Genomic DNA, 56,216 nt, shown 5'->3' with positions numbered 1-56,216 from the left:
GTGTCCGCGGGGAAGACCCAGTACAGGTAGTCGCCCGCGGCGGCCTGCGCCGTGGCCTGCTGTCCCGGCAGGAACCGGGCGGCGGTACGGAAGGTGGTGCCGGCCTCCGTGGGCCCGGCCTCCTCGGAGGGGGACGCCGAGGCGCTGGGCGTGTCGGCCAGGGCGGCCGGAGCCGCGAGGCCGAGCAGGGCGGCGCCCGCGAGCGCGGCCGTGGCGAGCATGCGTACGGTACGCATCAGTTGGTCCTCCAGACAGCGACGCGCCAGCGGGACAGCCAGCCCCAGAGCAGACCGGCGAGGAAGCCGGCGAGCACCAGCACGCCGAGCAGCCACCAGCCGCGGCCGAGACCGAACGAGGCGACGTCCGAGGCGCCGGCGGGGCCGTCGACGACGTCCACCGTCAGCTCGACCGGCATGCCCGGGGTCGTCTTGACCGACGGGGGAGCGGAGAAGGAGTTGCTGACCTGCAGACAGACCGTCTCCGCCGCCGGCTTGGCGTCGCCGGGAGCGTCGTCCGCCTCCGCCTTCGGGTAGCGAAGGCCGGTGGAGATGACGTCCGTGCGCCCGTCGCCCGCCTCGGAGCCGCGGACGATCTCCCGGCCGTGGAGGGTGACGGCGCGCAGCAGCACCCCGTAGTCGTTGTTGACGGCCCGGTCGGCCGACACGCTGACGGAGGCGCGGAGTTCCTGGCCGGGCAGCAGGTCCACCCGGTACCAGCGGTGCTCGCCGAAGGACTCGCGGTCCGTGTAGAGGCCGGGCTTCAGCTGCGGGGCCTTCTCGCACTGCGCCGCGCCCTCGGTGGCCACGGGGGTCACGACCGGGTCGGCCGCGCGGTCGACCAACTGCTTCACGCGCCGCGAGAGTTCCTCGGTGCGGTGGACCGAGGTGTACGTGCCTCCGGTGGCCTCCGCGATACAGGTGAGCTGCTGCCGGGTCTTGGCGTCCGGCACCAGGCCCAGGGTGTCGATGACGAGGTGGATGCCCTTCGCCGCGATCTCGCGGGCCACCTGGCACGGGTCGAGCGGGGCGCAGGTGTCCTCGCCGTCCGTGATGAGCACGATCCGCTTGGTCGCCCCGTCCTCGCCGAGGTCGTCGGCGGCGCCGAGCAGCGCCGGGCCGATCGGCGTCCAGCCGGTGGGGGCGAGGGTGGCGACCGCGGTCTTGGCCTCGGTGCGGTCGAGCGGCCCGACCGGGTACAGCGAGCGGGTGTCCTTGCAGCCGCGCTTGCGGTCGTTGCCGGGGTAGTCGGCGCCGAGGGTGCGGATGCCGAGCCGCACCTCCTCGGGCACCGCGTCGAGGACCTCGTTGAAGGCCTGCTTGGCAGCGGACATACGGGACTTGCCGTCGATGTCCTTGGCCCGCATGGAGCCGCTGACGTCGAGGACCAGCTCGACCTTGGGGGATTCCTTCGCCGCCGGCTCGTCGGCGGCCGCGCCCGTCGGCAGGAGCGCGACGCTCAGGGCGGCGAGCAGCGCGCAGGCCCCGGTCGCCAGCCGTTTTCTCGTGATCATCGCCGGATCGTATTGATGATCGTGCGACAAACCAAAACGGGGGTGGGCCTACGCCCCCTGGCTGTTGAGGAAGCCGATGAGGCACGCGCCCCACCAGCCGGTCTGGCTGACGGTCGCGGCGAGGCCCGAGCGGACGAGCAGCCGGCGCGGGACGGGGCCGGTGCGATGGGTCTCCAGGAGCTGGCCGAGACGGTGCGCCCAGAGGCCGTTGAGGGTGACGGCGACGACGAGTCCCAGCTTGACGAGGGTCAGCGGGGAGTGGAGGTCGGGGCGGAGGAAGAGCCCGGAGACGACGAGCCCGCCGAGACCGGCCCAGATCGGGGTCTGGAGCGCGACGGCCGTGTCGAGGACGCCGGTCAGCGGCCGCTTCCCGGTCAGCCAGAGGACGGCGAACCAGTCGACGGCGAGCACCGCGCCGAGTCCGACGACGAGGAACGCGACGTGGCAGAAGCGGGCGACGGTGAGCAGGGAGGCGTCCGCGTGGACGTGTCCGGCGGTCCAGCAGGCTGCCGCGATACCGGCGGTGGCGACGAGCCCGAGGGCGGTGAGGAGCCAGGAAGGGGTGAGCTCCTGCGCGGTTCTGGACATGCGTTGATCTTCCGGACGTATGGACGGCATAAATTAGGTAAGGCGAAGCTAAGTTCCCACCCGTGTGCACGTCAAGCCGGTGTGGTCCACGTCCCAGCCCGTGAAAGTGCTGGTCACCCGACGTCGGCAGAAGCAGCCATCACCCCAGCCGGCCCACGCCGGGCCGTGGTGGGCCCGGGCGAGTGGGTGCCGTGGCGGATGGGCCCGGCCGCACCTCACAGCCGGTAGGCGAAGCGGAGCGCGCCGCCTTCCTCGCGGTAGAGCCCGCGGCCTCGCTCGCTGAACGGGTTCGGCAGCATGCGTACGTGCCGGTGCTCCGCGTCCAGTACCCAGGTGACCACCAGGATCCGCCAGCGGTCACTGCCGGCGTACTTCTGCGCCGCCCGCACCTCGGTTTCGCCCAGCTCGATCTGTCCGCCGGGCCCCTGGGTGGCCTTGACCTCGTACAGCCGCGGGCTCTTGCCGGAGCCGACCGCGAAGTCGTAGCCGAGGCTGTCGTCTCCGGCGGGCCCGGGGAACATGTGGGTCCGGTTGCCGGAGACCCAGCTGGTCTCGTCGGTCGCCCGGTCCTGTTCGCGGAGCCACTGGTACGCGTACCACTCGCCCACGAAGCCGATCGCCGAGCGCTGGGCCGAGGACAGCCCGCGGTCCCCGTCGGCGCGCACGCCCGACCGTCCGCCCGAGGGGCCGCCTGCCTTTCGGGGTGCGATCGGCTTCAGTTCGGCCCAGCGCCTCCGGGCACTGCCGCTGAGGGGCGGAGGAGCGGATTCCAGGGCGCGGCGCAGCTCCGAGGCCAGCTCGGTGAAGTCGCCGGACTCGATGTCGAAGTCCCGTTCGCCGAGGGACACGATCCGCCTGCGCCTGGCCCGTTCGGCACGGGCCTGCGCCGCGGCGTCCCGTACGCGGTCCAGCTCGGCGGGAGTGAGCCCGTGCGCCTGGGGCTCCGACGAGGCGGCCATGCCCGCCGGCCACTGCCCCAGGGCCGCGAGCCAGCCGACGACGTCGTCGGCCGAGAGCTCGCGGAAGTCGAGCGCGCCCGCCTCGTCCAGGAGGGCGGTGATCTCCTCCGCGGCAGCCGCCTTCGCCAGCGCCGCGGGCAGCAGCCGGCCCGCGGCCTTGACCAAGGCGACCAGGTCGGGTGCCGTCCTGGCTATGACGGCCTGGTTGTGGCTGCGCAACCGGTCCATGGCGCCGAGCCGTTCGCCCTTGGTCGGGGCAGGCGCCCCCAGACGGGCGGTGAGTGCCTGTTCGACGAGGGCCCGCAGCAGGCCGTCGCCGGCGGTGTCGACGGTGAGCGCCCACTCTTCCGGAGCCGTGATCCATTTCAGGGAGCGGGTGGCCGGCCAGTCGGCAATGGGAGTGCGGGCATCGAACTCCTCCCGGTGGGCCCAGCGCAGCCGGTCGATGAGGACATCGTGGCCGAAATCCACGTGGCGGCGTACGGCCTCCTCGTGGGCCTCGGCGTGGTTGATCGGGCGGTATCGGGGCGCGAGCCCTGCCAGGGTCCGGTTCAGGTCCGCGAAGTCGACCTCGGCACGGGCCCGGAGGTCGTCGATGTCCCGCGCGTCGCGCGCGGCCTCGATGAGCTGCGCGGCGGGCAGCGGAAGCGAGCCCGCGTACGGTTCGAGCCGGGCGAGGAACTCCCGGGCGTCGGCCGGAGCCGGGTCCGTCAGCTCCCTGACCCGGTCGACGCCGAGGGCGTGTACGAGGAAGGGGTGGCAGCGCTCCAGCACTCCCGCGAGGGACCCGTCGAGGCGGTGCGCCGTCTCCCTGAGCTGGTGGACGGAGAGATCGAGCACCGCTGCGAGCTGCCGCTCGGTCGGCCCTTCGAGAGGAGCGTGCCCGCGCTCCAGTTCGCGGGCGGCGAGCTTGAGCGGGACGGTGTAGTCCGGACGGTCCAGGACCTGGCTGACCGCGTAGCCGATCCGGGCCACGAAGTCCCAGGAAAGGGGCAGGTCCGGAGCGAGGACCAGCGGGTGGGAGGGGTCGGGCAGCGGGAGCATGCCGTCCTGCCGTTCCGGGAGTTCCACGGCGGCCCCGTCGAGGGTGATCTTCAGCGAGACGTAGCGCTGGATGCGGACGCGGCGGACGGCTGCGACGAATTCGGTGAGTTCGGCGTCGGTCGGGCGGCCGCCCCTGGGCGGATGGTCGGCCAGGGCTCCCAGGGCGAGGGGAAGCCACGGCAGCTCGTCGACGAGCGGCGTTCCGAGCCCTTCGGTGGTGCCGGAGGCTCCGACGACGGTGGTGCCGGAGGCGCCGACGATCTCGACCGCCAGATCGGCGTCGTCGGCGTGGCGTATCGCTTCCGGGCAGCGGTGGCGCAGGACACGGGCGACTTCGGCCGCCGCCCCGGGCACCACGAGCAGCGGAAGCTTGAGCTCCCTGGCCAGGCGTGCCTTCAGATGGTCCCGGTCCCCGGTGACGTACAGCCGTACGGAGCCCTCGAGGAGGGTCGCGAAGTCGACGGAGATGAGCTGCTTGCCCCGCTCGGCGAGCAGAGCCGAGCCGATGAGCGGCTCGATCGAGGCCTTCTGCGCGGCCAGGTTCTGCCAGGCGCGCTCGTTCGCCCGCTGAAGGGCGGGCCGGTCCCCGTCGTCCACGGCATCCGACGTCACCAGCTCGCCCAGGGTGGCGATGAGGCGGGCGCTGTCCCTGGGGTCGCCCCAGGTCGGCAGCCCGGCATCGCGCAGCCTCCGCAGGGTCTGATCGTCCTCCAGGAGGGGGCGGAGCTGCCGCAGGACGGTCGGGGCGAAGGACGGCTCCTGCTCCAAGGTCGCGGGGGCATGCCACGCTTCGTCCGGACGGACGAAGCGGACGGAGCCGCGGCCTCCTCGCACCGGGAGCCAGCGCCGGCCGCGGACGAAGGCGGACAGGGGGGTCGGGACGCGTTGCAGATCCTGGTTGCCCGTCCGGTCCCGGTTCCAGACACTGGTGAGGCGGGATTCGTTCCACCGGCCCAGGCCGTGCAGGACGAGCCGCGCATAGGCGATCCGGCCCGGTTCGCTCAGCCGCTCGGCGACGTCCTGGCCCGGCAGCCGGAACGCCTGGGTGCCGACGTACGGGGTGTACGGAAAGGCGGCTCGGCTCCGCGCGCGGTCGATGAACGGCCGCCACTGGTCGGCGACCTCGTCGGACACCTTCGCCATGTCGATCAGGTGGGTCGTGGTGAGAGCGACACCCTCGGCTTGCGTCTCCGCGCCGGGTGACACCACGGGGGGCAGTCCGTCGGTGACGCCGAGAGCGCTGAGGAAGTCCCGCCACTCCTCCCGTGTCTCGCCCCGCTTCAGGAAGTCCTCGGGTGGCGCCACGAGCCGCTCCGCCATGACGCGGAGGTCGGCCGAGGAGTGCCGCCCCTCGGCCACGACGGAGGCGAGTTCGTCACCGTGGGTCCCGGTCCATCCCGCCCCGAAAGCGGCGTCGGCCGCTTTGATCGCGGGACCCTCGGCGGAGGGGACATGGAGCCCCAGCGGACGCAGCGGCAGAGACTGCGTGGGCTGCCTCGACCGATGGAGGCGGAACACGAAGCGGAGGGCCTGCTCGCGCAACCGCGGCGAGTTGCTCTCGGCGAGAGCACGTCGGACGTGGTCGAGCAGGCCGGCGGTGTCGAAACGCCGGACGAGCCTGAAGCGCTCCAGGAAGAGCCGGGCTTCCTGGCGTCGTACGTGGCCTTCCTCCTCCACCCAGTTCAGTCCCGGGTGCAGATAGAACATGCGCTTCTTCAAGGCGTCGGGCACGGCCAGGCCCTCGCCGCCCGCCGTCTCGCCGCGCGCCGGCTGGAAGAAGGCCTCCCGCCCGGCCGGCGTGCGCCGCGAGCCGGCCGCGGTGACCGTGGCGGGGCCGCCGTTGGCAGGCCGGAGCCTTCCGTCGTCGGCCAGCAACAGCTTCCTGCCCTGCAGTACTCCGCCCTCGTCCTTGAACAGCAGGGCCAGATCGGCGTACACGCCGTTCCAGTCGTCGACGGGAGCATCGGGAAGGGGCAGCGGCAGGGCGCCCACGATCCGCTCGACGTGGTCCGCCCGCTGCCGCGCCGGGGGCTCCAAGGGGCACTTGAGCGCCTCGCACAACCGGGCGAGACGCCTCAGCGGCTTTGCCCCGACGGCCGGATCGGCCACGGCGAGGCCCACGGCCTCGGCCGCCTCGGCGGTGAGCACCGACAGCTCGAGATCGGGCCAGAGCACGCAGTCGCGCGGTGTGCCCCAGGAAGCGTGTGGAGCCTCCCGGTTCAGCAGCGGTACGACGGGAACGTCCGCGAACTCGGCGCCGTGCACCCGGTGCGCGGCTTCGCGCAGCAGGTGGTGGGAACGCGGCTCGTGCTCCCAGGTCACGAGATCGACCGCGGGCCTGCGGTCGTCGGGCCGGCCTCGCTCCCGCAGGGCGGCGGCCGCCGCCAGGCAGGTCTCGGCCGCCGCCGCGAACAGCATGCTGTTCAGCGGGTGCTCCCGGTCGAGGGCCGTCCGGTCCACCTTGGTGAAGAACGGGGCGTTGAGGTGCCCGTGCAGGGGCGCGGCGGCGTCCTCGCCCAGGGGGAGGAAGGTGTAGATCCGGCCACCCCGCAGCGACTCGGTGCCGTCGAGGGGCAACGCCACCTCGACGACGGCCGGTTCCTTCCAGTCGGCCCACGAGTCGTCCAGCTGTCCGAGCTCGGTCGCCGCCTCGATCGTGTCGCGCAGGCGTTCCACCGGGACACGGCCTCTGGCCACGAGGTACGCACCCAGGGGCCCGAGTTCGACACGTGCCAGGGAGACGGCCGGGACGGTCGGGACGGCCGGGACGGCCGGGACGGTCGGCGACGCGGCGTCGCCGTGCATGCCGAGTCCCCGGGATCGGATCCCGCCGGACTCCAAGGGGGCTTCCTGCCGGATGAGTTCCGTACGCCGGGGGCTTTCGCCGCCCCGTCGCTCGATCACCAGTCGGTCGAGCCGGTCCAGGAACAGCATCACCGGGGCTTTCAGCGCGCCGAGTTCGTCGAGGCGGCGGACGGCCGCGCGACGGGAGGCCTCGTTGCGCAGGGGGATCCTGATGACCGTCACATGACCGTCTGCTGCCAGCTCCTTGCAGGTCGCGGGCACGTCCGAGAGGGGGAAGGGGACCTGGAAGGGCGGCAGTTCCTCCTCCGCCCTGCGTACGAGGTCCTCGTCGCGGAGCAGTACCCGCAGGTCGTCCCGTACCGCGAACCGGAAGCAGTAGCCGTCCAGCACCGCCGGGCCCTCTCCGGCCGTGCCGGCGCTGTAGACCTCCGGGGCGTCGGTGATCTCCAGGATGCTGCGGAAGCCGACTCCCTTGTTCCCGATGCCCTCGCCCACGGTCTTCTCACTCCGGGCGAGCTTGCAGACGGCCTGGATGCTGGCCCAGGTGAAGGGCGTGCCGCCGTTGGCCACGTAGAGCGTGCCGTGCGTCCCCTCGTCCTCGTCGAGCAGGACGTGCACGCTTCCGTCGTTCCGGTTACCGCGGTGGGCGTCGTGGCCGTTCTGGAGCAGTTCCAGGAGGAAGCGGCCGGCGTAGTCGCGGGCGTTGCTGTGCGAGGCCGCGCGCAGCTGCTGGGCCGGTTGCCACACCTGAGTGGACTGCCACTCCTTGAGCACGGTCTGCGCGTAGTCCCACAGCTCGCGCGCCCACGTACCGCCGGGGCCGTTCTCGTACGTCGTGCCGGCCATGTCCCCCTGCTCCCACGATGATCTCAGGCAGACCGTAACGCGGGGGTCGCCGACGGCGCAGGGCTGTCCGAGAACCTGGGAGACCTCCTGCAGAAGGGCCGTGTCCGGTCCGACGTGCTCACGTCACGACCCGTTCCGGCCCGCACTCAACGGTGCTCGGGGTTCTCGAAGTCGAAACGGCAGCCGGCGTCCCACTCGGAGCGCTGGTTTCCGTGGGCGGGGATGCCGCCGGTGTCCTTGAGCATCCTCGCCAGGTGGAGCTGGTTCCAGGTCATGAAGGTCGTGTTGCGGTTGGTGAAGTCGTTGTCCGGCCCGCCGGAGCCGGGGTCGAGGTACGACGGGCCCGGGCCGGCCTCGCCCACCCAGCCCGCGTCCGCCTGCGGCGGAATGACGTATCCGAGGTGCTGGAGGCTGTAGAGGACGTTCATCGCGCAGTGCTTGGCGCCGTCCTCGTTGCCGGTGATCAGGCAGCCGCCCACGCGACCGTAGTAGGCGTACTGGCCGCGGTCGTTGAGGATCGAGGAGCAGGCGTACAGGCGCTCGATCACCTGCTTCATGACCGAGGAGTTGTCTCCCAGCCACACAGGCCCCGCCAGTGTCAGGATGTCGGAGGCCATGACTTTCGAGTAGACGACGGGCCACTCGTCCGTCTCCCAGCCGTGCTCCGTCATGTCCGGCCAGACACCGGTCGCGATGTCGATGTCCACCGCCCGCAGCACCTCGACCTCGACACCCTGGCGCTCCATGATGCCGGTGCTGATGTCGATCAGGCCCTGAGTGTGGCTGCGCTCCGGCGAACGCTTGAGGGTGCAGTTGATCACCAGGGCGCGGAGATCACGGTAAGACGTGCCGGTTTCGGTCATCGATGCGTTCCCCTGCGGACGAGTGGGTGGTCGGGCGGCGCAACACGCCCGGCTGCCGACGTCGACAGGGCCCCGGGGCTGGTCCGCCCGAAAATCCCGTCCACTGTCTCGCCTCGTCGGGCGGAATGATCGAATGCCGCGCCAACGGTCACGGAGTCGGCCGCCCGATCACCCGCATGGCCCCGCGCCGATCACGTGCCTCCCCGCATCAGATCGGCCCGCACAGCACCAGGATGCCGGCGGCCGTCACCCGCTCGTACAGCACGGGCCAGTCGTCCGCAGCCCCGGCCGGTCCGGCGCGACCGGACGCATGACGGGGCGGCGTCAGAGCGAGGAGTCGCCGGGGTCGGGGAGCGGGCGGGCGCGGACGCTGTGGGAGGGTTCCTGGTGGCCGCCCGAGGCGAGGATGCGCACCTCGTCCTGGTCGCTGATCTCGGCCCGGATGATGCCGGTGGCGTCGGTGTAGACCGGATGGCCCCCGGCGCCCTTGAACTCCGTGCGCTCCACGATCACGACGTCCTGGGCTGAGCCCGTGCTGTCGGAGAACACCAGCTCGTAGCGGAGTGGGTTCATCTCCCTGATTTTACGCCGATCGGGCGAGGCCACCCGCTCACGCGGGAACCCCCTGCTCCACCGCGTCGACCAGCGCGGCCAGAGCGAGGCCCAGCGCCTCGGCGCCCGGGCCCGCCGGGCCGCCCGGCTCGCTCATGTACTGGTCGCGGCGGATCTCCACCATCAGGGCGCTCACCCGCGGATCCCGGCCGTAGTGAGCCAGCGGCACGTACGTCCCGGCGAAGGGACTGTCCGTGCCGACGCCGCCGAACCCCCCGAACGCCTGCCGCGCCGCGTCGAGCAGCGCGGGCGGGGTGTGAAAGGCGTCCGTGCCGAGACAGACCGGCGGGCGCGGCCCCTCGCCGTGGAGTTCGTACGGCAGTGGCGCGGTCGGGTACGAGTGGACGTCGACGATCACCACCCGGCCGGCCACGGCGAGCCGCTCGGCCACGGCCTCCGTCATCGCCCGGGCGTACGGGGCGAAGTACCGGTCGAGCAGCGGCTGCGGGTCGAAGCCCTCGGGCCGCAGCGCCGCGCGGTGGGTGGTGCGGGTGTACACCGCGCCCATCCCGACGGACAGCATCTCCTCGCGCTCGTCGGGGAAGCGCTCCGGGTCGACGACGAGCCGCGAGAGCCCGTTGACGAACCTCCAGGGCGCCGTGGCGGCCGCCGCCGCGGCCACGGCGGCGATCTCCGCCGTGTGGGAGTCCGTGATGTGGTCCAGCTCACGGGCCAGCTCCTCGTCGCCGAGCACGATTCCCTCCCGTACGTCCGCGGGCACCTCGCGGGAGGAGTGCGGCACATGGAGGAGGACGGGCGAGTCCGGGGCTCCGGGAAGGAGACGGAAGGCGGGCGCGGTGTCGGTCATGAGGCGATCCTGCCCCGGACCCCGCCCGCGCCGTGGGGAAACCGCTGGTTAGAGTGGTGCGAGGTCGCGCCGCCGCACCAGGACAGGCGTGAGGCCGGGCCGACTGTCGACCACAGGGACCCGTACGACCACCAGCCCTGCCCGTCCCTGTCCCGGAAACCGCGCATCCCATGAGCACCGACACCGCCCTGCGTCCCGACACGGCCTCCGAGAACCGCGCGCCGCGCCCGCCGTGGATCGCCGGCCGTGCCCCGGCCCGGCCCGCGCCGGGCGCGGCACTCCACAACGTCAGCGCCGCGACCGCCGCCCTCCTCGGACTCGTCGCCCTCGGCGCCCTCATCCACGAACCGGTGCTGATACCCCCGCTGGCCGCCAGCGCAGCCCTCGTGCACTGTGCCCCCGCACTGCCCCTGGCCCAGCCCCGGAGCGTCGTCGTCGGCCACCTCCTCGGCGCCGCCGCCGGATTCGCCGTGGCGGCCGTCGCCTCGCACGGCAGCGCCTGGGCCGCCGCCGTCGCCGCCGGAGTCACCCTCGCCCTGACCACCCTGGCCCGGACCCCGCACTCCCCGGCCTGCGCGACCGCCGTCGTCATCGTGCTCCAGTCCCCGGCCCCGGCCCGCTTCGTCCCCCTGCTGTTCGGGGCGACGGTGCTGCTCGTCCTGACCGCGTTCGCCGCCTCCCGCGTCCGCCGCGCCGCACCGAAGTACCCCGCCTACTGGTGGTGAGCACGTCCGCCGCACCGGGCTCTGAGCCCCTGCGCGCCCGGCCGGGCGACCGTACGCCCTGCGTCTGACCGCGTGTGCGGGCGCCTGCGACCCGCTGCGCCCCGGCGGTCCGCACCCCCGGGCGCCCTCTCCGGGGGTGATCGCGTCACTTTCCCACCGGTTCCGGCCGGAAAACACCGGTCGGCGTTGTTCCGTCCCGAACAAGGGCCGACGAGGGCGTATCACCCCTGGTATGGCCTCCTCCTTTCCGCACCTCCGGCAGGACTTCGCCGCCTCCCTCGTCGTCTTCCTCGTCGCGCTGCCGCTCTGCATCGGCGTGGCCGTCGCCTCCGGCGTCCCCGCCGAGCTCGGTCTCGTCACCGGCATCGTCGGCGGCGCCGTCACCGGCCTCATGCGGGGCAGCAGCATCCAGGTCTCCGGCCCCGCCGCCGGCCTCACCGTCCTCGTCCTCGACGCCGTCCGGACGCTCGGCCCGGCCGCGCTCGGCGTCGTCGTGCTCCTCGCCGGCCTGCTCCAGGTCGCCATGGGCCTGCTGCGCTGGGGCCGCTGGTTCCGGGCCATCTCCCTGTCCGTCGTCGAGGGCATGCTCGCCGGGATCGGCCTCGTCATCGTGGCCGGCCAGCTCTACGCGGCGGCCGGACTCAGCGCCCCCGCCTCGGGACCGGCCCGGCTCGCCGGACTGCCCGTCGCCCTGGGGCGCGCGGTGACGACCGGCGCCACCCTCGTCCCGCTCGCCGTCGCCGCCGCCACGGTCCTCGTGATCGTCGGCTGGCGGCGCCTGCCCCGCCGGGCGCGGGCCGTCCCCGGCGCGCTGGTCGCCGTGCTCCTCGCGGCGCTCGCGACCGCCCTGTTCGACCTGCCGGTCGCGACGGTGCGGGTGAGCGGCGTCCTGGACGCGGTCGGGCTGCCCGGAGCGGACGGGCTCGCCGCCCTCACCGACGTCGCCCTGCTCGGCACCGTCCTCGCCTTCGCGCTGATCGCCTCCGCCGAGTCCCTGTTCAGCGCGGCGGCCGTGGACCGGCTGCACGACGGCCCGCCCACCGACTACGACAGGGAACTGCTCGCCCAGGGGTGCGGCAACACGCTCTGCGGACTGCTCGGGGCGCTCCCCATGACCGCCGTGATCGTCCGCAGTTCGGCCAACGTCCAGGCGGGCGCAAGGACCAAGGCCTCACGCGTCCTGCACGGCCTGTGGCTGCTGCTCTTCGCCGCCCTGCTGCCCGGCACCCTGGAGTACGTACCGCTCGCGGCCCTCGCCGGGATCCTCGTCCACGCGGGCTGGAAGCTGATCCCCTTCCGGGGTCTCGTCACCCTCTGGCGCGGCCACCGCGGCGAGGCGCTCGTCCTCGTGGTGACGGCCGTGGCGATCGTCAGCGTGAACATGCTCGAAGGCGTCCTGATCGGACTCGTCGTCTCCGTCGCCAAGGCGGCCTGGGACGCCTCCCACCTCCGCGTCGACCACACCGACGAGGGCGAAGGGCCCGTGCGCGTCGGGCTGTCGGGCACCGTGACCTTCCTGCGGCTGCCGACGATCCTCGACACCCTGGAGGCCCTGCCGCGCGACCGCCCCGTCGTCCTTGACCTCTCCGGGCTCCACCACCTGGACCACGCCTGCCGGTCCGCGCTGGAGTCCTGGGCCGAGCGCCACCGCTCCAGCGGCGGCCCCGCCCACGTACACCTCCACGGGCCGCCGGAGCGGCACGCCGCACGGCCCGCGGACGCCTGAGGCGGGGGCGGGCTCAGCGGTCGACCGTCACCGCCGCGTGGACCGTCTTGCCGTCGGGCCGGGGGTCCACCGTCACCTCGTGACACAGGCGCAGCACGATCGGCCAGCCGAAGCCGCCGGGCCGCAGCTCCCCGCGGAGCTCGTGGCGCGGCGGCTCCTCGCTCGCGTCGGCCACGGAGACGGTGACCCGGTCGCTGCCGACGGCGATCCCGAAGGAGGTGACCCCGCCGCCGTGGCGATGGGCGTTCGTGACCAGTTCCGAGGTGACGAGCAGCAGGTCGTCGACCTGGGAGGCCGGCAGCGGGCCGAGGGCCGTGAGCGTGTGGCGGACCAGCTGCCGGGCCTGCGCCGGAGTGAGGAGCGGGGACGTCCCGGCCCTCCCGGCGGCGCGGGGACCCGCGGTGTTCACACGGGGCCTGGCTTCGCTCCGGCTGTTCATCGCGGGTCCCTTTCTTCCCGGTGCGTCGAGGGGTGACGGGTTACGCCTGCCCGGTGACGCCCGAGTGATGCCTGCTGCCCCGACCGAAGACGGCGCGCACCGATGAGGAGTGCCGTCGGGCGGAGGGGGTACGCGAACCGGGACCGCCGAACGGACAGAGAGCAGGAGGAGGTCGTCCCCGTGCGGACCGAGGTGCCCAAGGCGACGGATACGTACGTGACGAGCGGTACGGGGGAGGGGCTCCCCGATATCGAGGTCCCCCAGGAGGTCGCGCCCCGGGACGCGCGCGCCCTGTCGAGAGTGTTCCTCCGTGAACTCGCGGCCCGCGAGGAGGGGACGGCGGAGCACCAGTACGTCCGCAACACCCTGATCGAGATGAACATGTCCCTCGTCCGGTACGCGGCGGGCCGGTTCCGCGGTCGGGCCGAGGAGATGGAGGACATCGTCCAGGTCGGCATGATCGGGCTGATCAAGGCGATCGACCGCTTCGACCTGACCCGCGAGGTGGAGTTCACCACCTTCGCCGTGCCCTACATCGTGGGTGAGATCAAGCGGTTCTTCCGCGACACCTCCTGGGCTGTCCACGTACCCCGCCGGCTCCAGGAGGCGCGGGTGGAACTGGCGAAGGCGACCGACGAACTGAGCTCCCGCCTCGGCCGCGCGCCCCGGGTCGCGGAACTGGCGCCCGTCATGGAGCTGTCCGAGGACCAGGTGGTCGAGGCCCAGCTGGCCGCGAACGGCTACCACTCGACGTCCCTGGACGCCGCGATCGGCAGCGGCGACGACGACACGGACGACGCGGCCCTGGCCGACCTCATCGGCGAGGAGGACGCGGCGCTCGCGCTCTTCGAGGACTTCCACACCCTCGCCCCGCTCGTGGCATCCCTCGGCGAGCGGGACAGGGTGCTGCTGCACCTGCGGTTCGTCGAGGAGCTGACCCAGTCGCAGATCGGCGAGCGCCTCGGCGTGTCCCAGATGCACGTCTCCCGGCTCCTGGCCCGGAGCCTGAACAGGCTGCGGGAGGGCATGGTCGGCACGGGCGCCGGAGCCTGACACAGGGGGGTACGCCCGGATCCGATGGGCGTACCCCCCTGTGTCAGCGGACCGAGCCGAGGAACGCGCGCGTGCGTTCGTGCGTGGGCGACTCCAACAGCTCGTCCGCCGGGCCCGACTCCACGATCCGGCCCCGGTCGAACATCAGGATCCGGTCCGAGACGTCCCGCGCGAAGCCCATCTCGTGCGTCACGCACAGCAGGGTGATGTCGGTGGAGCGGGCGATGTCCCGCAGCACGTCCAGCACCTCCGCCACCAGCTCGGGATCGAGCGCGGACGTCACCTCGTCGAGGAGCAGGATCCCGGGCCGCATCGCCAGGGCGCGGGCGATGGCCACGCGCTGCTGCTGGCCGCCGGAGAGCCGGGTCGGCCGCGCGCCGGCCCTGTCCCCGAGCCCGACCAGGTCGAGCAGGTCCCGTGCCCGCCGCTCGGCCTCCTCCCGGCTCTCGCCGAGCACATGGACGGGCGCCTCGACGATGTTCTCCAGGACGCTCATGTGCGGGAACAGGTTGAACTGCTGGAAGACCATCCCGATCCGCCGCCGGCGCACCGCCAGATGACGTTCGTTCGCCGGCACCAGCCTCCCGCCCGCACCCGGCATGTGCGAGAAGGGCTCCCCGTCGACGAGGATGACCCCGTCGGTGACCCGCTCCAGGGTCATCAGCAGCCGCAGGATCGTGGTCTTCCCGGAGCCGCTCGGGCCGATCAGCGTCACCCGCTCCCCCTGCCCGACCTCCAGGTCGAGGCCGTCGAGCACGGTGCGGTCCCCGTACCGTTTGGTGACCCGGTCGAACCGCACCGCCGGATGGTCCAGGTCCTCAGTGCGCAAGGCGTGCCTCCAGTCGTCGTACGAGCACGGACGTGGGCCAGCTCGCGAGCAGGAACACCGCGGCGGCCAGGGTGAAGCTCTCCAGATAGGCGAAGTGGGTGCTGCCGAAGGTGTTCGCCTCGTGGACCATCTCGTGCACGGTGATCACCGAGAGCAGCGGCGTCTCCTTGAACATGGAGACCGCGTAGTTCCCGAGCGGCGGCAGCACGTTGCGTACGGCCTGCGGCAGCACCACCGCCCGCCACACCCGGCCGCGCGGCAGCGACAGCGCCGTGCAGGCCTCCCACTGCCCGCGCGGCACGGCGTCGATGCCCGTCCGGTACACCTCGGAGAGGTACGTGGCGTAGTGCGTGCCGAGCACCAGGACGCCCAGCACCGGCGCGTCGAGCGCGGGCACGAGGACCCAGGCCGCGAACAACTGCACGAGCAGCGGCGTCGAGCGGACGAACGTGGCCGCCCCCCGCACCGGAAGCGCCAGCCACCGGGGGCCCGCCCGCCGGACGAGAGCGAGGACGAGCCCGAGGACCATCGCGACGGCGAACGCCGGGACGGTCGCCAGGACCGTGACGCCGAAGCCCTCCAGTACGGCGGGCAGCGCGGCCCTGGCCGCCTCCCCGTCCCACATCAGGCACCGCCTTCCTGCCCGAGCCGGGCCTTCGCCGCCCGCTCCAGGGCGTTCATGAGGAGGCTCAGCACGACGGCCATGCCGAAGTAGAGCCCGAGCAGCAGCAGGTACGAGGCGGCCGTCGCGCCCGTCGCCGAGCGCAACTGGTCGATCTGGAAGGTGAGATCGGGGACCGTGACCAGGGAGAGCAGCGGGGTCGCCTTCAGGAGCTGCACGAGCAGGTTCTTGAACGGCGCCACCATCAGGGCGTGCGCCTGCGGCAGGACGACCCGCCGCAGCCGCAGCCCCGCCCCCATGCCGAGCGCGATGCCCGCCTCGGTCTGGGCGCGGGGGACCGCGGCCACCGCGCCCCGCACGACCTCGGCGCCGTAGGCCCCGTAGTTGAGGCCGAGCGCGAGCACCGCGCAGGCCAGCGGTTCGAGCCGGAAGCCGACCATCGGCAGCGCGAAGAACAGCCAGAACAGCTGCACGTACAACGAGGTCCCGCGGAAGAACTCCACGACGAGGCGCGCCCCGCCGCGCACCGGCAGCCGCGCCGACCGGGACAGCAGCCCGAGGACGTACGCGAGGAGCAGGGCGAGCGCGGCGCCGAGCACCGTGGCCTCGACCGTGACCAGCAGCCCCTCGGCGAGCCGCGGCAGCGCCCGCCGCAGCTCGGCCAGGAAGCCGTCGGCGAGGGGCAGCGAATCGGCCGACGGGGGCGGCGAATCGGCCGCGACGGGCGGAGCATCGGCCGCGAGGGGCGGGAAACCGGCCGCGAGGGACTGGGTGTCAGCCACTCCCGCCGCCCCTCACCCGGCACACAGGTCGGCGGTCCGCAGCGAACGGGGCGGCACCTCACGGGCGGTGAAGCCGTACTTCCCGACGAGCCCCACGAACCGCTCGGGCGAGCCGGTGATCTTCAGGAGCTCCCGGTCGAAGGCGTCCCGCAGCCCGCTCGCCCCCGGCCGGAACACCGCTCCGCCCGCGCCGAGCTGCCGCACCCCACCGACCACCGGCACGAACGCCTCGCCCACCTCCACCGGCGCGCCCGCGTTCGTCCGGGCCAGCCAGCGCAGGGAGATCGCGGTCAGCGCGAAGGCGTCGATCCGCCCGGCCACGAGGGCGTCGAGCCCGTCCTGCTGCTTGGCGAGCGTCTTCACCGACTCGTCCGGAACCCCCGCCGCCTTGGCGTAGGACGCCTCCACGGCCGCGGTCAGCACCCCGACGGTGGCGCCCTTCGCCGCGCAGGACTGCAGGTCGCTCACCCCCTTCGGGTTGCCCTCGCGGACCATGAGGGCGGTGGGGGAGACGAACTCCGGCTCGGAGAAGATCACCTTGGCGCAGCGCTCCGGCGTGATCGACATGCCCGCGCTCACCACGTCGAAGCGGCCGGCGAGCAGTCCGGGGATCAGCGCGCCGAACTCCGTGAGCGTCGGGCGCAGTTCGCGCACGCCGAGCGCGGTGAATATCTCGAGGTGGAGGGTCGGGGCCTCGCCGGCGAGCTCGCCGCCGTCCTGGAAGCCGTACGGCGCCTCACCGGCGAATCCGACCCGTACGAAGCCCTGTTGCCGGAGGTTCGCGAGGAGCTTCCCGTCGTCCGAGGGCGCTCCCGTCCCGGCCTGGGTGCGGGCGCACGCCGTGAGCGGCCCGGCCGCCAGGGCGAGACCGCCGAGGAGCGACGCTCTGGTGAGGAAGCGGCGGCGGTCGAGTGGCGCGGAGCCGCTCATGCCAGGTCCTCGGGGCGGGCGGCGATGAAGGAGGGGCGGCGCACCGGGGCGGCGAAGGGGGCTTCGGGGGCGTTCTCGACGCTGTTGAAGACGAGGAACACATTGCTCCGGGGGTACGGGGTGATGTTGTCGCCCGAACCGTGCAGGGCGTTGCAGTCGAACCAGGTCGCCGACCCCGCCGGACCCGTGAAGTGCCGGATGCCGCAGGCGTCGGCGAAGGTGGTGAGCGCCTCGTGGGACGGGGTCCCGGCGTCCTGCATCCGCAGCGACTGCTTGTAGTTGTCCTTGGGCGTCTCGCCCGCGCAGCCGAGGAAGGTGCGGTGCGAACCCGGCATGATCATCAGACTGCCGTTGGTGGTGTGGTTCGGGGTGAGCGCTATCGACACCGACACGGTCCGCATCCGGGGCAGTCCGTCCTCGGCGTGCCAGGTCTCGAAGTCGGAGTGCCAGTAGAAGCCGCTCGCACCGAAGCCGGGCTTGACGTTGACCCGCGACTGGTGGACGTACACGTCGGAGCCGAGGATCTGCCGGGCGCGCCCGACGACCCTCGGGTCCTCGGCCAGCCGGCGGAAGACCTCGCTGATCCGGTGCACCTCGAAGACGGAGCGGATCTCCTGGGAGCGGGGCTCGACGACGGCCCGCTCGTCCGCCCGTACGGCGGGGTCGGCGACGAGCCGGTCCAGCTCGGCACGGAGCTCGTCGACCTCGGCGGGGGTGACGAGCTCGTCCACGGTGACGAAGCCGTCGCGGTCGTACTCCTCCAGCTCCCGGGCCCAGAAGGGCCCCGGCGTGCCGGGCTCGGACCACACGACCGGGTCCTTGCGGCCGATGAGCTCCTCCCGGGAGCCGCGGGTGGGGTAGAGGTCGACGGGACGGGTGGGTGCGGTGGCCATGGGGCTGGCTGCCTTCCTTTCGCGTACGGGGTCGTCGGGGGCGCGGGCCGGTCTCCGGCCCGGCGGGACGGGGCTTCACGAGGTCCCGGGCGGGACTCGGGCCCGGCGTCGTGGGGGTCTTCGCGGGCCGGTCTCAGGCCTGGCCCGGTTCGGATTCGGGTTCGGAGAGGAGCGGGTAGACGCCGTTCTCGTCGTGGTCCTCGCGCCCGGTGACGGGCGGGTTGAAGACGCACAGGCAGCGGAAGTCCCGCTTCACCCTGAGGGTGTGGCGCTCGTGCCCGTCGAGCAGGTACATCGTTCCGGGCAGGATCGTGTACGTGCGGCCGGTCTCGTGGTCGGTGAGCTCGGCCTCGCCGGCGGTGCAGACGACGGCCTCGACGTGGTGGGCGTACCACATGGAGGTCTCGGTGCCGGCGTACAGCACGGTCTCGTGGAGGGAGAAGCCGACCCGCTCGCGGGCGAGGACGATGCGCTTGCTCTCCCAGGTCCCGGACGCGGCCCGGACGTGCCGCTCGGTGTTCTCCAGCTCGTCGAAGGTACGGACGATCATGGCGATGGCCTTTCGGGTCGTTCTGGCGGTGCGGTCTCAGGCGCAGTGGCGTACGGAGCGGGCCAGGATGCCGAGGCCCTCGTCGAGTTCGTCGTCCGTCGCGGTCAGCGGCGGCAGCAGCTTGACCACCTCGCCGCGCGGCCCCGACGTCTCCAGGAGCAGACCGATCTCGAAGGCCCGCCGGCACACGGCCGCGGCACGCTCCCCGTCGGCGAACTCCAGGCCCCAGACGAGGCCGCGGCCGCGCACGGCCAGGCCCGCGCGGTCGTCGTCGCCGCACAGGTCCAGCAGGGCGCGCTCGATCCGGCCGGCCCGGCTCAGGGTGCGTTCGCGGAGGGCGCCGTCGCGCCAGTAGGCGTCGAGGGCGGCGGTGGCGGTGACGAAGGCGGGGTTGTTGCCGCGGAAGGTGCCGTTGTGCTCGCCGGGCTCCCACAGGTCGAGCTCGGGCCGGAAGAGGCAGAGGGACATGGGCAGGCCGTAGCCGCTGATGGATTTGGACAGGGTGACGATGTCGGGCGTGATGCCCGCCTCCTCGAAGGAGAAGAAGTCTCCGGTGCGTCCGCAGCCCATCTGGATGTCGTCGACGATGAGGAGCATGTCGTGCCGGCGGCAGAGCTCCGCGAGCGCGCGCAGCCACTCGGCGCGTGCGACGTTGATGCCGCCCTCGCCCTGGACGGTCTCGACGATCACCGCCGCCGGGTGGTCGAGGCCGGAGCCGGAGTCGTCCAGGAGCCGCTCGAACCAGAGGAAGTCGGTGACCTGCCCGTCGAGGTAGTCGTCGAAGGGCATCCGGGCGGCGTGGTGCAGCGGGACGCCGGCTCCGGCGCGCTTGGCGGCGTTGCCGGTGACGGCCAGCGAGCCGAGCGACATGCCGTGGAAGGCGTTCGTGAAGGAGACGACCGTCTGGCGTCCGGTGACCTTGCGGGCGAGTTTGAGGGCGGCCTCGACGGCGTTGGTGCCGGTGGGGCCGGGGAACATCACCTTGTAGGGCAGGGCGCGGGGTTCGAGGACCGTCGTGCGGAAGGTCTCCAGGAAGGCGCGTTTGGCGGTCGTCGACATGTCGAGGCCGTGGGTGATGCCGTCGTCGGCGAGGTAGTCGAGGAGGGCGCGCTTGAGCACCGGGTTGTTGTGGCCGTAGTTGAGCGAGCCCGCGCCGGCGAAGAAGTCCAGGTACGGACGGCCGTCCTCGTCGTACAGCCGGCTCCCGGCGGCGCGCTCGAAGACGACGGGCCAGGCACGGCAGTAGCTACGGACCTCGGATTCGACGGTCTCGAAGACGGAGGGGGCGGCGATGTCGGTCAGGGTCACGGAGTCTCTTCTCCAAGTGTGGTGCGGGGAGTCGTGCGGGATCGGCCGGGGACGCCGAGGGGAGGCCCGGGGCGCCGGGAACGCCTCAGGACGCCGGCGGTGCGAGGGGTCCGATGCGGTACAGCACCTCGGCCTCGTGTCCCTCCACGGGGAAGGAGGCGGACGGGAAGAGCACCTCGCGCGTCAGTTCCGCGCCGTGCCGGCGGGCGTAGGACCGGAAGAGCCGGTCGGACGCCAGGTTTCCCGGTGTGACGGTCGCCTCCACCCGGTCGAGTCCGTGCTCGGCCGCCACGCGGGCGGACAGAGCGTCGAGCAGGGTCCCGGCTACCCCGCTTCCGCGGTGCGAACCCTCCACGGCGACCTGCCAGACGAAGAGCGTCCCCGGCGCGTCGGGCCGCAGGTATCCGGTGACGAAGCCGACCGGCCGTCCGGAGGCGTCACGGGCGACGGCGGTCGTGTCCGCGAAGTCGCGGCACCACAGCAGGTAGCTGTACGGGGAGTTGAGGTCGAGTTCTCCCGAGCCGTGGGCGATCCGCCAGAGTTCGGCGCCGTCCGCGATCTCGGCCGGTCCGACGGCGAGGCCGCCGGCCGGGGATGTCTGGGGGGCAGTGGTCATGGGCGCCGAAGCTACCGAGCACGCCGCGGAACTTCCTGGGCCGGAGGTCTTGTTCGGTCCCGACGGGACGTGATAGATGCGTCCGTTGTCTTCGTGGAGGGATTGTCCACAAGGACGCACGGCGAAGTGGCGCGAAAGCGGGCAAAGTACCCGTTTATAACGGCTGAGTAACGGCTCCGGGTGGTTTGATGTGATCTCTCAAGAACGTGAGAACATCCGGGATTTCCCGTTTGAACGCGCCGGAAACGGGGAGCCGGGCCGGGTGTGATGCCCCCGGCCCGGCTCCGTCGCTCAGGCCCGGACTACCAGATCGCCTCGATCCACTCCGGGTGGTCGATGAACGGGTTCCGGTTGTGCTGGTAGGTGTTGTAGATGACGTCGTTGCGGCGCTCCTCGAAGGCGCTCGGCGGGTCCTGCTCGTTCCACTGCTTCAGGACCGCGAGACGCCCGTGGAAGGGGACGCTGCCGTTCGTGGAGGACTCGTTGGGCTCCAGGTCCGGCCAGCCGTCCTCGCCCTCGTAACGGACGGCCATGTACAGGATCATGCGGGCCACGTCGCCCTTGTCCGCGTCGCGCGGCTCGAAGGAGTCGCTGTCCGTGTAGCTGCCGGTCGCGCCGCTGACCGGGCTGCCGCCGTTGTCCCAGTCCTTGTTGCCTCGGGTGCTGTTGACCTGCACGTCACAGGCACGCAGGTGGTGCAGGTCGGTGCCGGGGCCGGCCGAGGTGCCGAAGTTGCCGTGGGACTGGGCCCAGGTGTGCTCGCGGTTCCAGTCGCCGACGTCGCCGCCGTTGAGGGACTTGCTGCGCGAGACGCCGCTGTAGAGCAGGATCACGTTGTTGGTGTTGTTCGGGTCCTGGTCGGTGACCTTCAGCGCGTTCCAGACCGCGTCGTACGAGATCTTGCTCTGACTGCTGATGATGGTGTGCAGCGAGGACTTGAGGCTCGTGCCGGTCTTGCCGATCGCGTTCTTGTAGTACGTGGAGTCGTACGCGGTGGTCGTGGCGCTCGCGGGAGTCGCGGTGACCGCGGGGAGCGTGATGCCGACGAGGGCGGTGGCGACGGCCGCCGACCACACCTTCCATCTGCCGATCCGCACAACGGACATGGGGGGCCCTTTCCCGGGGACGGCACGCGCGGGACTGCGGGCGCGGCTCAACGCCATCGCGGTCTACGCGTGTTGACTACGTGTCATCGGGAGGGTGGCACACGTCAGGTACCTGTCATGTAACGAGGAGGAGGCTGTTGCGTGACGTTCTCGCATATGGCGCAACCGCAGGCGCCCCCCCCGGCGGTGTCGACGGGACCTCAGGCGCCCCGGACGTCCACCGGCATCCCCTTCGGCTCCTTGATCCGCTTCATGATGATCTGCGAATTGACCTCGGTGACGCCGGCGAGGGTCGTCAGCCGCTCGATCCACAGCCGCTCGTACGCCGCCAGGTCCGCCACCGCGATCCGCAGCAGGCAGCCGGGGCTGCCGAACAGCCGGTACGCCTCGATCACGTCCGGCACGTCCTGGAGCGCCTCCTCGAAGGCCTCCACCGTCTCCCGGTCCCGCTTCACCTCCACCGAGACGAGGACCTCGAAGCCGCGGCCCACCGCCTCCGGGTCGATGATCGCCCGGTAGCCCTGGATCACCCCGTCCTGCTCCAGCTGGCGCACCCGGCGCAGACAGGGGGAGGGGCTGAGCCCGACCCGCTGGGCCAGCTCCTGGTTGCTCAGCCGGCCGTCGTTCTGGAGCTCGCGCAAGATGTGGAGATCGATTCGGTCCATGGCGCAATTATCTACCACGCTGGGAGCTGGGCGCGGGTGGATTTCGCAATCGCCTTGCGCGCCTCCTGTCCTATCGTTGCGGACGCAGGAGATATGGGTACGGAGTAAGGACGGCAGGCATGAAGCGGACGCACGACGGAGGGGCACGCCGGATCGTCGTCATCAGCACCGGCGGCACGATCGCCAGTCGCTGGCAGGGCACCGGCTACGCGGCGGACGCCTCCGGAGACGACGTCCTGGCCACCGCCCCCCTCCCCGAGGGCGTCACCGTCGAGGTCGTCGACCTGTTCAACGTGAACAGCTCGCGCATGACCGCGGCCCACCAGCTCGCCCTCCTGCGCACCGTGCACGAGACCTTCGCCGACCCCGGCGTCGACGGCATCGTCGTCACCCACGGCACGGACACCCTGGAGGAGACGGCCTTCCTCCTGGACCTGCACCACTCCGACTCCCGCCCGGTCGTCCTCACCGGCGCCCAGCGGCCCTTCGGCACCGGCGACGGCGACGGCCCCGGCAACCTCTACGACGCGCTGCAGGTCGCCGCGAGCGTCCGCGACCTCGGCGTCCTCGTCGTCTTCGACGGGCGCGTCCACGCGGCGCGCGGCACCGTGAAGACCCAGACCCTCGCCGCCGACGCCTTCTCCGACCCCTCCGCCGAGCGCCTCGGCCGCGTCGGGTTCTCCCGCGTCGACATCGAGCGCCAGCCGGAGCGCCCCGCCCCGCTGCCCCTGCCGGCCGCCGCGCGGACCGCGGACCCCGAGGCCACCGGCCCCGACGCCACCCGGCTGCCGCGGGTCGACATCGTCATGCACCACTCCGACGGCGACCCCTTCCTCCTGAACGCCGCCGTCTCCGCCGGCGCCCGCGGCATCGTCCTCGTCGCCACCGGCGCGGGCAACGCCACCCCGGAGATCGCCGCCGCCGTCGCGGACGCGGTCGCCCAGGGCGTCCTCGTCGCCGTCACCACCCGCGTCCCCGCGGGACCGCTGGCCGAGATATACACCGGCGGCGGCGCCGTCGACCTCGTCGCCGCGGGCGCCCTCCTCACCGGCACCCTCCGGGCCGGCCAGGCCCGGATCGCCCTCCTCGCCACGCTCCTCGCCGAGGGCGCCGGAGGCGCGGGCGACCCCGGCCGCAGCACCGGCCTGCTGCGCCGCCTCCTCGAAGGACCGGTCCGCGCCGAACCGGCCCTCGCCACCGGCCACTCCCGGTCCGCCTCGGCGGTCGCCGCCCGCGTCTGACGACGCCCCCGGAACCCCGGCTCGCGGGCGGCGCCTCCCCCCCCCGCCCGCCCGCGAGCCGGAATCAACCCCCTCCACCGGCGCCCCGCGCCCGCCGGGCCCGCCCGGCGGCTCCGCCGTGCCCGAAACAGGCCGCCGACGCCGCACACGCACGCGTACGGCCCGCCGAGGCCGGAACCGCCTGCCGCGTGCCCGCCGCCGAGGTCCGCACGCACACGCGTGCACTCCGGACGGGCCCTGCCGGCCCTCCACGCACACGCGTGGACGCCGGACGAGCCCTTCCAGCTCCGCCCACACCCTCCCCACCCTCCCCAAGGACGGCCCTTCATGGTTCCCGCACCGGCCCCGCACGACCTCCCCGTCCGTCGCGAGCACGATCTGCTCGGTGACCGGGACGTCCCCGCCGACGTCTACTGGGGCGTCCACACCCTGCGCGCCACCGAGAACTTCGCCATCACCGGTACGCCGATCTCGGTCTACCCGCTCCTGATCGACGCGCTCGCCGCCGTCAAGGAGGCCGCGGCCCGAGCCAACGAGGAGCTCGGCCTGCTCCCCGCCGACAAGGCCGACGCCATCGCCGGAGCCTGCCGGGAGATCCGTACGGGACACCTCCACGACCAGTTCGTCGTGGACGTCGTCCAGGGCGGCGCCGGCACCTCCACCAACATGAACGCCAACGAGGTCGTCGCCAACCGGGCCCTGGAGCTCCTCGGTCACGCCAAGGGCGAGTACACCCACCTGCACCCCAACGAGGACGTCAACCTCGGCCAGTCGACCAACGACGTCTACCCGACCGCGATCCGCATCGCGGCGATCGGCGCCGCCCGCGAGCTCCTGAAGGCCATGGCCGTCCTCCAGGACGCCTTCGCCGCCAAGGCCGTCGAGTTCCGCGAGGTCGTGAAGATGGGCCGCACCCAGCTCCAGGACGCGGTGCCCATGACGCTGGGCCAGGAGTTCTCCACGTACGCCGTGATGCTGGAGGAGGACCGCGGCCGGCTCGCCGAGGCGATCGAGCTCATCCACGAGATCAACCTGGGGGCCACCGCCATCGGCACCGGCCTCAACGCCGCCCCCGGTTACGCGGAGACCGCCCGCCGCAACCTCGCCGAGCTGACGGGCCTGCCGCTCGTGACCTCCGCCAACCTCATCGAGGCCACCCAGGACTGCGGCGCCTTCGTGCAGCTCTCCGGCGTCCTCAAGCGGATCGCGGTCAAGCTCTCCAAGACCTGCAACGACCTGCGGCTGCTCTCCTCCGGGCCGCGCGCGGGCCTCGGCGAGATCAACCTGCCGCCGGTGCAGGCCGGTTCCAGCATCATGCCCGGCAAGGTCAACCCGGTGATCCCCGAGGTCGTCAACCAGGTCGCCTTCGAGGTGATCGGCAACGACATCACCATCACCATGGCGGCCGAGGCGGGGCAGCTCCAGCTCAACGCCTTCGAGCCGGTCATCTTCCACGCCCTCTCGAAGAGCCTGCTCTCCCTGCGCGCCGCCTGCCTCACCCTCGCGGAGCGCTGCGTCGACGGCATCACCGCCAACACCGAGGCCCTCCGCGCGGCCGTGGAGAACTCCATCGGCCTCGCGACCGCGCTCAACCCGCACCTCGGCTACACGGCCGCCACCGCCATCGCCCAGGAGGCGCTCGCGACCGGCCGCGGAGTCGTCGAACTCACCGTGGAGAAGGGCCTGCTGCCCGCTCACCGCCTCGCCGAGCTCCTCACCCCCGAGCGCCTCACGGGCGCCCCGAGCGCGTCCCCGGCCTGACCCGCCCGGCCGGCTGCTCCTCCGGTACGGTGACGGTCCCGCGCCCGCCACGCCCGGAGGGGCACGCCGAGCCCGACTCCGAAGTTACCCGTCGGTTTAGCGTGACTTCCCCGACCCGCGACAGTAGAACATGTTCCCATTCGCTCACGAGTGAGGAACATCACATGAGTGAACACCCCCTGTCCGTCAAGGGAATCGACGGTGTGAGTCGTCGAAGATTCCTCGCGGGAACAGGTTCCCTCCTCGGTGCCGCCGCCCTCGTCGGACACGGCACCCCCGCCCGCGCCGAGGTCCCCGGCCTGAACTGCACCCCCATCGCCGACGGCTCCCAGGTGCGGGCCCTCGTCATCGGCACCGGCTACGGCGGCTCCGTCGCCGCCCTGCGGCTCGCCCGCGCCGGCGTCGACGTCCACATGATCGAGATGGGCATGGCCTGGGACACCCCCGGGCCCGACGGCAAGATCTTCGCCAACACCACCACGCCCGACTACCGCTCCTTCTGGCTGCGGACCCGCACCAAGCAGCCGCTGAGCCAGTTCCTCGGCTTCCCGCTCGACAAGGACGTGCCGGTGCACACCGGAATCCTCGACGCGGAGGACTTCGCCGGCATCACCGTCTACCAGGGGCGCGGTGTCGGCGGAGGCTCCCTGGTCAACGGCGGCATGGCCGTCACCCCGCTCCGGGAGCGCTTCCCGGCGATCCTCCCCACCGTCGACCCGGCCGAGATGTACTCCACGTACTACCCGCGCGCCAACGCGGGCCTGGGCGTCACCTCGGTGGACGTGAACTGGTGGGAGAACCAGGCCTGTTACCAGTACGCGCGCGTGGGCCGCAAGCACGCCGAGCGTTCCGGCTTCCCCTTCGTCTTCGTGCCCAACGTCTACGACTGGGACTACATGAAGCAGGAGGCCGCCGGGACGGTCCAGAAGTCCGCCCTGGCGGGCGAGGTCATCTACGGCAACAACGCCGGCAAGAAGAGCCTCCAGAAGACCTACCTCGCCCAGGCCGCCGCCACCGGCCGGGTGAGCGTCTCCCCGCTGCACCGGGTGACCTCCGTCAGCCCCGCGGCCGCGGGCGGCTACACCGTCGTCATCGACCAGATCGACACCACCGGCGCCACCCTCGTCACCAAGACGGTCCGCGCCGACCGGGTCTTCTTCGCCGCCGGCAGCGTCGGCACCAGCAAGCTCCTCACCCGCCTCAAGGCCACCGGCGCGCTGCCCGCCCTCAACGACGAGATCGGCAAGGGCTGGGGCGACAACGGCAACGTCATGTGCGGGCGCGCGAACCACATGTGGGACCCCACCGGGACACTCCAGTCCTCCATGCCCACCGCGGGCATCGACAACTGGGACGCCGGCGGGGCCTTCGCCGAGGTCGCCCCGCTGCCCACCGGCATCGAGACCTACGCCTCGTTCTACCTCTCCATCACCCGCACCCCGCGCCGCGCCGAGTTCACCTGGAACCCGACCACCGGCAGGGTCGACCTGAGCTGGGACCGGGCCTGGAAGCAGACGTCCATCGACATGGCCAGGTCCATCTTCGACAAGATCAACAGCAGGGAGGGCACGATCTACCGCACCGACCTCTTCGGCGCGTACAAGATCTGGGGCGACCACCTCACCTACCACCCGCTCGGCGGCGCGGTCCTGGGGCGGGCGACCGACAACTACGGCCGGCTGCACGGCTACTCCGGCCTCTACGCCATCGACGGGTCGCTGATCCCCGGCAACACCAGCGTCAACCCGTTCGTCACCATCACGGCCCTCGCCGAACGCAACATCGAAAGGATCGTCGCCGAGGACTTCTGACGGCAGACGGAAGGGCCGGTCCGGGAGCCCCGGCCGGCCCTTCCGTACGCCGTCCCTCAGTGCGTCGGCAGCACGCACACGGTGTCGAGCCCGAGCACCCGGTTGAGCCGGCCGAACGCCAGCCACGAGCCCAGGCTCATCGTCAGCTCCACGATCTCCGCCTGGCTGTACCGCGCCGTCATCCGCGCCCAGAACTCCTCGTCGAGGCCGTGGTGGTCGAGCGCGTACCGCTCCGCGTACTCGGCCGCGAGCCGCGTCCGCTCGTCGAAGGCCTCCGAGACCTCCGTCTCGCGCCACGCCGCGACGAGCTCGTCGAAGCCCTCCTCGACCTTCTCCCCGTCCCGGTCGGTACGCCAGTCGAGACAGAAGCCGCAGCCGTTGATCTGCGCGATCCGCAGCCGCGCCGCCTCGAACTCGCGCAGCCCCAGGGTCGTGTGCGCGTACACCGACAGCGAGAAGTTCGCCGCCGCCGTCCCGATCTCCGGGACCATGTCGCCCCACACGTACCCGATCGGCTCCTGGCCCTCGGGAATGTCGATGATCACCGTGGTCTCCTTCCCAGCTTCCCGACCGCCGGCCGCAGCGGCACGTCCAGCGCGTCGTACAGTCCCGGCTCCGCCGCCACCAGCCACTCGATCGCCCCGACGAGCCGTCCCACCGCCGTGGCGTTCCCGCCCGCCGACCGGTTCTCGCCCTCGTCGGTCGCCGCCACCGTCACCTCGATCCGGGGACTGCCCTCGACGATCACCCGGTGCGCGCCCGCCCCGTCCGGCGGCACCGGCCAGTCCGGCGCGCACGAGGGGTGGATGCGGGTGACGTGCTCGATCACGATGCGGGGCTCGCCGCCGACGATCCCCTGCACCTCGAAGCGGACCGCGCCCTGCGTCCCCGCCTCGAACACGCCCATCGTCCGCGTCTTGACCGTGGACTCCAGCGGGCGCCGCTCCAGCGTCTCGCGGATCTCGTCGACCTCGGCCCCGAGCGCCCGGGCCATCAGCCGTATCTGCCCGCCCCAGATCATCGTCGGCACCGAGGGCCACAGCATGGGCGGCTCGTACTCCATCGGCCGGCCCATCCCCACCAGCTCGCGGACCGACTCCTCCTGCTCGTACGTCGAGTAGTCGAAGATCTCCTGACAGCGGATCACGTCCACGGTCGCGGCGAGGCCGCTCACCAGGAGCGGCAGCACGTCGTTGCCCCAGCCCGGGTCGACGCCCGAGACGAAGAGCGAACCGCCCCCCTCCGCCACCGCCGCGAGCACCGGGTCCCGGAACTCGGGCGGCGCGTTGCGCTGGTCGTACAGCGGGTACAGGGCGGGCGTCACCACCACCGCGCCCGCCGCCACCGCCCGTGCCACGTCGGCGAGCGCCCCGTCGGGCCGGGTGTCGCCGGAGGCCGCGTACACCACCGCCCCCGGCCGCCCGTCGAGCACCGCGCCGACGTCGTCGCCGGCCGCCACCCCGAGATCGCGGCCGAGTCCCGCGAGCCGGCCCGCGTCCCGGCCCACCTTGGCCGGATCGGACACGAGCACGGCCGCGAGCTCCAGCCCCGGATGGGCGTCCACCGCGCGAATGGCCGCGCGCCCGACATTTCCGGTACCCCACACCACCGTCCGAATCATGCGCGGAGGGTAGCGCCGGGCCCCGAAGGTTCCCAGACCCGCGACGCGATGTTCTGATGGTTCGTCAGAACTGGTTCCCCGTCAGGGCAGACGCAGCGTCACGAACGGAATCGTGTCACCCGGCAGGACGTACCGCTCCAGCTCCACGAAACCGCGCGCGAGCGCGAACCGCAGCCCCTCCCCGTTCGAGGCGAGGACCACCGTCTCCACGCCCTCGTCGCTCAGCGTCCGCGCGTGCGCCAGCCCACGCTCGTACAGCGCGGTCCCGACACCCCGCCCCCGGAACCCGGGCAGCGTCCGCGCGATCACGGTCGCCGCCGGCGTCTCCTCGTCCGGCGGGCGCACCGTAGAACACCCCACCGCCACGCCCCCGAGGTACGCGACCTCCAGCCGGTTCCGGCCGGAGCGCTCCCGGACCTCCTCGGCGGAGAGCACCGCCGTCGGGATGATCGTGTTGTGCACGGCCCGCCAGTCGGCGAGCTGCTCCTCGGTCCGCGCCCGTTCGATACGAAGATCACTCATCCCCGCAGAAAAGCGTGCCGCACCTGCCCGGTCAACCTCTTTCCGGACCGCCCGGGGAGACGGGCGTTCGTCCACCGGGAGCCGTCCGTCCGGGTGAGGGCGCGTCCGCGGCGGCAGCGCGGCCCGCCGAGCGGGTACGGATCGCTGCACTGCCCCCGGCCAGGAGGATGCCGTCCCATGCCCGTCCGCAAGGGCGCCCCCGCGCTGCTGAGCGCCGGCACACTGTGCGCGGCCCTGTTGCTCAGCGGCTGCGCGAGCCCCGCCCCGCCCGCACCCGCCGCACCACCCGCACCCGCCCCCTCGTCGTCCGCGCCGCCCGCGGGGGACAGCCGCCCCGCCCCGGGCCCGCCCGGCAGAGCGGCCAACGACCTCGCCTCCGCCCCGGTCGCCGCACCCCGGATCCCCGGCATCGGCCCCGCCACCCACGGCCTCGTGCCCGACGGCACCACCCAGGTCCTCGTCGCCACCGGCGCCACCGCCGACTCCCACACGGCCACCGTCACCCTCTACGCGCGCGACCGGGCCGGCCGGTGGACCGAGACCGCGGGACCGTGGCCCGCCCACAACGCCCTGCAGGGCTGGACCGACGACCACACCGCCGGCGACCTGCGCAGCCCCATCGGGGTGTTCCGGATCGGCGACGCGGGCGGGCTGCTCCCCGACCCCGGCACCCGGCTCCCGTACGACGAGGACGAGGAGTTCGCCATCAGCGGCACCGGCCTCTCCGGCGAACCCCTCGAAGGCTCCTTCGACCATGTGATCGCCATCGACTACAACCGGGTGCCCGGCCGCAGCCCGCTCGACAGCGAGCGTCCCCTCGGCGAGGAGAAGGGCGGCGGCGTCTGGATCCACGTCGACCACGGCGGGCCGACCCAGGCCTGCATCGCCCTGGACCGGGAGGCGCTGCGCGAACTCCTGCGCGCCCTCGACCCGGCGGCGGAACCCGTCGTGGTCATGGGCCCGGCGCCGGTGCTCGCCCGCTGAAGGCGCCCGCGCGGCGCCGCTGGTCCACCCCGCGGCGCCGGGCGTCTCTCTCGCGCTGCCGGGAGCCCCCGTCGCGGCGCGGGGAGCCCGCCTCGCGGCGCCGGGGCTTCACCGCCGCCCCGGCCGCCGCCGTCACCCACCCGGGGCGTGATGAGGGCCCCGATTCCCGGCGACGCAAGAAGTCAGTTCCCGCCGCCCGAGCCGACCGCCCCCCGGAACGAGGCCGTGTGCTCACGGACCTGCTCCGGCGTCAGATACGCGTCCGTGTACTCGAAGTCCCGCAGCGTCCCCGCCTTCGAGGCCAGGAACCCGGTCCGTACGTAGTCGTCGCCGGCGACCGCGTTGAGCAGCCAGTTCGTCATCACCCGGGTCTTGGCCACATTGGTGCGCAGCGCCGCCCAGTGGTAGCCGCGGGCGACGGCCTGGGCCGGCGCCCCGTGCAGCTCCACACCGAGCGGCTTCGACACCCCGTCCATCCCGCCCAGGTCCACCACGAGCCCCAGGTCCTTGTGCGTGTACGGCTGGGTCCGCTCGCCCCGCAGTGTCGCCACCAGGTTGTCGGCGACGGTCTTGCCCTGCCGCATCGCGTGCTGCGCGGTCGGCGGGCAGATCGCCCCCTCCCCGCCCTTGGCGAGATCGGGGACCGCCGCCGCGTCGCCGAGCGCCCACACCCCGTCCAGGCCCGGCACGTCCATCTCGGCCGAGACGACGAGCCGGCCGCGGAGGGTCTCCGCGCCGAGCGTGCCGATCAGCGGGCTCGCGGCCACGCCGGCCGTCCAGATCAGCGTCCGGCTCGGCAGCACGCGCCCGTCGGTGAGCGTCACCGTCTCCTCGTCCACCGAGGCCACGGACACGCCGAGCGACACCTCGATGCCGCGCTTCGTCAGGATGTCCATGGCGGCGGACCCCAGCTTCTCGCCCAGCTCGGGCATCAGCTTGGGCGCGATGTCCACCAGATGCCATTTGATGAGGGCGGGGTCGAGCCGGGGGTACCGCTTGACCGCGTTCGACGTGAGCAGCTGGAGGCAGGCCGCCGTCTCCGTCCCGGCGTAACCGCCGCCGACCACGACGAACCTCAGCCGCGCGGCCCGCTCCTCCTCGTCGTCGCTCGCGTCCGCCAGGTCCAGCTGGGCGATGACGTGGTCGCGGATGTAGACGGCCTCCGCGAGGGTCTTCATCCCGCGCGCGTGCTCGGCGAGTCCCGGGATGTCGAAGGTGCGGGTCACACTGCCGGGCGCGAGGACGAGATGGTCGTACGGCTCCGTCACGAACTCGCCGGAGATGGTCCGCACCACGCAGACCTTCGCCGCCGTGTCGACGCCGACCACGCCGCCCGGCACGATCCGGGTCCGGTGCCGCTGGCTGCGCCGCAGCGACAGGGCGACCGACTGGGGGGTCAGCACGCCCGCGGCCACCTGGGGGAGCAGGGGCAGGTAGAGCTGGTACGAGAACGGTGAGAGGAGCGTGATCACCGCCTCCCGTGCGGCGAGGCGTCGTTCGAGCCGCCGCACGCAGCCCACTCCGGCGAAACCGGCGCCCACCACGAGAATCCTCGGTCGCGTCACGCTGTCCGCCCTTCCGTATGAGCGTCGTTTCCCCCTTTTTATCGTGATTGGTGACGTATCGCTCTTCGGGTTACGTTGCCGAAGGAGCTCTCACGGACCCCCAGGGAAGGCGGAACGGCGCGCATGACCACCTACAAGGTCGGCTATTTCATCGGCAGCCTGTCGGAGAAGTCCATCAACCGGATCCTGTCCCGTGCGCTCCTCCGCGTGGCGCCGCCGGGCCTGGACTTCCAGGAGATCCCCATCAAGGACCTCCCGCTCTACAACCACGACTTCGACGCCGACTACCCGCCCGAGGGCAAGGCGCTCAAGGAGGCCATCGCGTCCGTCGACGCGATCCTCTTCGTCACCCCCGAGTACAACCGGTCCATCCCCGGCGCGCTCAAGAACGCCATCGACTGGGCCAGCCGCCCCTGGGGCACGAACTCCTTCACCCACAAGCCGTCCGCCGTCATCGGCGCCTCGCCCGGCAAGATCGGCACGGCCGTCGCCCAGCAGAGCCTCCGGTCGGTGCTCTCCTTCTGCAACTCCCCGCAGATGAACGCCCCCGAGGCGTACATCCAGTTCACCCCGGGGCTGTTCGGCGAGGACGGCGAGGTCACCGATCCGACGACCCAGCAGTTCCTGAGCGACTTCATGATCGACTTCAAGGCCTTCGTGGAGCGCGTCCTCACCGTCCTGCCGCCCCAGCGCTGAGCGCCCGCACGCGTCAGAGGACCGCGATCCCCAGCGGCCGCGACCCCGCCGGAAGACGGCGGGCGTCGCCGGTGTCGAGGTCGACGACGGTCAGACCGTTCCAGTACCCGTCCCGGGTGAATCCGCCCGTCACATAGGCCGTGCGGCCGTCCCGGGACACGGCCACGCTCTCGTGCGGGCCCTCCAGCGGGTAGACCCGCTCGGCACCGCCGGGTGTGCGCACCGTCAGGGAGGGCCCCTCGTCCACGGCCGGGTCGATCGGCCCGGTGCCCACGGTCAGGAGCGTCCCGTCGGCGGTCACGGTCGTGCCGTGCTGATGCGTGTTCGCGGTCATCGGCTCGATCGTGGTCCGGCCCGTCCGGGGGTCGACCACCGCGAGCCGCTCGCCCTCGAAGGGCAGCAGCAGTTTCCCGTCCGAGGGACGCACGGCCGTGTAGTGCGGCTTGAGCCAGGAACCGAGCCCGCCCTCCGTGCCGTACGGGGCGACCTCGATCCGGCGGGGCTCCAGCGTCACCGCCGTGACGACCGTGACGTCGAAGGAGTCGTGGTTCGTCGCGTACACCTCGGCGCCGTCCTTCGAGACGTCCACGTCGAACGGCCGCCGGCCGATCGGGACGACGTCCGTGACCTTCAGCGACGCCGTGTCGACGACCTCCAGGGCGCCGTCCCCGCCGGGCACGTTGACCCCCACGTACACCCGCCGCCCGTCGGGCGCGAGCGCGATCCCCATGCCGCCGCCCCGGTATTCGCCCGTCGTCACCGGCCCGGTGTCCGTGCGGTACGGAATCAGCGCGAGGCGCTCGCGGCTCGCCGTGTCCACGACCGCCACGCCCTCGGCGGTCGCCACCCAGGCCCGGCCGTCCGCGCCGACGGCCAGACCGTACGGCGCTGTGCCGGCCTGCACGGAACCGGTGGCGCCCCGCGCGGGGTCGACGAAGGTGACCGTGTCGGAGCCGAAGTCCGTGACGAGCAGGGTGCCCGGGGCGACCGTGCCGTCCGGGTTCGGCGGCACGGTGACGGGGGAGCCGGGGGTGGGCGATCCGGCCGTGGGGGAGGTCCCGGCGGGCATCCCCGAACGGCGCGCGGAGGCCGCGCCCCCGGAGCCCTGCGCGCAGCCGGCGAGGAGCACCACGGCCACCGCGCCGGGCAGGAGCACCCGGGCGGCACGGGACGGACGGCGGAACTTCGGCATGACGGACTCCTCGGTACGGCGGCCGCGCGGACGGCCCCGCCGGGGTCCGCGCCCTGCCCCCGATCCTCCGTCCGCGTCCCCGCCCGCCCGGTCCGCCGCCCGGCCCGTCCCGGACGGCGGAACGGTCGACGCCCGGGTCCACCGATCGGTTGACCCCTCGGGGCTCAGCGCTTGAGACCGTCCAGGAAGCCCAGCACCCGCTCGGCGCACAGCGCGGCCGCCTCCGGCGCGTAGTCCGGCGTACCCGGCTCGGCGAACAGGTGGGCCGTCCCCGGGTACAGGAACAGCTCCCGGTCGACGGCGCCCGCGACGAGCTCGCGCGCAGCCGTCAGGTCCCCTTCGTCGACGAAGTACGGGTCGGCGTCCATGCCGTGCACCTGTACGGGCACGCCCTCCGGCCAGGCCGGGCCGAAGGCGGTCTCCGGCACGCAGGCGCTCAGCAGCAGGGCGCCCGCGGCGCCGGGGCGCGTCTGCGCCAGCTTCTGGGCCGGCACCACGCCGAGCGAGAACCCGACGTACACGATGTCCCCCGGAAGTCCCTCGGCCGCCTTCTCGCCCCGGGCGCCGATGGTGTCGAAGCCGACCTCCTGGGCGTACCCGACGCCGGCCTCCAGGTCGTCGAACGTACGCCCCTCGTACAAGTCGGGCACGTGCACCGTGTGCCCCGCCCGCCGCAGCCTGTCGGCGAACGCGCCGACGCCCTCGGTCAGCCCGAGCGCATGGTGGAAGAGCAGTACCTCGGCCATGTCGTCATCCCCTGGGTCACCGTACGAGGCCCACCCGCGTCGCGGCTCGGGCCACTTCGGAAGGCAGCATGACGCACGCCACTGACAACGGCGCGGAGGAACAGGTCAGAGCATCGGCCGGTGCGGGACGACGGCGCCCGCCTGTCCCACCATGCCCGCGGGCCCGCCGACGCCCATGGGACCGACGGCGCCCATCGGACCGGTGGCGCCCATCGGACCGGTGGCGCCCATCGGACCCGGGGCGCCCATCGGAGCGCCCGGACCGGCGTGCGCGACGGCGGCCTGCTGCGCCGCGGGGATCCCCTGCGGAGGCATCTGGATCACGCGGCTCAGGTCCCGCAGAACCTCCTCGGCGACCTGGCGGACGTCACCGGGAACGTCCCCCCGCTCCCGTATGAGCTCGGCATAGATCGGTGCCGTGCCGTCCGCGTGGTTCATGGGGCTCGCTTCCTGTGACTGCGCCGGATCCGTCACCGACGGGCAGACGGCGAGTCTACGGGGCACCGCCGACACGCCCGGGATCGGGAGCCCGGTCGGCACCCCGCGCGCGTGCCCGCACCGGGAAATTCGCTGTTCCCCGCGGGTTTCCCGCCCGATGATGGATCATCGAACAAACGGGAGGGACCCCATGAGCCAGGACACCCTGACTCTCCATGACCTGATGCCGTCCGACGAGCTCGCCACCGCACTCGCCGACGGACACGTCACACGCAAGCAGCACCCCGAGCTGCCGCTGTCGATCTACACGTACACGCGCGCGTGCCAGTACGCCCAGCACTGGAACCGGGCCACCACCCGGTGCCGGGGGCTCGTCGCCGACGACAGCACCGGGCGGATCGTCGCGCTGCCCCTCCCCAAGTTCTTCAACCTCTCCGAGCACGCCGGCGGACGCCCCTACGCGCCCCCGCTGCCCGACGAGCCCTTCGAGGTCTACGACAAGGTCGACGGCAGCCTCGCCGTCGTCTTCCACTACGCCGACCGCTGGCACGTCGCCTCCAAGGGCTCCTTCACCAGCTCCCAGGCAGCCTGGGCGCAGCGCCGCCTCGACGCCGCCGACACCACCGGTCTGACCCCCGGCGTCACGTACCTCGCCGAGATGCTCTACCCCGGCAACCGGATCGTCGTGAACTACGGCGAGCGCCGCGACCTCGTGCTGCTCGCCGCCTTCCGCCCGGACGGCACCGAACTGCCCCTGGCCGAGGCAGCCGAGGGGTGGGAGCCCCTCGGCTCCGTCGTCCGCACCTGGCCCGCCATGGGCGTCGCCGAGCTCGTCGCCCTGACCGAGTCCAACACCCTCCCCGGCGGCCGCCGCGCCACCGGCACCGACGCCGAGGGCTTCGTCCTGCGCTTCGCCTCCGGCCTGCGCGCCAAGGCCAAGCTCAGCGAGTACGTGCGTCTGCACAAGGTGCTCACCGGCGTCACGGAGCGGGACATCTGGCGCAGCCACGGCATCCAGCGCTTCGCCGGCCTCCCGGCCGGCGAACTGGCCAAGGGCCTCGGCTGCGCGATCACCGACGTGGAGGCGTCCGGCGGGAAGCCCCTCGACGCCCTCCTCGACCAGGTCCCGGACGAGTTCGACGCCTGGGTCCGCCACGTGATCAGCGGGCTCGAAACGGCCGCGGCCGACCGCGAGCGGGCCGTCGACGAGGCCTACGCCCGCTTCGCCCACCTCACCGACGACCGGGCGGCCTTCGCCCGCGCCACCGCCGGCCTGCATGACCCCGCCCTGCGCGCCCTGCTCTTCCTGCGCCTCGACGGGCGCTCCACCGACCTCCTCGTCTGGCGTCAGCTGCGCCCCGAGGCCACCGATCCCTTCGCCCACGACGAGGAGAACTGACCGTGCCTGTCGTCCACCTCATGACCGGCCTCCCGGCCTCCGGGAAGACGACCGCCGCCCGCGCCCTCCAGGCCGCCGCCGAGGGGAGGATGCGCCGCGTCAACCTCGACGACCTCCGCGCCATGCTCGACCTCCCCGCGCCGGAGCGCGGCCGCTCCCACACGCACGAGCAGACCGTGCTCGGCATCCAGGACGCCGCGGTCCGCGCCGCCGTCGACGACGGCTTCGACGTCGTCGTCGACAACACGCATCTGACCCCGCACGTCCCCAAGCGGCTCAAGGCGGCCGTCGCCGGCCTGGCGACCTTCGTGGTCCACGACTTCACCGACGTGCCCGTCGACGAGTGCGTCCGCCGCGACGCCGCCCGCGACCGGCCCGTCGGCGAGGAGATCATCCGCATCCTCGCCGAGAAGCACGCCAAGGCCACCAGGGGCGGCTGGCGCCTCACCGCGGACTGGCTCAACGACCGCCCCACCGTCGGCGAGCCCTACGTCCCCGACCCGGCCCTGCCCACCGCCGTCATGTGCGACATCGACGGCACCCTCGCGCTGCGCGTGGACCGTGGCCCGTACGACTTCAGCCGCTGCGACCGCGACCTGATCAACCCCTCCGTACGCGACGCCCTGCGGGCCTTCCGGCACAGCGAGCGGGACCGGATCGTGCTGCTCTCCGGGCGCAGCGAGGACCACCGCGCCCTCACCGAGAGCTGGCTCGCCCGCCACGAGGTGCCCTACGACGAGCTGTGGATGCGCGCCTCCGGCGACGGACGCGGCGACGACCTCGTGAAGGCGGAGCTCTTCGACGCCCATGTGCGCCACCGGTACGCGGTCCGGGTCTCCCTCGACGACCGCGACCGGGTCGTCGCGCTCTGGCGCCGCATGGGCCTGCCCACCTGGCAGGTCAACTACGGCGCCTTCTGACGCGCCGCGCGCCGGCCGGCGGCGGGGGCGGGACCGCCCACCCCCGCCGCCGTGTCAGGATCGTGGGATGGGTGAAAAGATCATCGCGGCGTGCGACGGCGCGTCGAAGGGAAACCCCGGCCCCGCGGCCTGGGCATGGGTCATCGGCCGCGCCGACGGAGCGATCGACCGCTGGGAGGCGGGCCCCCTCGGCCGGGCGACCAACAACGTGGCCGAACTCACGGCCCTGGAGCGCCTCCTGGAGGCCCTCGACCCCGCCGTGCCCGCCGAGGTCCGCATGGACTCGCAGTACGCCATGAAGGCCGTCACGACCTGGCTCCCCGGCTGGCGCCGCAAGGGCTGGAAGACAGCCGCCGGCACCCCGGTCGCCAACAAGGACCTGGTCGTGCGGATCGACGAGCTGCTCACCGGCCGGGACGTCGACTTCGTGTACGTCCCCGCGCACCAGGTCGACGGCGACCCGCTCAACGACGCCGCCGACCGGGCGGCCAGCCACTCCGCCCGTACGCAGGAGCCCCTTGCCTCCGACGCGGGGGCCGAACTGCCCCCGGCCGAGCCCGCTTCGCGCGCCTCCACGCCCCGGGCACGCTCCTCTGCGCCCCGTACGGGCTCCGCGAGCGCGGGACGCGGATCCGCCCGCAGGAGTCGCCCGTCCGGCGGCACCCTGAACGCGAAATTCCCCGGCCGCTGCCGCTGCGGTCGTGCCTACGACAAGGGCGAGACCATCGCGAAGAACTCCGACGGCTGGGGCCACCCCACCTGCGTCTGAACCCCGGGGCCGTCCGACTGGCGGGCGGCCGCGTCCGGCCCGTGAGACCGTCCGGGCCGGGCGCACGGCAGGCTTCACCCTCGCGTGGACGCAGGTTCTCCCGGGGTTCTGTTCTCGGAGCGGTTGTGGCTGCATACTGATCCTCCTCGCACCCGGTGGCGAACCGTTTTACCTGCTCATTTGTCGTTCTCACGACACCTTCGGCACCGGACGAGAACCCCCTCCTGCTGCCGCCGCGGCCACCCCGCGGCGGGAGTCGTCCCTGCCCGTGAAAGACCCGAGGTTCCGTGCCAGTACCTGTTCTCCTGACCGGGCGCTCCGTGCGCCTGGAGCCGCTGGCGATGCGGCACGCCGAAGCCCTCGCCCGGGCCGGCGGGGCGGACCGATCGGCCTACGCCTTCACCCCCGTACCCGACGGCCTCGAATCGGCCCTCGACTACATCGCCCGCGCCCTCGCCGATCAGGCGGCAGGCCGTTGCCTGCCCTTCGCCCTGGTCAGTACGGCCGACGAGCGAGTCATCGGCTCGACCCGCTTCCTCGAACTCGACTACTGGCGGGGCCCGCTGGTCTGGCCGCCCGTCCCCGGCATGCCGCACGGCGATCCGCTGACCGCCGTCCCGGACGCAGCCGAGATCGGGAACACCTGGATCGCCGGCGACGCCCGGGGCACCGGCATCAACACCGAGGCCAAGTACCTCATGCTCCGGCACGCCTTCGAGGTCTGGGGCGTCCGCCGCATCACCATGCGCGCCGACGCCCGCAACACCCGCTCCAGAATCGCCATCGAGCGCCTCGGAGCGACCTGCGAGGGCATCCGGCGCGCCCACTCCCGAGGCCTCGACGGCGCCGTCCGGGACACGGCCTTCTACTCGATCCTCGACGAGGAATGGCCCACCGTCCGGGACATCATCGAGCTGCGCCTCTCCACCCCACGGCAGGTGCGCATCCCGCAGGACCTGCTGCCGGCCTGACCGACCGGGCACAGCCCCGCTCCGTCGACCGGAGCGGGGCTGCGCCCTTCGGCGACTCATGGTTACCTCGTGAGCACACCCTGTGAAGAGCGAGGTACGCGCGATGCGCACGAACCCGAACATCCGCCGCAGCACCGGCGCCACCGCCCTCACCCTCCTGACGGCCCTCCTCACCGCCGCCCCGGCCGCCGCCGCGCCCGGCGACATCGACACCGGCACCGCCCTCGTGGACGACTTCGACATCAGCCGGACCGACACGTTCACGGCGCCCCTCGAAGGCTGCCTCCCCGCGGACCTGCTCGGCACCGCCACCGTCACCGAACGCTCCGTCGGCCGATTCGTGCGGACCCCGGGCGCCATGGTGCTCAAGGGCACCAACTTCTTCGACTTCCGCATGACGTTCGCCGACGGCCGGTACGTCACCAGCGGCGTCGACGAGGAACGGATCAAGGCCGTCTTCACCGACCCCGGCCGCACCACGGTCGCCAAGATCGAATCCCGTGACGAGCGCACCATCCACGCCCCCGACGGCACCCCGATCGGCACCCTCTCCATCCAGGAGACCTACGACGTCGTCTTCACCGACGCCAACGGCAACGGCGAGCCCGACCCTGGCGAGATCACCACGGAACACCATCGCTTCACCCTCACCTGCGGCTGACCGGCGCTCGCGTCCCCGTCCCACCGGTGGTTCCATGGAGGTGACGGGAAGGACTCGGTGTGAGGACGCGGAGTAGCGGCCGTCACCGGACCGCGCACCGTGCAATCAGGATCCGCGAGAAGCGGATGAGTCCTTCCCGCCCCTCCACCCCGTTTCCGGAGGGTGCGACGCGTCCCGGTACGGTGGCCGGGACACAGTGTCGTGCCACCCGAAGGGACCCAGTGATCGTGGCGACCGGAACCCCCGACGTGCTCCTCCGGACAGAGGACCGCGCCGGGTTCATCACCCTGAACCGGCCCCGCGCCATCAACGCCCTCACCCATGCCATGGTCCTCGCCGTCGACGACGCCCTCACCGCCTGGGAGCACGATCCGGCCGTCACCACCGTCGTCGTCGAAGGCGCCGGAGAGCGAGGCCTGTGCGCCGGCGGCGACATCCGCGCCATCCATGACGACGCCCGCGCCGGGGGCTCCGCCTCCGCGGCCTTCTGGCAGGACGAGTACCGGCTCAACGCCCGCATCGCCCGCTATCCCAAGCCCTACGTCGCCCTCATGGACGGCATCGTGATGGGCGGCGGCGTCGGCGTCTCCGCGCACGGCTCCGTCCGCGTCGTCACGGAACGCTCCCGGGTCGCCATGCCCGAGACCGGCATCGGCTTCGTCCCCGACGTCGGCGGAACGTTTCTTCTCGGCCGTGCCCCCGGCGAGCTCGGCACTCACCTCGCCCTCACCGGCGGCCACATCGGCGCCGCCGACGCGATCCTCACGGGCCTCGCCGACGCCTTCGTGCCCTCGGCCGAACTCCCCGCCCTGGCCCGCGATCTGACGGAGCGGACTGCGGAGGAGGCCCTCGCCCGCCGCGCCGTCGCGCCGCCGGAGGGCGTTCTCGCCGAACAGCGGGAGTGGATCGACGCCTGCTACGGCGCCCCGACCGTGGAGGAGATCGTCGAGCGCCTCTTCGACACCGGTGTGCCCGCCGCCAAGGAGACGGCCGAGACCCTCCTCACGCGCTCCCCGGCCGCCCTGAAGGCGACCCTGGCCACGCTCCGCCGCTCCCGCGCCCTCGGCAGCCTCGAGGAGGTCCTCGACCTGGAGTACCGCGTCTCCTGCGCGGCCCTCGGCACCCCCGACCTCGTCGAGGGCATCCGCGCCCAGGTCGTCGACAAGGACCGCGATCCCCACTGGACTCCGGCGACCCTCGCCGAGGTCACGGAGGCCGACGTCGCCCGTTACTTCGTCGTGCCGTCGGGCGGCGACCTCGGTCTGGCCGCCGCGCTCTCCGAGACCACGTCCGCCGACACGGGTGTGCGGGGCGGCGCGTGACCGCGGACACCTCCTTCCAGCCCGTCCTCGACCGCATCGCCGAGGAGATCGCGGAGCTCACCGACCGGGGCGCCCCGGCCGACTACATCCCGGCCCTCGCGGAGGGCGATCCGCGCGACTTCGGCATGGCCGTGGCGGAACTCGACGGCACGGTCTACGGAGTCGGGGACTGGCGGCGTCCCTTCTCCACCCAGTCCGTCACCAAGGTCTTCACCCTCGCACTCGCCCTCGCCGGAGAGGGCGAGGCGCTCTGGGCTCATGTCGGCCGGGAACCCTCCGGCGATCCGTTCAACTCCCTCGTGCAGCTGGAGTACGAACACGGCATCCCGCGCAACCCGTTCATCAACGCGGGCGCCCTCGTCGTCACCGACCGGCTGCACCGTCTGACCGGCGACGCCTCGGGAAGCCTGCTCGCCTTCCTGCGCGCCGAGAGCGGCAACCCGGCCCTCGCCTTCGACGCCGGCGTCGCCGCCTCCGAGGCGGCGCACGGCGACCGCAACGCGGCCCTCGCCCACTTCATGGCCTCCTACGGCAACATCTCGGGTTCCGTCCCCGAGCTGCTGAGCGAGTACTTCCGGCAGTGCTCCCTGGAGGCCTCCTGCGCCGACCTGGCCCTCGCCACCGGCTTCCTGGCCCGGCACGGGCTCCGCGCCGACGGAAGCCGCCTGCTGACCCGCAGTCAGGCCAAGCAGGTCAACGCCGTCATGCTCACCTGCGGCACCTACGACGCGGCCGGCGACTTCGCCTACCGCGTCGGACTCCCCGGCAAGAGCGGCGTCGGCGGCGCGGTCGTCGCCGTGGTACCGGGCCGCTGCACCCTGTGCGTCTGGAGCCCCGGCCTGGACAGCCGGGGCAACTCGGTGGCGGGCGTGACCGCGCTGGACCGGTTCACCACCATCACGGGTCTTTCGGTCTTCTGAGCCCGCCGACCGGCGCGGCGTCCCGCGGTCAGCGGGGCCAGTCGGGGGCCGGATCCTCGTCGAGGAGGGGCCGCAAGGCCCCCACGACCGCTCCGACGCACACCTCGCGCAACTCGGTGCGCGTACAGGTCTCGTGGGTCAGCCAGTCCACGCACAGCACCTGCACGAAGACCAGCCAGCTCTTCAGGACGCCCGACACCGCCGCCCGCGTCCGGTCGTCGGCGAGCGGCAGCACCCCGAGCAACCGCTCGCGCAGGGCGTCGAGTTCACCGCTGATGATCGTCTGGATGAGGCGGTCGCCGGCCAGGACGCGGTTCGCCGCGAGAACGGTGTTGCGGTTGGCCGCGAAGTAGTCGATGTGCGCGTCGAGGCCCTGCGTCAGCTGCTCGACCAGGGTGTCGGCCGGGTCGAGCCGCGTCTTCGCGAGCAGCTGCTCGGAGACCTCCTGGTAGAGCGCGGCGAAGAGGTCCCGCTTGTTGGGGAAGTGCTGGTAGAGCAGGGCGCGGGAGACCCCGGCCCGGTCGGCGACCTCCTCCATCAGCACCTCGTCGTACGGCAGCGCCGCGAAGAGCCGTGCGGCGACGTCGAGGAGCTGGGCGCGGCGTTCGGCGGGGTTGAGGCGTCTGCGGGGAGGCACGCCGCCAGCTTACTTGACAGGTGTCCAGTAAGGGGCCGTACGCTGGTGCCGCTCCACTACTAGATGTGTGTCTACTTGATGGGGGTCGCGGACATGAGCAGAGCCAAGGCACTTCGGGGGCTCGCCCTGGCCATGGGGTACGCCTGCGTGGCCATCGGACTCCTCCACGTCCTGGCCGGAAACGCCGCGATTCCGGGTGCCGAGTCGGCGGGGGCGACGGTCGACAGCCTCGGCCGGTTCTTCGGCGCGATCTTCGCGGGCTACGGGCTCGCCTGGCTCTGGGCGGCGAGACGGTCGCCGATCCCCGCCGCGGCCGTACGCGCGCTCACCGCCGTGTTCCTGCTGGGGGCGCTCGGGAGGCTGCTGTCCCTCGCGGTCGAGGGACGGCCGCACTGGTTCCAGCTGGCGCTGGCCGCGCTCGAACTGGCCCTCTCCCCGCTGCTGTTCTGGCTGGCGGACGCCGACGAGAGGGCTCAGGTGGAGACCGCCTGACGAGGGTCCCGGATTCAGCGCGCCGTTCCCGGGCCGCCGAGGGCCGCCGGTTCGCCCAGGGCGCCGGCCGCCGTCCGCCAGGCCTCGGTCACGGCGCCGTGCGCCAGTTCCGTGGCGGCGGCCACGTCGTCGGGCAGGTGCAGCGGCGCACCGATGTGGACGTGCAGGCACGGCCGGCGGACGGGTGCGGTGAGCACTCCGGCGAGCTGCTTCGCCCGCCCGCCCGAGGTGATCCGCCGGGCCCCCGCCTGGCCGATCGGCACGACCGGCGCACCCGTCGCCCGGGCGAGCCGCGCGAGTCCGGTACGGAACATCTCCGGTGGGTTCTCGGCGGCGTCCCGGCGCGGCGGGATGCGCCCCTCCGCGTACAGCATCACGTGCCGCCCCGAGGCGAGCGCCACCGCCGCATGGTCCAGAGCGGCCGCCGCACGGGCCGAGTTGCGGTGGACGGGCACATGACCCTCGCGGGTCAGCGCCCGGCCGAGCAGCGGGACGCGCCAGAGCCCCGAGGTGGCGAGGAGCACGGGCTCGACGGCCAGCCGCCTGCGGAGCGCGGCGAGCACGAGCGCCGGGTCGGCGAGCGACGTGTGGTTCACGACGAGGATGCTGCCCGGCTCGACCCGGCCGGGGTCCGAGGTGACGGTCAGCCGCCCGAAGAACGGGACGACGTGGGCGGCGAGACGGCTGAGCACGGGAGACCCCCTGGAGCCGAGGCGGAACGGTGACGGAACCATCGTCCGGCGACCCGGAGGGCCGGACATGAGCATCCGTACTCAACCAAGGTGCGTACCGGGTACTCCGTCGCCCTGAGCCCCGTCCGCGGTGGCACCTGGCACGGTGACAGCCGGGGGTGGCGGGAGGGTGTTCCTGTCAGGGGGTGTCGAACCAGGACAGGGCCGCGATCCGCCAGCCGTCCGGTGTCCGGACGAACTGGATCGTCTTGGTGCCCCCGCCCCCGTAGGGCTCGCCGTCGAGGACCCCGGACTTGCGGTAGGTGCCGAACCGGGAGGCGATGTCGCCCTCGATCCGCGTCTCCTCGGAGGTCTCCCACTCGGAGAAGTCGACGAGCCGCCCGTCGGCGAGCAGCCGCTCGCGCGGCACGACGAACTCCTCCACGGAGTACGCGGTGAACGTGGGCGCCGTGCAGACGATGACCCCCTGGGGCAGGACGAGCCGCCGGATCCGGTCCACGTCGGCGGCCTTGCCGCCCCGGTTGTCGAACGCGCCGTAGAACTCGGCGGTCACCTGGTCGATCTCGGTCTTGGACATGACACGACCCTACGCCTCACCCCTCGCCGGCGAGCCGTCCCTCGCGCAGGGCGAGGACGCGGTGGCACAGGTGCCGTACGGCCGCGGTGTCGTGGGAGATGAACAACATGCCGATGCCCAGGCCGTCCTGAAGGTCCATCAGGAGGTTGAGGACGCCCGCCCGCACCGTGGGGTCGAGCGCCGACGTCGGCTCATCGAGCACCAGCAGCTCCGGTCGGCAGGCCAGGGCCCGGGCGATTCCCACCCGCTGGCACTGGCCGCCGGACAGCTCGTGCGGCAGCCGCTCCCCGAGCGCCGGGTCGAGGCCCACGCGTGCGAGGAGTTCGGCGACCCGCGCGGGCCCCTCCGTGGCCGACCACAGGCCGTGCAGCCGCAGGGGCTCGGCGAGCTGCTCGCGGATCCGGCGCCGGGGGGAGAGCGAACCGTACGGATCCTGGAACACCGGCTGGAACCGGCGGCGCAGCGGCCGGAGTTCCCGCTCCCTCAGCGCCGTCAGCTCGACCCCGTCGAAGCGGACCGAACCGGCGTCCGGACGCAGCAGTCCGAGCACGGCCGCGGCCGTCGTCGACTTGCCGCACCCCGACGGGCCCACCAGGCCGACGCTCTCCCCGGCCGTCACCGTGAACGACACCCCGTCCAGGACGGTTCGCGCCCCGCGCCGGACGACGAGGTCCCGCACGTCGAGCAGGGCGCTCACGCCGCCACCTCCCACGGGTGATGGCAGGCGACCAGCCGGTCCCCGTAGGCCCTCGGCCCCGGATCCTCGCCCCGGCACCGCGCGTCCGCGCGCGGACACCGGGGGGCGAAGGCGCACCCCGCGGCGGAAGGCTGCGGAACGCCCTCGAAGGAGGGGAGCCGCGAGCGGTGCGGCAGTCCGGCCGTCGGCAGCGAGGCGAGCAGGCCCCGGGTGTACGGAGCGGACGGCCGTCCCAACACCGCTTCGGCCGAGCCGAGTTCGACGATCCGGCCCGCGTACATCACCGCGACCCGGTCTGCGTGCCGGCGTACGGACTCCAGGTCGTGGCTCACGAGCAGCAACGCCGCTCCTGCCGCCGCGCAGCGCTCCCGCAGCAGCGCGAGGATCTGATCCCGCCGCTCGGGGTCGAGCGCGGTGGTCGGCTCGTCCGCCACGACCAGCTCCGGCCCGTCGACCAGTGCCATCGCGATCACCGCACGCTGCCGCATCCCGCCCGACAGGGCGTGCGGATACGCGGACACCGCCTCGCCGGTCAGACCGACCTGCGCGAGGGCCTGCCGCGCGACCGCCAGCGCCTCCCGCCGCCTCCGTGCAGAAGACCGTGCCGCGAAGGCCAGTTGGGTGTCGACCCGGTGGACGGGGGAGAGGGACGCCATCGCGTCCTGCGGGATCCACGCGAGCCGCCGCCCCAGGTCGGCAGCCGTGACCGGGGCGCCGCGCAGCAGCACGCGGCCGGAGACGGCGGCCCCGTGCGGGGTGAGTCCGAGGAGGGCCCGGGCCGTCAGGGACTTGCCCGCGCCGGACTCCCCGACCAGCGCGAGGACCTCGCCCGGCTGGATGTCGAACGAGACCCCGCGCACGGCCTCGGCCCCCGTGAAGGAGACGCGGAGCCCCTCGACGGCGAGCAGGGGTTCAGACGGAGGGAGCGGCAACGGACGAGGCCTTTCGTGCGGTACGGGTGTGGGTACGGGTACGGCGTCGGGCGGCCCGGCGCCCCGGGGAGCCCTGCGACAGGGAGACGGCGAGCGCGGCGAGCAGCGCGAGAGCCACGGCCGGCGCCAGCGCGGCCACCGGCGCCCGCTCGACGTAGCCGGCCGACTCGTCCAGGAGCAGCCCCCACTCGGGCGACGGCGGCTGTGCGCCGAGCCCCAGGAAGCCGAGCGAGGCGAGCGCCAGGGCCACCCCGGGCAGCCGCAGCACGGTGTGCCGGGCGAGCGGACCGGCCACCGACGGCAGGACGTGCCGGGTCCACACCCACCACGGCCCGGCGCCGAGCGCCCGCTGGGCGACGAGGAACCCGGAGGCCCGCACCTCCTGGACGAGTGCCGCGGCATGGGAGGCGAGGGGCGGCCAGGCGCCGAGCGTCACGGCGAGCGCCGCCGCTCCCGTGCCGGGCCCGGCCACGGCGGCCACCAGGAGCCCGAGCACGACCGGCGGCAGCGCGTTGGCGGCGTCCGCGAGCGCAGCCGCGGGCCCCGGCAGGAGTACGAGCACGAGCGCGACCACCAGGGCGGCGAGGGTCACGGCGGCGGCCGCGCCGACCGTCGCCGCCGCGCCGTGCCCGAGCCGGGCCAGGACGTCCCGGCCCAACGCGTCCGCGCCGAGCGGCCGTTCGGCCGACGGACCGGCGAGGCGTGCGCCGAGGTCGACGGCGTACGGATCGCGCAGCAGCCCCCAGCCGATCGCCCCGGCGAGGAGGGCCCCGAGGAGCACCGGCACGGCGACGGGAACCCGCAGGCGCCGGGGCGGCGGCAGGCTCAGCCCCGCCTCGCGCAGCGCCGGCCCGAGCAGCACCCGCCGCGCGAGCGACGCCGCTCCGCCCGCGAGCAGTCCGAGGCCGAGGAGTACGAGGACGCAGCCTTGGAGCAGCGGCAGATCCTGCGACCGGGCCGCGCCGAGCGCCGTACGCCCGATGCCCGGCACGGCGAAGACGGTCTCCACGGCGACGGCGCCCCCGGTCAGACCGACGACCACCATGCCGAACTGCCCCGCGAGCGCGGGCAGCGTCCGCCGCAGCGCGGCCGCCCGGATCCGCCCCGTGCCGACGCCCGCCCCGCGCCACAGCTCGGCCCAGCGCTCCGCCAGGACGGCGGGCAGCGCGTCGGCGACGAGCCGGCCGAGCAGCGCGCCCGCCGGAAGCCCGAGGGCGAGCGCGGGCAGCACCGCATGGGCCGGACCCGCCCAGCCCGAGGTGGGCAGCCACCCCAGCCACACCCCGACGACGATCAGCAGCGCCAGGGCCGGCAGGAACTCCGGCACCGACGTCAGCATCGCCGCCACCGCGCCGCCCGTGGCCCGCCCCCGCAGCAGCACCGGTGCGGCGAACAGTGCCCCGACGAGGAGCGCGACGAGCAGCGCCGCCCCCATCAGGGTCAGCGACACGCCGAGCCCCGCCATGACCGACGGCAGCACCTCGGCGTCCGACACCCACGAGGTCCCGAGGTCGCCGCGGAGCAGCCCGGCGGCCCGGTCGCCGAGCAGCGCCCACGGCCCGGAGCCGAGGCCGAGGTCGGCGCGGATCGCGGCGAGCGCCTCGGCGGTCGGCTCCTGCTCGGCGGACCGGGCACGCAGCACCCGCAGCGCGGGGTCCTCGCCGGACAGCACGGGCAGCAGCCCGACCAGGGCCAGGACGCCGAGGAGCGCTCCCGCCCTGATGGCGACGGCCTTCACCGTACGTACGTGTCGACGGTGACGAGTTCGCGTTCGCGCGGGTCGTGCGCGGCGCCCACGACACCGGCGGCGTCGCCCTGGACGACGCGCTCGTGCAGCATCGGCACGGCCGCGTCGGTGGCGAGCACGACGGCCTCCGCCGCGACGATCGCCCGCCGGCGCGCCTCGCCGACGGGTGCCGCCGACGCGGTGGCGAGCGCCCGGTCGACGGCCGGATCGGCGAGCTGGGAGAGGTGGAAGGAGCCGTCGCTCGCGAAGTCGCTGTACAGGTAGGCGGCGGGGTCGCCGGAGTCCAGGACGGTGGCCCGTGACAGGACGAAGGCGTCGAACTTCCCGGCCAGCGCGTCCGCTTCGACGGCGGCGTACTCGCGCACGTCGAGCCGCACCCGGAACCCGGCCCTCTCCAGCTGCTGTTGCAGCAGCTGGGCGACCTCGGGCAGCTCGGCCCGGTCGGAGAACGTGCCGATGGTGATCGCCGCGCCCTTCGGGTCGGCCGCCGGGGCGCGCCGTACCGGTGCGCGCAGCGGCGCCGCCCACGGCAGGGCGGGGCCGAGGAGCCCGGTGGCGAGGTCGGCCCGGCCCTCGTACACCCCGGTGACGAGACCGCGCGCGTCGACGGCGGCCCGGGCGGCGGCCCGCAGGCCCGCGTCCTTGAACGGGCCACGGCGGGTGTTGAGGTAGAGGGTGTTGGTGCGCGGCATCGGCACCTCGGTCAGCAGGTCCTGGTCGAGGAGTCCGGCCTGTGCGACGGGGACCGCCTCGACGATGTCGGCCTCGCCGGTGCGCAGTGCGGCGGCCCGTGCGGTGCCGTCGGGGACGTACCGGACGTCGATGCCGGTGGCCTTGGCGCGGCCGCCCCAGTACCGCTCGTACCGGTCGAGGGACGCCGACGAGGTCCCGTCGGCCCGGACGAGGACGAACGGCCCCGTCCCGGCCCCGACGGGGTTCACCGTCCGCCCCGCGTACGCCTTGGCGGCGAGGATCGCCAGCTGCGGCGAGCTGAGCCGCTGCGGTACGAGCGGGTCGGCGGCGCCCGTGGTGACGGTGACCGCACGCGGGCCGGCCGCGCGGACGGTGAGGTCGACCCCGTCGAGGATGCGGGGCTTCGGCGAGGCCCGTACGGCGGCGGTCAGGGAGCGGACGACGGCCTCGGCGGTCAGCCGTGTCCCGTCGTGGAAGGTCACCCCCTCGCGCAGGGTGAACGTCCAACTGTGCCCGGACTGCCGCCACTCGGTGGCCAGCGACGGGATCGCGTTCCCGTCGCGGTCGAGCCGGACCAGGGTCTCGGCGGTGGACCAGCGCGACAGCTTGAAGGCGTCGTCGGACAGCGGGGAGAGCCCCGAGCGGGGCGGCTGCATCATCGCGACCCGTATGCGCCCGCTCTCGCCCCCACCTCCCGCCCCGCTTCCGGCGAAGCACCCGCCGAGCAGGGCGGTCGTGGCGACCACGGCGACGACGGACAGGGGGCCGCGCCGGGAGCGGCGCGGAAGGTGCGGGGGCAGGCGGAACACAGGGGTCCTCAGGGGAGCGGTGTGCGGGGACGCCCCGACCCTAGCATTATGACAATCGTTTTCATTTAGTGGGTCGGGTCCCGCGCTCCGGGCGGATCAGCCGAGTTCCGCCTCGATCAGGTCGGCGGCGCGGAGCGTCCCGCCCTCGCGGGCCATCGACGCCTGGATCTCCCGTGCGCGGCGCGCCACCTCCGGGTCGTCGACGAGCGCGAGCACGGCCTCCCGCAACCGCTCCGGGGTGACCTCCTCCATGGGCAGATGCCGTGCCACGCCCAGGGATTGGAGCATGTCGGCGTTCCCGAACTGGTCGACGGCCTGCGGTACGGCGACCATGGGGGTGCCGGTCGCGAGCCCTTCCTGGCTGCCGCCCGCGCCCGCGTGGGTGACGAAGGCGTCGGCCTGCCGCAGGATCGCCAACTGGGGGACCCAGGAGTGCACCTCGACGTTCTCCGGCAGCTCTCCGAGCTCTTCCGGCTCGACGAACCTGCCGATCTGCAGGACCACGTGCCAGCCCGGGAGGCCGGCGAAGGCCTCCACGCAGTCGCGGTAGAAGCCGGGCTGCTTGGTGAAGGAGGAGCCGAGCGAGACCAGGACCACCTTCTCGGCGCCCGCCGGCCGCTGCCACTCGCCCTGTTCGGCGCGGGAGCCCTGGCAGGCGCCGACGAAGGTGTAGACGGACTCGTCTACCCGGTCGGCCTGCGGCTGGAGGGCCCGCGGGATGAGGACGATCGCGCGGCGCGGGCGGGCGACGAACCTGTCCGGGTCGGTGTCGATCCCGTGTGCGCCGAGCCACTCCTCGAAGCGCGCGTAGTGGGCCTTGCCGCGCGGTGAGGCCTTGAGCTCGGCGAACATCGGCTCGGCGACCTCTTCCTCGTACCCCTCCCACGGCACCAGGTTCGGCCACAGCGAGACGGCGGGGACGCCCCAGGTGTGGGCGAGGACGGGCGCCGGATAGGAGGTGATGTCGTGGAGCACCAGGTCCGGCCGGTCCCCGTCGAAGGCCTCGGTCAGCTGCGGCAGCGCCTGCATCGCGTCGGCGAGGAACGGTTCGAGGTTGTCGATCAGCTCGGTGCCCCAGCCGTCCGGGTCGTCGTCGGTCGGCAGTGTGGAGGTGTAGACGACGGGCGTCGCCCCGGTCTCCGCGACCTTCTCGGCGAAGGACGCCGGGACGGCGTAGCTGACGCGGTGGCCCCGCGCGACGAGCTCGCGGATGACCTCCAGGCTGGGGTTCACGTGGCCGTGGGCGGCGATGGAGAACATGGCGATGTGTGCGGGGGAAGGCGTGGTCATGGCGGCCACCCTAGGCGAGACGATACGTCTCGTCTAGTTTTTTCGCGGGTGCAGGCTCGGCGGCGTCCAGTCGGCGTGCCGCAGGATGGCGCGCAGGGTGACGCCGTCCGGTGCCGCCCGCATGGCCGTGTTGCGTACGGCGACGGCGACGGGATGCGCGAGCTGCTGGCCCATCCGGCCGGCCCGGCGGGCGGCGCGGGCGACGGACTGGCTGCGCGGACGCCGCTCCGCGTCGTACCGGGACAGCGCCGAGCCGACGTCGGGCGCGGCGGCGAGTGCGGCGGCCAGGGACACCGCGTCCTCGAGGGCCTGGCAGGCGCCCTGGCCGAGGTTCGGGGTCATGGCGTGGGCCGCGTCGCCCAGCAGCGCGACCCTGCCGGCGACGAAGGTCGGCAGGGGAGTGGCCAGTTCGTGGATGTCGTGGTGCAGTACGGCCTCCGGGCGGGTGGCCGCGAGAAGGCTCGGGATCGGCTCGTGCCAGTCGCGGAAGCGCCGGCGCAGCACCTCCAGCGGATCCCGATGGCGTACTCCCGGCGGGGAGTTGAGCACGGCGTGCCACTCCGCCCGCCCGTCGGCGAGGGCGATGTGCCCGAACTCGGCGCCCCGGCCCCAGGTCAGCTCGAAGTCGGACGCCAGCGGGAGGGCGGAGTCGGTGAGGGCGCGCAGGACCGTCGATCCGCTGTACGCCGGAGCCGGGTGGGCGGGGAACAGCAGCCTGCGCAGGCCGCTGTTCACGCCGTCGGCGGCCACCACCAGCTCCGCTTCCCGTGCCCCGTCCCCGGTGACCACGTGCACCCGGTCGGGGTGGGTCAGGTCCAGGGACGTCACCTCCGCCCCGACGGTCAGGCACCCGTCGGGCAGTGCCGCGCGCAGCAGCCGGTGCAGGTCGGCGCGCGGGATCCCGACGATCGGGGTGCCCAGGGCCCGCTCCAGGGCGGCCCCGTCCATCCGGGCCAGCCGGCCGCCGCCCGGGACGCGGGTGCCGCCGGTGTACTGGGGCCGGGCGGCCTCCCGCACCCCCGCGCCGACACCCAGCGCGTCCAGGGCGCGGATGCCGTTGGCGTGGAGGGAGATTCCCGCGCCGGCGTCGCCGAGGGCGGCCGCCCGTTCGAGGACGGTCACCTCCCACCCGACCCGCCGCAGCCCGATCGCCGCCGCGAGGCCGCCGATCCCGCCACCGACCACCACTGCTTTCCCGCCGTCCATGCCCGGCACCCCTCTGTCGGTTCTTCTACAGCTGTAGAAGAACCGTACTCCTCGTCTCTACAGGTGTAGAAAGGGGGGATGCCCGCCGACGCCTCCGCCCGACGCACCCTCCTCGCCGACACCGCCATCGACGTGCTCGCCGAGCACGGCATGCGCGGCCTCACCCACCGCGCGGTCGACCGGGCCGCGGGTCTGCCGCCCGGCACCACCTCCGCGTACCACCGCACCCGGCAGTCCCTCCTGACCGCGCTCGTCCGCCGCCTCGCCGAGCGCGACCAGGCCGAGATCCAGGAGGCCGGACAGCGGGCCGGGGCGCCGCGTGACCCCGAGGAACTCGTCGCCGGGCTCACCGCCTTCGCCGGACTCAGGCTCGGCGGGGAAGGCCGCCGCCGCTCCCTCGCGCGCTACGCCTGCGCCCTGGAGAGCGTGCACCACCCCGAGCTGCGGGAGATCCTCGTGCCGCGTGACAACGCGGCCCGGAGGTCCGTCGAGGACTTCCTCGCCTCCCGGGGGGTCACGGACGCCCCTGCGCGCACGGTCACCCTGCTCACCTGTGTGGACGGCCTGGTCTTCGACCGCCTGGTCAACGGCGGCACCGTTTCCGCCGAGGAGATCCGCCACCTGGTGACGGCCGCCCTGCGCTGAGGGTGCGCACACCGGGGGCGGCGGCGGGGTGAAGACTTTCCCCGGGGCTGCGGCACCCTCGCGTACCTGTGATGTGCATGCCAAGATGCGGGTCGGTCCACGACCACCGACCCAGGGGGACGCAGTGAAGACACCCGCGTACGCCACCAGGGGCGCGCTCGCGCTCGCCGGCGCCCTCGCGCTGATCATCGCCCTGCCGAGCAGCGCGCTCGCCGCACCGCCCACCGCCCTGCCCGCCAACGCCGACGGCCTGGAGGAGACCTTCCAGCCGGCCTACGACTACGACACGGACGGCTGCTACCCCACCCCCGCGATCGGACCCGACGGGACGCTCAACGGCGGGCTCAACCCCTCCGGCGCCCTCAACGGCCAGTGCCGCGACGCCTGGGACCTCACCAACACCAACGGGTACGCACGCGCGAAGTGCAACAACGGCTGGTGCGCCGTCATCTACGGGCTCTACTTCGAGAAGGACCAGGCGCTGCCCGGCAGCAGCCTCGGCGGCCACCGGCACGACTGGGAACACGTCGTGGTCTGGGTGCAGAACGACCAGGCCCAGTACGTCTCCACCTCCGCCCACGGCGACTTCGACATCTACGGCCGCGACCGGATCCGCTGGGACGGCACCCACCCGAAGATCGTCTACCACAAGGACGGCATCGGCACCCACTGCTTCCGCCCTGCGAACACCAACGACGAGCCGCCCGAGAACCACCAGCACACCTGGCAGTTCCCCGCCCTGGTCGGCTGGAACGGCTATCCCGCCGGCATCCGCGAGAAGCTCACCCAGGCCGACTTCGGCAGCGCGGTCTTCGGGCTCAAGGACGGGAACCTCGCCTCCCACCTGGCCAAGGCGAAGCCGGCCGGAATCCCTTTCGATCCGTACGCCTGAGCACGAAGGGATGAACATGCCCGGATGCCGCCCCGCCGCCGACGGCGGGGCGGCACGCTGCTGGCGTGCGAAAAGAAGACAAAAAGGTCGTTCCCGGGCAGCGGGGCGCCGTACAGGGACCCGACGCCCACCGGTTCGAGGAAACCTCGCCCGTCGACTCCCGGCCCCTGCCGAACCACCGGGCCCGCTCCGCCGAGGAACGCCTGCGGTACTGGTTCGACACCACCCTGACCCGTGGCACGGCCGCCCTCTGCGGCTGGCTGGCCCTCGTCTGCCTCGCGCTCGTCGTCCCCGTCAGCACCGTGCTGGCCTGGACCGACCAGCGCACCCCCGACTCCCTCGGTTCCCGCCTCGCCGCCGTGTGGCGCAACACCGGACAGACCATGCGCCTGGGCGGCGAGGTCGGACCCCCGCTGCGCGTCGCCCTGTCCGTACTCCTCGCCCTCATCGCGCTCTTCTACGTCTCCACCCTCGTCAGTCTCATCACCACCGGCCTCACCGACCGGCTCATCGCCCTCGACCGAGGTCACGCCAGGATCCTGGAGAGCGGACACGCCGTCGTCCTCGGATGGTCCGAACAGATCCCGACCGTCGTCTCCGAACTCGTCGCCGCCCGCACCGACCGGCGCCGCCGGGTCGTCGCGGTCCTCGCCGACCGCGACAAACCCGCCATGGAGGAGGAGTTGCGCGCCACCGTCGGCCCCACCGGGCGCACCAGGATCGTCTGCCGCACCGGCCGCCCCGCCGATCCCGCCGCACTCGCGCGCGTGAGCCCGGCGACGGCGGACAGCGTCCTGGTCCTGCCCCGTGACAACCCCCGTGACGACGCCGAGGTCGTCAAAGTGCTGCTCTCCCTCTCGGCCTCCGTGGGGGAGGCCGATCCCGTACGCGTCGTCGCCGCCGTCCGCGACGACCGCTACCTCACCGCCGCCCGGCTGGCCGGCGGACCCCGGGCCACCGTCCTCGACATGGACGACATCGCGACCGGACTCCTCGTCGACTGCGTGCGACGGCCCGGACTCTCCCTCGTCCACCAGGAACTCCTCGACTTCGCGGGGCACGAGTTCCACACCGTCCGGGATCCGGGTCCACCGGGCCGCACCTTCGACGAGGCCGCCCGTGCCTGCCCGGTGTCCACCGCAGTCGGCCTCGTCCACGGCGACGGCACCGTCACCCTCAACCCGCCCCGCTCCACCCGGATCCTCGCCCACGACACCCTCCTCGTGATCGCCGAGGACGAACGGTCCACCCGGCTGTCGGTCACCCCCGCCCCCTACGACCCGACGGCCCTCACGCACGCACCGCCCGAGACCCCGGCGGGGCCCACACGCGTCCTCCTCCTCGGCTGGAACCGCCGGGCACCCCGCATCGCCGCCCGGCTGGCGGGCAGTGCACCACCCGGCTCGGCGCTCGACATCGTGGCCGCACCGCGCCCCGCCACCCTCACCGGCATCCGCACGGTCACCGAAGCCGTCGGGGCGCGCACGACGGTGCTCCACCGGCCCTGCGATCCCACACTGCGCGCGACCACGGACGCGCTCGACCTCGCCCGCTACGACGCCGCGATCGTGCTGGGCCCCGACCCCCGGCCGGGCCACGCCGACCCGGACGACCGGACGCTCGTCACCCTCGTCCATCTGCGGGCCGGGGAACGGGCCGACGGCCTGCGTCTCCCCGTGGTGACCGAGCTGACCGACGACCGCAACCGGCTCATCGCACCGCCGGCCCCCGGAGCCGACTTCGTCGTCAGCGGCAGGCTCATCGGCCTCCTCATGGCCCAGATCTCCCAGAACCCCCACCTCGCCGCCGTGTTCGAGGAACTCCTCGGTCCGGACGGCAACAGCCTCCATCTGCGGCCGGCCGCCCACTACGTCACGACCGGACGCGCCGCCCCCTTCGCCGCCGTCGCCGCATCGGCGGCCCGCCAGGGCGCCTGCGCCATCGGCTACCGCGCCCTGGCCGCCCCGGACCACGGTCTGCGCATCAACCCGCCCAAGGCCCAGGTCCGCCACTGGCACCCGGAGGACGAGGTCGTGGTCATCGGCCCGGGGCGCCCCTGACGCATGCCCCCGGCCGACGCGTCAGGCCGGCGGCAACCTTGCAGGGGCGTGGTGACCAGGCTGCCGCCCCCCACCACAGGGCTCACAGGCCCGGCACCTGGTCACGCGCGCGCGGGACGGGCAGGGTGGCCGGGACAGCACCCGGCCACCGGAAGGGACGACGCCCCTCATGCCCCAGCAGTACGGCGACTACCAGAACGAGATCTACCTCGACGGGCTCTTCGGCGTCACGCCCACGCTGCCGATGACCTTCGCCGAACTGGAGGCGAAGGCCCGCGCGGCGCTGCCGCCCTCGCTCTGGTCGTACGTGGCCGGCGGCGCGGGCGACGAGCACACCCAGGAGGCCAACGTCGCCGCCTTCCGGCAGTGGGGGCTCGTCCCGCGCATGATGGTCGGCGCCGCCCGGCGCGACCTGTCCGTCGACCTGTTCGGCCTCAGGCTGCCGTCCCCGCTGTTCATGGCGCCCGTCGGAGTGATCGGACTCTGCGCCCAGGACGGACACGGCGACCTCGCGACGGCCCGGGCCGCCGCACGTACCGGCGTACCCATGATCGCCTCCACGCTCACCGTCGACCCCATGGAGGAGGTCGCCGCCGCGTGCGGGGACACCCCCGGCTTCTTCCAGCTGTACACCCCCACCGACCGCGCCCTCGCGGAGAGCCTCGTGCACCGCGCCGAGGAGGCCGGCTTCCGGGGCATCGTCGTCACCCTCGACACCTGGATCACCGGCTGGCGCCCCCGGGACCTCGCCACCAGCAACTTCCCGCAACTGCGCGGACACTGCCTGGCCAACTACACCTCCGACCCCGTCTTCCGGGCGCGCCTCGCCAAGGCCCCCGAGGAGGACCCGCGCGCCGTCGTCGCGGAATGGGCGGGGATCTTCGGCGAGCCGCTCCGGTGGGAGCACCTCGCCTGGCTGCGCTCGCTGACCGACCTGCCGATCCTCCTCAAGGGCATCTGCCACCCGGAGGACGTCCGCCGGGCCAGGGACGGCGGCGTCGACGGCATCTACTGCTCCAACCACGGCGG

Annotated in this window: 54 protein-coding genes (2 of these 54 running past the window's edge); 20 read left to right on the top strand and 34 right to left on the bottom strand. The window is 73.3% G+C overall.

What is annotated here, in order from left to right:
* From ABT041_RS10795 to ABT041_RS10765, 7 genes are all read right to left on the bottom strand, one after another.
* Positions 1-236, bottom strand: partial view of a hypothetical protein gene (locus ABT041_RS10795; RefSeq protein WP_351182395.1) — the beginning only. 592 nt of this gene lie to the left of the window's left edge; only the first 236 of its 828 coding nucleotides appear in the window; the start codon lies at positions 234-236; the stop codon falls past the left edge of the window.
* Positions 236-1,510, bottom strand: a complete 1,275-nt coding sequence (locus tag ABT041_RS10790; protein ID WP_351182393.1) for a VWA domain-containing protein — start codon at positions 1,508-1,510, stop codon at positions 236-238. The genes ABT041_RS10795 and ABT041_RS10790 overlap by 1 nt, the downstream gene beginning before the upstream one ends.
* Positions 1,511-1,558: 48 nt before the next feature.
* Positions 1,559-2,098 carry a hypothetical protein gene (locus ABT041_RS10785; protein ID WP_351182390.1) on the bottom strand — a complete coding sequence of 180 codons (540 nt, stop codon included), beginning with the start codon at positions 2,096-2,098 and terminating at the stop codon, positions 1,559-1,561.
* Between the two features lie 215 nt (positions 2,099-2,313).
* Positions 2,314-7,752, bottom strand: coding sequence for a sacsin N-terminal ATP-binding-like domain-containing protein (locus tag ABT041_RS10780; RefSeq protein ID WP_351182387.1), 5,439 nt, complete (start codon positions 7,750-7,752; stop codon positions 2,314-2,316).
* Between the two features lie 146 nt (positions 7,753-7,898).
* Complete coding sequence (locus tag ABT041_RS10775) at positions 7,899-8,615, bottom strand: flavodoxin family protein (RefSeq protein ID WP_351182384.1); 717 nt, start codon at positions 8,613-8,615, stop codon at positions 7,899-7,901.
* Positions 8,616-8,939: 324 nt separating this feature from the next.
* Complete coding sequence (locus tag ABT041_RS10770; protein WP_351182381.1) at positions 8,940-9,188, bottom strand: DUF6296 family protein; 249 nt, start codon at positions 9,186-9,188, stop codon at positions 8,940-8,942.
* A 37-nt stretch (positions 9,189-9,225) separates the two neighbouring features.
* Positions 9,226-10,035 (bottom strand): N-formylglutamate amidohydrolase, encoded by an 810-nt coding sequence (locus ABT041_RS10765; RefSeq protein ID WP_351182378.1) that lies wholly within the window; start codon positions 10,033-10,035, stop codon positions 9,226-9,228.
* Between the two features lie 170 nt (positions 10,036-10,205).
* Here ABT041_RS10765 and ABT041_RS10760 point away from each other — a divergent pair, with 170 nt between their 5' ends.
* Together ABT041_RS10760 and ABT041_RS10755 are read left to right on the top strand one after the other, a co-directional pair.
* The gene (locus ABT041_RS10760; RefSeq protein WP_351182375.1) at positions 10,206-10,760 is read left to right on the top strand and encodes an HPP family protein; all 555 of its coding nucleotides are present in this window, start codon (positions 10,206-10,208) and stop codon (positions 10,758-10,760) included.
* 232 nt (positions 10,761-10,992) lie between these two features.
* Entirely contained in the window at positions 10,993-12,486 is a 1,494-nt protein-coding gene (locus ABT041_RS10755) for a SulP family inorganic anion transporter (RefSeq protein WP_351182372.1), read from the top strand.
* A 13-nt stretch (positions 12,487-12,499) separates the two neighbouring features.
* Here ABT041_RS10755 and ABT041_RS10750 read toward each other — a convergent pair whose 3' ends face one another.
* Complete coding sequence (locus ABT041_RS10750) at positions 12,500-12,925, bottom strand: ATP-binding protein (RefSeq protein WP_351182369.1); 426 nt, start codon at positions 12,923-12,925, stop codon at positions 12,500-12,502.
* Positions 12,926-13,105: 180 nt separating this feature from the next.
* On the opposite strand from ABT041_RS10750, the gene ABT041_RS10745 reads away from it, so the two are divergent.
* Positions 13,106-13,978, top strand: a complete 873-nt coding sequence (locus ABT041_RS10745; protein ID WP_502976429.1) for a SigB/SigF/SigG family RNA polymerase sigma factor — start codon at positions 13,106-13,108, stop codon at positions 13,976-13,978.
* A gap of 43 nt (positions 13,979-14,021) precedes the next feature.
* On the opposite strand, the gene ehuA is transcribed toward ABT041_RS10745, so the two are convergent.
* From ehuA to ABT041_RS10695, 10 genes are all read right to left on the bottom strand, one after another.
* On the bottom strand, positions 14,022-14,807 hold the full coding sequence (gene ehuA / locus ABT041_RS10740; protein ID WP_351182366.1) for an ectoine/hydroxyectoine ABC transporter ATP-binding protein EhuA: 786 nt from the start codon (positions 14,805-14,807) through the stop codon (positions 14,022-14,024).
* On the bottom strand, positions 14,797-15,432 hold the full coding sequence (ehuD, locus tag ABT041_RS10735) for an ectoine/hydroxyectoine ABC transporter permease subunit EhuD (protein WP_351182363.1): 636 nt from the start codon (positions 15,430-15,432) through the stop codon (positions 14,797-14,799). Before ehuD ends, ehuA begins: the two co-directional genes overlap by 11 nt.
* Positions 15,432-16,115: an ectoine/hydroxyectoine ABC transporter permease subunit EhuC gene (ehuC, locus tag ABT041_RS10730; protein ID WP_502976441.1), complete on the bottom strand. Its 684-nt coding sequence runs from the start codon at positions 16,113-16,115 to the stop codon at positions 15,432-15,434. Before ehuC ends, ehuD begins: the two co-directional genes overlap by 1 nt.
* Positions 16,116-16,223: 108 nt before the next feature.
* A complete protein-coding gene (ehuB, locus tag ABT041_RS10725; protein WP_351182360.1) occupies positions 16,224-17,141 on the bottom strand; it encodes an ectoine/hydroxyectoine ABC transporter substrate-binding protein EhuB in 918 nt (305 codons plus the stop codon).
* Positions 17,138-18,034 carry an ectoine hydroxylase gene (gene thpD, locus ABT041_RS10720; RefSeq protein ID WP_351182357.1) on the bottom strand — a complete coding sequence of 299 codons (897 nt, stop codon included), beginning with the start codon at positions 18,032-18,034 and terminating at the stop codon, positions 17,138-17,140. The genes ehuB and thpD overlap by 4 nt, the downstream gene beginning before the upstream one ends.
* A 133-nt stretch (positions 18,035-18,167) precedes the next feature.
* Positions 18,168-18,584, bottom strand: a complete 417-nt coding sequence (locus tag ABT041_RS10715; RefSeq protein WP_351182354.1) for an ectoine synthase — start codon at positions 18,582-18,584, stop codon at positions 18,168-18,170.
* 36 nt (positions 18,585-18,620) lie between these two features.
* On the bottom strand, positions 18,621-19,886 hold the full coding sequence (gene ectB, locus ABT041_RS10710; RefSeq protein WP_502976439.1) for a diaminobutyrate--2-oxoglutarate transaminase: 1,266 nt from the start codon (positions 19,884-19,886) through the stop codon (positions 18,621-18,623).
* A gap of 91 nt (positions 19,887-19,977) precedes the next feature.
* Positions 19,978-20,508 (bottom strand): diaminobutyrate acetyltransferase, encoded by a 531-nt coding sequence (gene ectA, locus ABT041_RS10705; RefSeq protein ID WP_351182348.1) that lies wholly within the window; start codon positions 20,506-20,508, stop codon positions 19,978-19,980.
* 302 nt (positions 20,509-20,810) lie between these two features.
* Positions 20,811-21,614, bottom strand: coding sequence for an endonuclease I family protein (locus tag ABT041_RS10700; RefSeq protein ID WP_351182345.1), 804 nt, complete (start codon positions 21,612-21,614; stop codon positions 20,811-20,813).
* Between the two features lie 200 nt (positions 21,615-21,814).
* Positions 21,815-22,279 carry an Lrp/AsnC family transcriptional regulator gene (locus ABT041_RS10695; protein WP_030689075.1) on the bottom strand — a complete coding sequence of 155 codons (465 nt, stop codon included), beginning with the start codon at positions 22,277-22,279 and terminating at the stop codon, positions 21,815-21,817.
* A 119-nt stretch (positions 22,280-22,398) separates the two neighbouring features.
* On the opposite strand from ABT041_RS10695, the gene ABT041_RS10690 reads away from it, so the two are divergent.
* The 3 genes from ABT041_RS10690 to ABT041_RS10680 all read left to right on the top strand — a co-directional run bounded on the left by ABT041_RS10690 (position 22,399) and on the right by ABT041_RS10680 (position 27,092).
* On the top strand, positions 22,399-23,520 hold the full coding sequence (locus tag ABT041_RS10690) for an asparaginase (protein WP_351182341.1): 1,122 nt from the start codon (positions 22,399-22,401) through the stop codon (positions 23,518-23,520).
* Positions 23,521-23,847: 327 nt separating this feature from the next.
* On the top strand, positions 23,848-25,281 hold the full coding sequence (locus ABT041_RS10685; protein WP_351182338.1) for an aspartate ammonia-lyase: 1,434 nt from the start codon (positions 23,848-23,850) through the stop codon (positions 25,279-25,281).
* Between the two features lie 164 nt (positions 25,282-25,445).
* Positions 25,446-27,092, top strand: coding sequence for a GMC oxidoreductase (locus tag ABT041_RS10680; protein ID WP_351182335.1), 1,647 nt, complete (start codon positions 25,446-25,448; stop codon positions 27,090-27,092).
* Between the two features lie 56 nt (positions 27,093-27,148).
* On the opposite strand, the gene ABT041_RS10675 is transcribed toward ABT041_RS10680, so the two are convergent.
* The 3 genes from ABT041_RS10675 to ABT041_RS10665 all read right to left on the bottom strand — a co-directional run bounded on the left by ABT041_RS10675 (position 27,149) and on the right by ABT041_RS10665 (position 29,235).
* Positions 27,149-27,637: a carboxymuconolactone decarboxylase family protein gene (locus ABT041_RS10675; protein ID WP_351182333.1), complete on the bottom strand. Its 489-nt coding sequence runs from the start codon at positions 27,635-27,637 to the stop codon at positions 27,149-27,151.
* Positions 27,634-28,713, bottom strand: coding sequence for an NAD(P)H-dependent amine dehydrogenase family protein (locus tag ABT041_RS10670; RefSeq protein WP_351182330.1), 1,080 nt, complete (start codon positions 28,711-28,713; stop codon positions 27,634-27,636). The genes ABT041_RS10675 and ABT041_RS10670 overlap by 4 nt, the downstream gene beginning before the upstream one ends.
* 81 nt (positions 28,714-28,794) lie before the next feature.
* Entirely contained in the window at positions 28,795-29,235 is a 441-nt protein-coding gene (locus tag ABT041_RS10665) for a GNAT family N-acetyltransferase (RefSeq protein ID WP_351182327.1), read from the bottom strand.
* Positions 29,236-29,412: 177 nt separating this feature from the next.
* Between ABT041_RS10665 and ABT041_RS10660 the strand changes: the two genes are divergently transcribed.
* A complete protein-coding gene (locus ABT041_RS10660) occupies positions 29,413-30,219 on the top strand; it encodes a hypothetical protein (protein WP_351182324.1) in 807 nt (268 codons plus the stop codon).
* 182 nt (positions 30,220-30,401) lie between these two features.
* Here ABT041_RS10660 and ABT041_RS10655 read toward each other — a convergent pair whose 3' ends face one another.
* Positions 30,402-31,784 (bottom strand): NAD(P)/FAD-dependent oxidoreductase, encoded by a 1,383-nt coding sequence (locus ABT041_RS10655; RefSeq protein WP_351182321.1) that lies wholly within the window; start codon positions 31,782-31,784, stop codon positions 30,402-30,404.
* A gap of 123 nt (positions 31,785-31,907) precedes the next feature.
* Here ABT041_RS10655 and ABT041_RS10650 point away from each other — a divergent pair, with 123 nt between their 5' ends.
* Positions 31,908-32,480: an NADPH-dependent FMN reductase gene (locus ABT041_RS10650; protein WP_351182318.1), complete on the top strand. Its 573-nt coding sequence runs from the start codon at positions 31,908-31,910 to the stop codon at positions 32,478-32,480.
* Between the two features lie 13 nt (positions 32,481-32,493).
* Here ABT041_RS10650 and ABT041_RS10645 read toward each other — a convergent pair whose 3' ends face one another.
* The 3 genes from ABT041_RS10645 to ABT041_RS10635 form a co-directional block, all read right to left on the bottom strand.
* Entirely contained in the window at positions 32,494-33,672 is a 1,179-nt protein-coding gene (locus tag ABT041_RS10645) for a YncE family protein (protein ID WP_351182315.1), read from the bottom strand.
* 164 nt (positions 33,673-33,836) lie between these two features.
* Positions 33,837-34,418, bottom strand: coding sequence for a dienelactone hydrolase family protein (locus ABT041_RS10640; RefSeq protein WP_351182312.1), 582 nt, complete (start codon positions 34,416-34,418; stop codon positions 33,837-33,839).
* Between the two features lie 105 nt (positions 34,419-34,523).
* Positions 34,524-34,856 (bottom strand): hypothetical protein, encoded by a 333-nt coding sequence (locus tag ABT041_RS10635; protein WP_351182309.1) that lies wholly within the window; start codon positions 34,854-34,856, stop codon positions 34,524-34,526.
* 190 nt (positions 34,857-35,046) lie between these two features.
* Between ABT041_RS10635 and ABT041_RS10630 the strand changes: the two genes are divergently transcribed.
* From ABT041_RS10630 to ABT041_RS10600, 7 genes are all read left to right on the top strand, one after another.
* Complete coding sequence (locus ABT041_RS10630; protein WP_351182306.1) at positions 35,047-36,255, top strand: RNA ligase; 1,209 nt, start codon at positions 35,047-35,049, stop codon at positions 36,253-36,255.
* Positions 36,256-36,257: 2 nt separating this feature from the next.
* A complete protein-coding gene (locus ABT041_RS10625) occupies positions 36,258-37,175 on the top strand; it encodes a phosphatase domain-containing protein (RefSeq protein ID WP_351182303.1) in 918 nt (305 codons plus the stop codon).
* Between the two features lie 67 nt (positions 37,176-37,242).
* The gene (locus ABT041_RS10620; RefSeq protein WP_351182300.1) at positions 37,243-37,944 is read left to right on the top strand and encodes a ribonuclease H family protein; all 702 of its coding nucleotides are present in this window, start codon (positions 37,243-37,245) and stop codon (positions 37,942-37,944) included.
* A 287-nt stretch (positions 37,945-38,231) separates the two neighbouring features.
* Complete coding sequence (locus ABT041_RS10615) at positions 38,232-38,915, top strand: GNAT family N-acetyltransferase (protein ID WP_351182297.1); 684 nt, start codon at positions 38,232-38,234, stop codon at positions 38,913-38,915.
* A gap of 103 nt (positions 38,916-39,018) precedes the next feature.
* A complete protein-coding gene (locus tag ABT041_RS10610) occupies positions 39,019-39,576 on the top strand; it encodes a hypothetical protein (protein WP_351182294.1) in 558 nt (185 codons plus the stop codon).
* 227 nt (positions 39,577-39,803) lie between these two features.
* The gene (locus ABT041_RS10605; RefSeq protein WP_502976427.1) at positions 39,804-40,898 is read left to right on the top strand and encodes an enoyl-CoA hydratase/isomerase family protein; all 1,095 of its coding nucleotides are present in this window, start codon (positions 39,804-39,806) and stop codon (positions 40,896-40,898) included.
* Positions 40,895-41,818 carry a glutaminase gene (locus tag ABT041_RS10600; RefSeq protein WP_351182288.1) on the top strand — a complete coding sequence of 308 codons (924 nt, stop codon included), beginning with the start codon at positions 40,895-40,897 and terminating at the stop codon, positions 41,816-41,818. The genes ABT041_RS10605 and ABT041_RS10600 overlap by 4 nt, the downstream gene beginning before the upstream one ends.
* A 28-nt stretch (positions 41,819-41,846) precedes the next feature.
* Here the strand turns inward: ABT041_RS10600 and ABT041_RS10595 are convergent, their stop codons facing one another.
* Complete coding sequence (locus tag ABT041_RS10595; protein ID WP_351182285.1) at positions 41,847-42,455, bottom strand: TetR/AcrR family transcriptional regulator; 609 nt, start codon at positions 42,453-42,455, stop codon at positions 41,847-41,849.
* 93 nt (positions 42,456-42,548) lie between these two features.
* Here ABT041_RS10595 and ABT041_RS10590 point away from each other — a divergent pair, with 93 nt between their 5' ends.
* Positions 42,549-42,947: a DUF4345 domain-containing protein gene (locus ABT041_RS10590; RefSeq protein ID WP_351182282.1), complete on the top strand. Its 399-nt coding sequence runs from the start codon at positions 42,549-42,551 to the stop codon at positions 42,945-42,947.
* A 14-nt stretch (positions 42,948-42,961) separates the two neighbouring features.
* On the opposite strand, the gene ABT041_RS10585 is transcribed toward ABT041_RS10590, so the two are convergent.
* From ABT041_RS10585 to ABT041_RS10550, 8 genes are all read right to left on the bottom strand, one after another.
* Entirely contained in the window at positions 42,962-43,639 is a 678-nt protein-coding gene (locus ABT041_RS10585) for a lysophospholipid acyltransferase family protein (RefSeq protein ID WP_351182279.1), read from the bottom strand.
* Positions 43,640-43,817: 178 nt separating this feature from the next.
* Positions 43,818-44,216: a nuclear transport factor 2 family protein gene (locus ABT041_RS10580; RefSeq protein WP_351182276.1), complete on the bottom strand. Its 399-nt coding sequence runs from the start codon at positions 44,214-44,216 to the stop codon at positions 43,818-43,820.
* Between the two features lie 16 nt (positions 44,217-44,232).
* Positions 44,233-44,913 (bottom strand): ABC transporter ATP-binding protein, encoded by a 681-nt coding sequence (locus ABT041_RS10575; RefSeq protein WP_351182273.1) that lies wholly within the window; start codon positions 44,911-44,913, stop codon positions 44,233-44,235.
* Complete coding sequence (locus ABT041_RS10570) at positions 44,910-45,845, bottom strand: ABC transporter ATP-binding protein (protein WP_351182270.1); 936 nt, start codon at positions 45,843-45,845, stop codon at positions 44,910-44,912. Before ABT041_RS10570 ends, ABT041_RS10575 begins: the two co-directional genes overlap by 4 nt.
* Complete coding sequence (locus ABT041_RS10565; protein WP_351182267.1) at positions 45,826-47,583, bottom strand: ABC transporter permease subunit; 1,758 nt, start codon at positions 47,581-47,583, stop codon at positions 45,826-45,828. The genes ABT041_RS10570 and ABT041_RS10565 overlap by 20 nt, the downstream gene beginning before the upstream one ends.
* Complete coding sequence (locus ABT041_RS10560) at positions 47,580-49,085, bottom strand: ABC transporter substrate-binding protein (protein WP_351182735.1); 1,506 nt, start codon at positions 49,083-49,085, stop codon at positions 47,580-47,582. The genes ABT041_RS10565 and ABT041_RS10560 overlap by 4 nt, the downstream gene beginning before the upstream one ends.
* 105 nt (positions 49,086-49,190) lie before the next feature.
* Positions 49,191-50,384 carry a macrolide-inactivating glycosyltransferase gene (gene mgt / locus ABT041_RS10555; protein ID WP_351182264.1) on the bottom strand — a complete coding sequence of 398 codons (1,194 nt, stop codon included), beginning with the start codon at positions 50,382-50,384 and terminating at the stop codon, positions 49,191-49,193.
* A gap of 33 nt (positions 50,385-50,417) precedes the next feature.
* A complete protein-coding gene (locus tag ABT041_RS10550) occupies positions 50,418-51,590 on the bottom strand; it encodes an FAD-dependent monooxygenase (RefSeq protein WP_351182261.1) in 1,173 nt (390 codons plus the stop codon).
* Positions 51,591-51,668: 78 nt separating this feature from the next.
* Between ABT041_RS10550 and ABT041_RS10545 the strand changes: the two genes are divergently transcribed.
* From ABT041_RS10545 to ABT041_RS10530, 4 genes are all read left to right on the top strand, one after another.
* The gene (locus ABT041_RS10545; RefSeq protein WP_351182258.1) at positions 51,669-52,235 is read left to right on the top strand and encodes a TetR/AcrR family transcriptional regulator; all 567 of its coding nucleotides are present in this window, start codon (positions 51,669-51,671) and stop codon (positions 52,233-52,235) included.
* A 124-nt stretch (positions 52,236-52,359) separates the two neighbouring features.
* Positions 52,360-53,127 carry an NPP1 family protein gene (locus tag ABT041_RS10540; RefSeq protein WP_351182255.1) on the top strand — a complete coding sequence of 256 codons (768 nt, stop codon included), beginning with the start codon at positions 52,360-52,362 and terminating at the stop codon, positions 53,125-53,127.
* Between the two features lie 65 nt (positions 53,128-53,192).
* Positions 53,193-55,187: a CASTOR/POLLUX-related putative ion channel gene (locus ABT041_RS10535; protein ID WP_351182252.1), complete on the top strand. Its 1,995-nt coding sequence runs from the start codon at positions 53,193-53,195 to the stop codon at positions 55,185-55,187.
* A gap of 169 nt (positions 55,188-55,356) precedes the next feature.
* Positions 55,357-56,216 carry the 5' portion of a lactate 2-monooxygenase gene (locus ABT041_RS10530; protein ID WP_351182250.1) on the top strand. 340 nt of this gene lie beyond the right edge of the window, so only the first 860 of its 1,200 coding nucleotides appear in the window; its start codon is at positions 55,357-55,359; its stop codon lies off the right edge, out of view.

The sequence above is a fragment of the Streptomyces sp. NPDC002825 genome (genome assembly GCF_040295385.1).
Taxonomy (GTDB): Bacteria; Actinomycetota; Actinomycetes; order Streptomycetales; family Streptomycetaceae; genus Streptomyces.
The sequence above is the reverse complement of the archived record's forward strand: the minus strand, read 5'-3'. Positions and strand labels throughout refer to the sequence as shown.

Bases quoted from the DNA above. Each gene is read 5' to 3' on its own strand.
- ABT041_RS10790 (WP_351182393.1), bottom strand. From the start codon at position 1,510: ATGATCACGAGAAAACGGCTGGCGACCGGGGCCTGCGCGCTGCTCGCC.
- ABT041_RS10785 (WP_351182390.1), bottom strand. From the start codon at position 2,098: ATGTCCAGAACCGCGCAGGAGCTCACCCCTTCCTGGCTCCTCACCGCC.
- ABT041_RS10780 (WP_351182387.1), bottom strand. From the start codon at position 7,752: ATGGCCGGCACGACGTACGAGAACGGCCCCGGCGGTACGTGGGCGCGC.
- ABT041_RS10775 (WP_351182384.1), bottom strand. From the start codon at position 8,615: ATGACCGAAACCGGCACGTCTTACCGTGATCTCCGCGCCCTGGTGATC.
- ABT041_RS10770 (WP_351182381.1), bottom strand. From the start codon at position 9,188: ATGAACCCACTCCGCTACGAGCTGGTGTTCTCCGACAGCACGGGCTCA.
- ABT041_RS10765 (WP_351182378.1), bottom strand. From the start codon at position 10,035: ATGACCGACACCGCGCCCGCCTTCCGTCTCCTTCCCGGAGCCCCGGAC.
- ABT041_RS10760 (WP_351182375.1), top strand. From the start codon at position 10,206: ATGAGCACCGACACCGCCCTGCGTCCCGACACGGCCTCCGAGAACCGC.
- ABT041_RS10755 (WP_351182372.1), top strand. From the start codon at position 10,993: ATGGCCTCCTCCTTTCCGCACCTCCGGCAGGACTTCGCCGCCTCCCTC.
- ABT041_RS10750 (WP_351182369.1), bottom strand. From the start codon at position 12,925: ATGAACAGCCGGAGCGAAGCCAGGCCCCGTGTGAACACCGCGGGTCCC.
- ehuD (WP_351182363.1), bottom strand. From the start codon at position 15,432: ATGTGGGACGGGGAGGCGGCCAGGGCCGCGCTGCCCGCCGTACTGGAG.
- ehuB (WP_351182360.1), bottom strand. From the start codon at position 17,141: ATGAGCGGCTCCGCGCCACTCGACCGCCGCCGCTTCCTCACCAGAGCG.
- thpD (WP_351182357.1), bottom strand. From the start codon at position 18,034: ATGGCCACCGCACCCACCCGTCCCGTCGACCTCTACCCCACCCGCGGC.
- ABT041_RS10715 (WP_351182354.1), bottom strand. From the start codon at position 18,584: ATGATCGTCCGTACCTTCGACGAGCTGGAGAACACCGAGCGGCACGTC.
- ectA (WP_351182348.1), bottom strand. From the start codon at position 20,508: ATGACCACTGCCCCCCAGACATCCCCGGCCGGCGGCCTCGCCGTCGGA.
- ABT041_RS10700 (WP_351182345.1), bottom strand. From the start codon at position 21,614: ATGTCCGTTGTGCGGATCGGCAGATGGAAGGTGTGGTCGGCGGCCGTC.
- ABT041_RS10695 (WP_030689075.1), bottom strand. From the start codon at position 22,279: ATGGACCGAATCGATCTCCACATCTTGCGCGAGCTCCAGAACGACGGC.
- ABT041_RS10690 (WP_351182341.1), top strand. From the start codon at position 22,399: ATGAAGCGGACGCACGACGGAGGGGCACGCCGGATCGTCGTCATCAGC.
- ABT041_RS10685 (WP_351182338.1), top strand. From the start codon at position 23,848: ATGGTTCCCGCACCGGCCCCGCACGACCTCCCCGTCCGTCGCGAGCAC.
- ABT041_RS10680 (WP_351182335.1), top strand. From the start codon at position 25,446: ATGAGTGAACACCCCCTGTCCGTCAAGGGAATCGACGGTGTGAGTCGT.
- ABT041_RS10670 (WP_351182330.1), bottom strand. From the start codon at position 28,713: ATGATTCGGACGGTGGTGTGGGGTACCGGAAATGTCGGGCGCGCGGCC.
- ABT041_RS10665 (WP_351182327.1), bottom strand. From the start codon at position 29,235: ATGAGTGATCTTCGTATCGAACGGGCGCGGACCGAGGAGCAGCTCGCC.
- ABT041_RS10660 (WP_351182324.1), top strand. From the start codon at position 29,413: ATGCCCGTCCGCAAGGGCGCCCCCGCGCTGCTGAGCGCCGGCACACTG.
- ABT041_RS10650 (WP_351182318.1), top strand. From the start codon at position 31,908: ATGACCACCTACAAGGTCGGCTATTTCATCGGCAGCCTGTCGGAGAAG.
- ABT041_RS10645 (WP_351182315.1), bottom strand. From the start codon at position 33,672: ATGCCGAAGTTCCGCCGTCCGTCCCGTGCCGCCCGGGTGCTCCTGCCC.
- ABT041_RS10640 (WP_351182312.1), bottom strand. From the start codon at position 34,418: ATGGCCGAGGTACTGCTCTTCCACCATGCGCTCGGGCTGACCGAGGGC.
- ABT041_RS10635 (WP_351182309.1), bottom strand. From the start codon at position 34,856: ATGAACCACGCGGACGGCACGGCACCGATCTATGCCGAGCTCATACGG.
- ABT041_RS10630 (WP_351182306.1), top strand. From the start codon at position 35,047: ATGAGCCAGGACACCCTGACTCTCCATGACCTGATGCCGTCCGACGAG.
- ABT041_RS10620 (WP_351182300.1), top strand. From the start codon at position 37,243: ATGGGTGAAAAGATCATCGCGGCGTGCGACGGCGCGTCGAAGGGAAAC.
- ABT041_RS10610 (WP_351182294.1), top strand. From the start codon at position 39,019: ATGCGCACGAACCCGAACATCCGCCGCAGCACCGGCGCCACCGCCCTC.
- ABT041_RS10590 (WP_351182282.1), top strand. From the start codon at position 42,549: ATGAGCAGAGCCAAGGCACTTCGGGGGCTCGCCCTGGCCATGGGGTAC.
- ABT041_RS10580 (WP_351182276.1), bottom strand. From the start codon at position 44,216: ATGTCCAAGACCGAGATCGACCAGGTGACCGCCGAGTTCTACGGCGCG.
- mgt (WP_351182264.1), bottom strand. From the start codon at position 50,384: ATGACCACGCCTTCCCCCGCACACATCGCCATGTTCTCCATCGCCGCC.
- ABT041_RS10550 (WP_351182261.1), bottom strand. From the start codon at position 51,590: ATGGACGGCGGGAAAGCAGTGGTGGTCGGTGGCGGGATCGGCGGCCTC.
- ABT041_RS10545 (WP_351182258.1), top strand. From the start codon at position 51,669: ATGCCCGCCGACGCCTCCGCCCGACGCACCCTCCTCGCCGACACCGCC.